This window comes from Methanofastidiosum sp., assembly GCA_035362715.1.
Lineage (GTDB): Archaea > Methanobacteriota_B > Thermococci > Methanofastidiosales > Methanofastidiosaceae > Methanofastidiosum.
The window spans coordinates 1-45,464 of record DAOSDU010000014.1; the positions used below are offsets into that span (position 1 = coordinate 1).

Annotated in this window: 43 protein-coding genes; 17 read left to right on the forward strand and 26 right to left on the reverse strand. The window is 33.5% G+C overall.

What is annotated here, in order from left to right; all coding sequences use genetic code 11:
* Positions 1–151: 151 nt before the first annotated feature.
* The 4 genes from PLI06_08305 to PLI06_08320 all read right to left on the reverse strand — a co-directional run bounded on the left by PLI06_08305 (position 152) and on the right by PLI06_08320 (position 5,275).
* On the reverse strand, positions 152–1,147 hold the full coding sequence (locus PLI06_08305) for a Zn-dependent hydrolase (GenBank protein HOI77592.1): 996 nt from the start codon (positions 1,145–1,147) through the stop codon (positions 152–154).
* A gap of 18 nt (positions 1,148–1,165) precedes the next feature.
* Complete coding sequence (locus tag PLI06_08310; protein ID HOI77593.1) at positions 1,166–2,449, reverse strand: MFS transporter; 1,284 nt, start codon at positions 2,447–2,449, stop codon at positions 1,166–1,168.
* An 85-nt stretch (positions 2,450–2,534) separates the two neighbouring features.
* Positions 2,535–5,030: a hypothetical protein gene (locus PLI06_08315; GenBank protein ID HOI77594.1), complete on the reverse strand. Its 2,496-nt coding sequence runs from the start codon at positions 5,028–5,030 to the stop codon at positions 2,535–2,537.
* Between the two features lie 17 nt (positions 5,031–5,047).
* Positions 5,048–5,275: a hypothetical protein gene (locus PLI06_08320; GenBank protein ID HOI77595.1), complete on the reverse strand. Its 228-nt coding sequence runs from the start codon at positions 5,273–5,275 to the stop codon at positions 5,048–5,050.
* Between the two features lie 58 nt (positions 5,276–5,333).
* Here PLI06_08320 and PLI06_08325 point away from each other — a divergent pair, with 58 nt between their 5' ends.
* On the forward strand, positions 5,334–6,566 hold the full coding sequence (locus PLI06_08325) for an aminotransferase class I/II-fold pyridoxal phosphate-dependent enzyme (protein HOI77596.1): 1,233 nt from the start codon (positions 5,334–5,336) through the stop codon (positions 6,564–6,566).
* Positions 6,567–6,589: 23 nt separating this feature from the next.
* Here the strand turns inward: PLI06_08325 and PLI06_08330 are convergent, their stop codons facing one another.
* Genes PLI06_08330 through PLI06_08340 form a run of 3 tightly spaced genes read right to left on the reverse strand, consistent with a single transcriptional unit; the run spans position 6,590 to position 9,706 of the window.
* A complete protein-coding gene (locus PLI06_08330; GenBank protein HOI77597.1) occupies positions 6,590–6,931 on the reverse strand; it encodes a hypothetical protein in 342 nt (113 codons plus the stop codon).
* A gap of 52 nt (positions 6,932–6,983) precedes the next feature.
* A complete protein-coding gene (locus PLI06_08335; GenBank protein HOI77598.1) occupies positions 6,984–8,261 on the reverse strand; it encodes a (Fe-S)-binding protein in 1,278 nt (425 codons plus the stop codon).
* 5 nt (positions 8,262–8,266) lie between these two features.
* Positions 8,267–9,706: an FAD-binding oxidoreductase gene (locus PLI06_08340; GenBank protein ID HOI77599.1), complete on the reverse strand. Its 1,440-nt coding sequence runs from the start codon at positions 9,704–9,706 to the stop codon at positions 8,267–8,269.
* A 329-nt stretch (positions 9,707–10,035) separates the two neighbouring features.
* On the opposite strand from PLI06_08340, the gene PLI06_08345 reads away from it, so the two are divergent.
* Genes PLI06_08345 through PLI06_08355 form a run of 3 tightly spaced genes read left to right on the forward strand, consistent with a single transcriptional unit; the run spans position 10,036 to position 14,525 of the window.
* On the forward strand, positions 10,036–11,664 hold the full coding sequence (locus PLI06_08345; protein ID HOI77600.1) for a methylamine methyltransferase corrinoid protein reductive activase: 1,629 nt from the start codon (positions 10,036–10,038) through the stop codon (positions 11,662–11,664).
* A gap of 10 nt (positions 11,665–11,674) precedes the next feature.
* A complete protein-coding gene (locus PLI06_08350) occupies positions 11,675–13,717 on the forward strand; it encodes a helicase-associated domain-containing protein (GenBank protein HOI77601.1) in 2,043 nt (680 codons plus the stop codon).
* The gene (locus PLI06_08355) at positions 13,665–14,525 is read left to right on the forward strand and encodes a hypothetical protein (protein ID HOI77602.1); all 861 of its coding nucleotides are present in this window, start codon (positions 13,665–13,667) and stop codon (positions 14,523–14,525) included. The genes PLI06_08350 and PLI06_08355 overlap by 53 nt, the downstream gene beginning before the upstream one ends.
* On the opposite strand, the gene PLI06_08360 is transcribed toward PLI06_08355, so the two are convergent.
* Positions 14,515–15,003 (reverse strand): hypothetical protein, encoded by a 489-nt coding sequence (locus PLI06_08360; protein HOI77603.1) that lies wholly within the window; start codon positions 15,001–15,003, stop codon positions 14,515–14,517. The two genes, PLI06_08355 and PLI06_08360, sit on opposite strands and share 11 nt — an antisense overlap.
* Positions 15,004–15,186: 183 nt before the next feature.
* Here PLI06_08360 and PLI06_08365 point away from each other — a divergent pair, with 183 nt between their 5' ends.
* From PLI06_08365 to PLI06_08375, 3 genes are all read left to right on the forward strand, one after another.
* A complete protein-coding gene (locus PLI06_08365) occupies positions 15,187–15,414 on the forward strand; it encodes an Lrp/AsnC ligand binding domain-containing protein (GenBank protein ID HOI77604.1) in 228 nt (75 codons plus the stop codon).
* A gap of 331 nt (positions 15,415–15,745) precedes the next feature.
* A complete protein-coding gene (locus PLI06_08370; protein ID HOI77605.1) occupies positions 15,746–16,669 on the forward strand; it encodes a MarR family transcriptional regulator in 924 nt (307 codons plus the stop codon).
* A gap of 41 nt (positions 16,670–16,710) precedes the next feature.
* Positions 16,711–18,066 (forward strand): signal recognition particle protein Srp54, encoded by a 1,356-nt coding sequence (locus PLI06_08375; protein ID HOI77606.1) that lies wholly within the window; start codon positions 16,711–16,713, stop codon positions 18,064–18,066.
* A 1-nt stretch (position 18,067) separates the two neighbouring features.
* Here PLI06_08375 and cobB read toward each other — a convergent pair whose 3' ends face one another.
* From cobB to cfbA, 5 genes are read right to left on the reverse strand one after another with little or no spacing between them, the layout of a single operon-like run.
* A complete protein-coding gene (gene cobB / locus PLI06_08380) occupies positions 18,068–19,429 on the reverse strand; it encodes a hydrogenobyrinic acid a,c-diamide synthase (glutamine-hydrolyzing) (protein HOI77607.1) in 1,362 nt (453 codons plus the stop codon).
* Positions 19,426–20,217 (reverse strand): nitrogenase iron protein NifH, encoded by a 792-nt coding sequence (locus tag PLI06_08385; GenBank protein HOI77608.1) that lies wholly within the window; start codon positions 20,215–20,217, stop codon positions 19,426–19,428. The genes cobB and PLI06_08385 overlap by 4 nt, the downstream gene beginning before the upstream one ends.
* The gene (gene cfbD / locus PLI06_08390; protein HOI77609.1) at positions 20,214–21,290 is read right to left on the reverse strand and encodes a Ni-sirohydrochlorin a,c-diamide reductive cyclase catalytic subunit; all 1,077 of its coding nucleotides are present in this window, start codon (positions 21,288–21,290) and stop codon (positions 20,214–20,216) included. The genes PLI06_08385 and cfbD overlap by 4 nt, the downstream gene beginning before the upstream one ends.
* A 4-nt stretch (positions 21,291–21,294) precedes the next feature.
* Positions 21,295–22,566 (reverse strand): hypothetical protein, encoded by a 1,272-nt coding sequence (locus PLI06_08395; protein HOI77610.1) that lies wholly within the window; start codon positions 22,564–22,566, stop codon positions 21,295–21,297.
* Positions 22,566–22,949 carry a sirohydrochlorin nickelochelatase gene (gene cfbA, locus PLI06_08400; GenBank protein ID HOI77611.1) on the reverse strand — a complete coding sequence of 128 codons (384 nt, stop codon included), beginning with the start codon at positions 22,947–22,949 and terminating at the stop codon, positions 22,566–22,568. Before cfbA ends, PLI06_08395 begins: the two co-directional genes overlap by 1 nt.
* Positions 22,950–23,154: 205 nt before the next feature.
* On the opposite strand from cfbA, the gene PLI06_08405 reads away from it, so the two are divergent.
* Both PLI06_08405 and PLI06_08410 read left to right on the forward strand, forming a co-directional pair.
* Positions 23,155–23,505 carry a response regulator gene (locus tag PLI06_08405; GenBank protein HOI77612.1) on the forward strand — a complete coding sequence of 117 codons (351 nt, stop codon included), beginning with the start codon at positions 23,155–23,157 and terminating at the stop codon, positions 23,503–23,505.
* A gap of 29 nt (positions 23,506–23,534) precedes the next feature.
* Positions 23,535–24,698 (forward strand): tetratricopeptide repeat protein, encoded by a 1,164-nt coding sequence (locus PLI06_08410; protein ID HOI77613.1) that lies wholly within the window; start codon positions 23,535–23,537, stop codon positions 24,696–24,698.
* On the opposite strand, the gene PLI06_08415 is transcribed toward PLI06_08410, so the two are convergent.
* Genes PLI06_08415 through PLI06_08430 form a run of 4 tightly spaced genes read right to left on the reverse strand, consistent with a single transcriptional unit; the run spans position 24,695 to position 28,052 of the window.
* Positions 24,695–25,357: a hypothetical protein gene (locus PLI06_08415; GenBank protein ID HOI77614.1), complete on the reverse strand. Its 663-nt coding sequence runs from the start codon at positions 25,355–25,357 to the stop codon at positions 24,695–24,697. The genes PLI06_08410 and PLI06_08415 overlap by 4 nt on opposite strands.
* Positions 25,354–26,292, reverse strand: coding sequence for a porphobilinogen synthase (hemB, locus tag PLI06_08420; protein ID HOI77615.1), 939 nt, complete (start codon positions 26,290–26,292; stop codon positions 25,354–25,356). Before hemB ends, PLI06_08415 begins: the two co-directional genes overlap by 4 nt.
* A complete protein-coding gene (hemA, locus tag PLI06_08425) occupies positions 26,289–27,518 on the reverse strand; it encodes a glutamyl-tRNA reductase (GenBank protein HOI77616.1) in 1,230 nt (409 codons plus the stop codon). The genes hemB and hemA overlap by 4 nt, the downstream gene beginning before the upstream one ends.
* The gene (locus PLI06_08430) at positions 27,519–28,052 is read right to left on the reverse strand and encodes a bifunctional precorrin-2 dehydrogenase/sirohydrochlorin ferrochelatase (GenBank protein ID HOI77617.1); all 534 of its coding nucleotides are present in this window, start codon (positions 28,050–28,052) and stop codon (positions 27,519–27,521) included.
* 80 nt (positions 28,053–28,132) lie between these two features.
* Here PLI06_08430 and PLI06_08435 point away from each other — a divergent pair, with 80 nt between their 5' ends.
* Entirely contained in the window at positions 28,133–28,819 is a 687-nt protein-coding gene (locus tag PLI06_08435; GenBank protein ID HOI77618.1) for a hypothetical protein, read from the forward strand.
* A 51-nt stretch (positions 28,820–28,870) separates the two neighbouring features.
* Positions 28,871–30,250 (forward strand): aspartate kinase, encoded by a 1,380-nt coding sequence (locus tag PLI06_08440; protein HOI77619.1) that lies wholly within the window; start codon positions 28,871–28,873, stop codon positions 30,248–30,250.
* A 7-nt stretch (positions 30,251–30,257) separates the two neighbouring features.
* On the opposite strand, the gene PLI06_08445 is transcribed toward PLI06_08440, so the two are convergent.
* The 4 genes from PLI06_08445 to PLI06_08460 form a co-directional block, all read right to left on the reverse strand.
* Positions 30,258–31,049 (reverse strand): DUF2099 family protein, encoded by a 792-nt coding sequence (locus PLI06_08445; GenBank protein HOI77620.1) that lies wholly within the window; start codon positions 31,047–31,049, stop codon positions 30,258–30,260.
* 212 nt (positions 31,050–31,261) lie between these two features.
* The gene (locus tag PLI06_08450; GenBank protein ID HOI77621.1) at positions 31,262–32,392 is read right to left on the reverse strand and encodes a hypothetical protein; all 1,131 of its coding nucleotides are present in this window, start codon (positions 32,390–32,392) and stop codon (positions 31,262–31,264) included.
* Complete coding sequence (locus tag PLI06_08455) at positions 32,382–33,077, reverse strand: metal-dependent hydrolase (GenBank protein ID HOI77622.1); 696 nt, start codon at positions 33,075–33,077, stop codon at positions 32,382–32,384. Before PLI06_08455 ends, PLI06_08450 begins: the two co-directional genes overlap by 11 nt.
* 279 nt (positions 33,078–33,356) lie before the next feature.
* Entirely contained in the window at positions 33,357–34,112 is a 756-nt protein-coding gene (locus tag PLI06_08460; GenBank protein HOI77623.1) for a helix-turn-helix domain-containing protein, read from the reverse strand.
* Positions 34,113–34,184: 72 nt separating this feature from the next.
* Here PLI06_08460 and PLI06_08465 point away from each other — a divergent pair, with 72 nt between their 5' ends.
* Together PLI06_08465 and PLI06_08470 are read left to right on the forward strand one after the other, a co-directional pair.
* Complete coding sequence (locus PLI06_08465; protein HOI77624.1) at positions 34,185–34,805, forward strand: 4Fe-4S binding protein; 621 nt, start codon at positions 34,185–34,187, stop codon at positions 34,803–34,805.
* 14 nt (positions 34,806–34,819) lie between these two features.
* Complete coding sequence (locus PLI06_08470) at positions 34,820–35,158, forward strand: cupin domain-containing protein (GenBank protein HOI77625.1); 339 nt, start codon at positions 34,820–34,822, stop codon at positions 35,156–35,158.
* Between the two features lie 97 nt (positions 35,159–35,255).
* Here PLI06_08470 and PLI06_08475 read toward each other — a convergent pair whose 3' ends face one another.
* Both PLI06_08475 and PLI06_08480 read right to left on the reverse strand, forming a co-directional pair.
* Entirely contained in the window at positions 35,256–36,617 is a 1,362-nt protein-coding gene (locus tag PLI06_08475; GenBank protein HOI77626.1) for a sodium:solute symporter family protein, read from the reverse strand.
* Positions 36,610–36,768, reverse strand: coding sequence for a hypothetical protein (locus tag PLI06_08480; protein HOI77627.1), 159 nt, complete (start codon positions 36,766–36,768; stop codon positions 36,610–36,612). The genes PLI06_08475 and PLI06_08480 overlap by 8 nt, the downstream gene beginning before the upstream one ends.
* A 118-nt stretch (positions 36,769–36,886) precedes the next feature.
* Between PLI06_08480 and PLI06_08485 the strand changes: the two genes are divergently transcribed.
* Positions 36,887–39,241, forward strand: coding sequence for a DNA-directed DNA polymerase (locus PLI06_08485; protein ID HOI77628.1), 2,355 nt, complete (start codon positions 36,887–36,889; stop codon positions 39,239–39,241).
* A gap of 63 nt (positions 39,242–39,304) precedes the next feature.
* Here PLI06_08485 and PLI06_08490 read toward each other — a convergent pair whose 3' ends face one another.
* Together PLI06_08490 and PLI06_08495 are read right to left on the reverse strand one after the other, a co-directional pair.
* Entirely contained in the window at positions 39,305–39,466 is a 162-nt protein-coding gene (locus PLI06_08490; GenBank protein ID HOI77629.1) for a DNA-directed RNA polymerase, read from the reverse strand.
* A gap of 74 nt (positions 39,467–39,540) precedes the next feature.
* Positions 39,541–41,130 carry a YgiQ family radical SAM protein gene (locus tag PLI06_08495; protein HOI77630.1) on the reverse strand — a complete coding sequence of 530 codons (1,590 nt, stop codon included), beginning with the start codon at positions 41,128–41,130 and terminating at the stop codon, positions 39,541–39,543.
* Positions 41,131–41,359: 229 nt separating this feature from the next.
* On the opposite strand from PLI06_08495, the gene atwA reads away from it, so the two are divergent.
* On the forward strand, positions 41,360–43,021 hold the full coding sequence (atwA, locus tag PLI06_08500; protein ID HOI77631.1) for a methyl coenzyme M reductase system, component A2: 1,662 nt from the start codon (positions 41,360–41,362) through the stop codon (positions 43,019–43,021).
* Between the two features lie 4 nt (positions 43,022–43,025).
* Here the strand turns inward: atwA and PLI06_08505 are convergent, their stop codons facing one another.
* A complete protein-coding gene (locus tag PLI06_08505) occupies positions 43,026–43,907 on the reverse strand; it encodes a D-glucuronyl C5-epimerase family protein (protein HOI77632.1) in 882 nt (293 codons plus the stop codon).
* A 107-nt stretch (positions 43,908–44,014) separates the two neighbouring features.
* On the opposite strand from PLI06_08505, the gene PLI06_08510 reads away from it, so the two are divergent.
* Both PLI06_08510 and PLI06_08515 read left to right on the forward strand, forming a co-directional pair.
* Entirely contained in the window at positions 44,015–44,695 is a 681-nt protein-coding gene (locus tag PLI06_08510; protein ID HOI77633.1) for a class I SAM-dependent methyltransferase, read from the forward strand.
* 23 nt (positions 44,696–44,718) lie between these two features.
* The coding region (locus tag PLI06_08515; protein ID HOI77634.1) for a nitrilase-related carbon-nitrogen hydrolase at positions 44,719–45,464 on the forward strand (746 nt) is incomplete at its 3' end.

The following is a 45,464-nucleotide window of genomic DNA, read 5'->3' on the forward strand; positions in this document are numbered from 1 at the left end:
TCTGGGCAGTGACTTCTACCGTTCTTGCTAGGAACAAAGATCATACCGACATCAGCTAATTCTGCAATAACTGATGAATCATGAACGGCACCACTTACCATCTTCAATGTATCGACGCCCTGATTTTTGGCAGAATTCCCTATTACTTCAACTACCCTTTTAGATAAAAGAACTGTTTAGTGTAAGACGCCTGTTTAATACTATAAGTAAGGCTTCTATTTTCGCATGTTGAGTCAATTGAATTGATTATACTGTCCGTTATTTCATTTAGAGTAACATCGTCTTTGTCCCTTATATCTAGGGTAAATCTGACTTCTCCAGGGATTATATTATTTTTTCCCGGATTGACTTCAACAAGACCAACTGTTGCAACTGAAGTCCCCTTATTTGAAGCAAACTTTTCAGCATTCAAAATTACTTCTGCTGCCCCGCATAGAGCGTCATTTCTTAGATTCATCGGAGTTGCACCGGCATGATTTGAAACACCTTCTATTGTTACTTCTAACTGCTTTATTCCAGCAATTGTTTCAACGATACCAATTGAAAGGCCTTTACTCTCAAGAACCCTACTCTGCTCAATATGGACCTCAATCATGGCCTTGATTTTCTTCCCATCCAGAACTGATTCATCCTTTGGAACAAGGCCTGATTTACTCATTGCTTCAAAGTAGCTTATTCCATCTTTATCTAAAATCTTTGGTAAATCTTCATCTTTTACCTTGCCTGCCCATATCCTGCTTCCCAAAAGAACGGAAGAAAATCTTGAGCCATCCTCTTCTGCAAATATGACAAAATCAATTGGATTTTTGTGAGAAATATTATTCTCAGAAATAGTCCTCAAGACCTCTAATGACGCCACTGTTCCTGCAACGCCGTCAAACATGCCGCCGTGAAAGACACTATCTATGTGGGAGCCGACCATTACCGAAGGTGTATCTTTTTCACTACCTTCTAATCGTGCCCTTATGTTTCCTCCCCGCATTATTTGTATCTCTGCGCCTACCTTTTCAAGTTCTTTGAAGATGTAATTCATTGCGCCCATATACTCGTCTGTAAATGTCAATCTGCTTAGGCCTTTACCTGGAGTTGAATTAAATTTGTTTATTTGCTCTATGTCATTTTCAATTCTTTTTGCATTGACTTTCATGTCATATCTCCGATTAATCTAATCTGTTGTCAATGTTTCTTTAACGAAGAATGACATAATAAATACTATGATAACAAAGGCAAATACAAATTTGAACGCCAGACTATAAGCGGCCACGGGGTATACCCCGTCAAATCCTCCAACAATATCTAATATAAATCCAAGAAATGTCTGAAAGAAAGCTGCGCCGACGAATGGGAAAACATTAACTATGCTCTGGACTGTTCCAGTTATTTCTAACGGGAACTGCTCTTTTATAATTGCAAATACTACCACATTTCCACATCCAAAGAATCCCATCCAGAAAGAAAGTAAGTAAAGAAGGCTTACGTTGATTTGTGCGGTGAAAAATGAAATCAGTATCCAAGGTAGTATAAACAAAGAAAGCCAAATAATTATTACTTTTTTCCTGCTTTTCATAATCTTATCTGAAAAGTACCCTACAAAGGGGGACCCTATAAGCATTCCAATGCTGACAAACATTAGGATAAAACCTGAAGCACCCCTAGATAGATTAAAAACATCCCTGAAATAAGGATAAGCCCACAATCCCTGATAAGCAAGCAGAGCCCCATATACTACAAATAGCCAAATAGATAGTATCCAGACATCTTTATTTCTAAAAATCAATTTAATGTGTTCTTTAGAAATATATTGTCGCTTAGGAACTGAGTTTGATGTTTTTGTTTCCTTATTTTTGTTCAAATAGTGTGCAGGTGAATCCCTTATGAATACCCAGGCTATAATGGCAAGAAATATTGAGATTATACTAATAATATAAAATGCAAATCTCCAACCAAATTCGTATGAAATCATGGCTAGTGGGTATGACGCAGAAAGTGCCCCCACATTTCCGACTGCAAGTAAAACTCCAACCATTGTGGCATATTCCCTCTTCGAGTACCATGTGGAGAATAGTTTTAGTGCAGGTATCCAGACACCGGAGACACCAAGTCCAATTATTAGCCTTGCACCAAGAGCCATGTTAAAGTTCAGGGCAATTCCGAATAAGAAAGATCCCAAAGCAGAAAAGATTGTAAGAAAGGCTATTGTTTTTCTTGGTCCCAAAGTATCAGAAAATATCCCTACCGGTATTTGAAATAAAGAATATGAATAGAAATACATAGAAGATAAAAGTCCTAAAGAGAGAGCAGACACTCCAAATTCTTGAAGCAAATCCTTTGATATAACTGCGGAGGATACTCTGTGGAAGTAAACAAAAAAATATACTAATGCAAGAGTTAATAAAAGAATCCATCTGTACTTTTTCTCTGTCAATCCAAAAATAATATCTTTAACCATAAAAATCACAACTTAAACTATTGTAAATCTTTTTAGATTTATAATTAACAAATAAGAAAGGGATATTTAAAACTAATTCTTTTTACTATCTGTTGGAATAATAAATAAGAAACAAGAAAATAATAAACACTATAATTACCGTAAAACCTATAAACATCCTTGAAGAATAAACCTTGTCGATTTCTCCTTGAAGTATGTAATTAATTTGACTCAAAACTATTTCCGCATTGTCTGAGCTTTCAAGAGCTTCTTTGTATCTACCCTCTATAAAAGAATTTTTAGCTATACTATATTCTCTTTTGCCAAAATCCCACCTTTCCGCCACTTGTGAAGTATCAAATCCTAAATTTTTTGTAGCGCTAAGTTTCGATTCAATGTTCTCTATAATATTGTCTAGATTTTTAATCTTAGTTTTTGACTGATTTCTTAAGTTTGTAATTTCGTCTTCCTTTATCTTTTTTATCTCCTCAACCCTTTCTATTAGAAAATCATAGCGACCTTCATTATAGAAGTTCATGAGTTGGGTGTCATTTAAGTTGGCTATTTCTTTATACAACGATAGTTTCAAAACTGAACTCCACATATCTTCGTTTATCAAATAGTTGGAAGATAATAATGTGTATTTTGTTCCGCCATCTATTGAATTCTGCATTATTAATTCTAATTCATCTTTCGTGACTGGAGAACTAGCACCTTTTATCAAAGGGACGTCTAATACATAAGAAATACCTTCTTCACGCAGATTATCTGCAAAGTTTCTGTTCTTGCTAGCTATGTCGTCTGTGAGGGGAGCAGTCACAACTACTCTTGTCGCATAATTGTTTAGCATGTTTAGATCTTGGCCATATTTTCTAGACAGATTATTTGGGTCCTTTTCATCAGTCTTTGCGGATATCCACAGTTCAACTTCGTAATTAATTACTCTGTTCTTCAGTGTGGAATAAAATTTTTCCATCTCAAAGTTCTGCCAATTTGTGATGGTGCTGTCATCAATATTGACTACTAGGCCTCTCTTAGGCCATCCGTAAATTACTGTTCCTCTTGAGTTCATGTATTTTAGATATTCTGCCTCAGATCTAGAGTCATAACTATATTCGTAAAAATCTCCATTAGTAACTAAAATCGCATCAATATCATAATTTTTTATTATATGTTCAATAGTATCTATGTAATATTTACCATAACTGCCTTGAGTTATTTCAACCATCGAAACTTTTGAAGAGCTTCTAGAAAATACATAATCAAGTGCAGCAGAACCAGGATTGGCCTGTATGTATTCAGGGCTATTCAGGCTAAAAGAAACTACGACCTTAAATCCTTCACTTTTCAGTTTGTCAATCATTTTTTCTAATGGGTCACCAGTTGACAATTGAACTAAAGAGCTGTATTCCTTTTCATGTCCCGGCCATCTAAAATTAATTGCGTATGGCCTGCCTGCACTGATTATTACTGTATTAATATTGTTATTTTTCCAAATAGTAACGTATGAATCAAGATCAAGATTGAAGTACTCTCTTGAATCAACTCTTACCGCCCATATGTTTGTGGTTTCTGCCCTTGATTTAGCTATTCTTGCAAAACTCTGGGCAGTCCAAGGCTCCCTCTGGAAATATATAATCCCTGATGTATATTCTGATCCAGAATATACTAAGTTCAGTAGTCCGATATCCTTGTTTTCCACTGTAACATATATATCCCCCTCATATTGAAGGCTGTAGCCATTAGTGGCATCGGGAACATATTCTAAAGGCAGCCCCTGGCGCCTATATATCAAAAAATCAATATAATCTCCTATCTTTTTTGCATCAATTCCAAAATCAGTATTTTCAAAGTAATCTCTATAAGTTGTGGGGGGTATAATGATACCTAGTTCCATTTTCTTATTATTTCTTATATCTTGTGATAATATCTCCAAACGTTTTACAAGTTCATCAGCACGATATATATTCCATTTAACCCATAATTCTGAATTGTTTAGTTTTTCTGTTTCTAAATTTAATCTTTCAGCAGATACCCCATACCTTCTTGAAAATTCTCTAATGCAATCAGAACATTGACAGTTTAGATTATTTGGATTTCCAAAGTATTCCAAAACTATCCCATCGACTTTGTATCCGTTTGTTACCTCATCGATTATACTTTTTTCATAATTAAAACCTGTTTGTGGACAAACCCAACCTTCAGACTGAGGACCCTCAGACGCAAAACCTTTATTGGCCGCAATCACATCATAAAAAACTGGAACAACAGCATATACTTTTATATTTTTTTTATGGGCCTCTTCAATCATTATTGATAGGACATCAAAATTATAAAACGTAGGGGCGATTCTGCTATTGTAAAAAACTACTCCAGGCGAAGGATTTGCACCTGTACCTCTCTTAACGTGTAAGTAAATTGTATTGACGTTATTCTTTGAAGCAAGGTCCACAAGTCTTGGAATGTCATCTTGGGTAGCTATCGACAAGGAAGGCAATACTTCAATAAAATACCCTGCATCTTGCCCAGAAACAGGATTAAATCCTGAGAATGAGGAAATAAGTAAGAATAATACCAATAGTGTCTTTACGATGTTATTCATAAAAGACCTCAAAATCTCTATCTAATTGAAACATCTTTTCCAACAAAACTTTTTCTATCTTTTATGTCTCTTCTAGAGACAATCTTAACATAGGGATCCTCTACTGGTCCAAATAGCTCTATGACCTTGCCAATTCTTTTATCCCCCACATAAGCATCGGCACCAATATCTCTAATTTTGACTTTTTTTGACCTTAAGATAAAAAGAGGGCCGATTGAATGGAGAACCCTCCCAACAGACTTCATAAAAGAAACTTTTATAATCTTCTTTATAAATATTTGGAATAATGTTGAGAGTGATTAAATGAAAAAAGAAACAGTTGTTATAAGTAAGGGCTATGACCCGTTAAAGTATAACGGTGCAGTAAAACCCCCTATATTTTTAACAAGCACTTACAAATTCAAAAGTGCCGAAGAAGGGGAATCCTTTATTAGAGTTGCACTAGGGCTTGATAAAGGTGATGCAGGATTTGTATATTCTAGATTTTCAAATCCAAACTTTGATATTGTAGAGGCGAGACTTTCTCTATTGGAGGGAACTGATGCCGCAGCTATTTTTGGCTCTGGGATGGCGGCAATTACTTCAACTTTACTTGCATTTGTAAAAAACGGAGACTATATATTCTATACAAACCCTGTTTACGGGGGAACTGAATTTCTTTTCAAAGAATTCTTTGAGAAAATGGGAGTGTCCACATTACATGTCAAGGCTGGATCAGATACTCCAAAATTAATGGAAACCAAGATAAATTCATTTAAAGATAAAATTAAGGGAAAATCAGTTATTCTTTACGTTGAAACGCCTGCAAACCCTAACAACGTAATGATTGATGTAGAAGCTATAGTAAAAATAAGGGACAAATTAAAAAAGGAAGGAGTTAGTGCTAAAGTTATTGTAGATAACACATTCATGGGGCCAGTTTTCCAGTCTCCTTTTGAGCAGAAAGTTGACATAGTCCTTTATTCTGCAACAAAATTCATCGGCGGACATTCAGATATTATTGCTGGCGCCGCTCTTGGATCAAAAGAAGACATTTCCAAGGTAAAAGGAATCAGGGGCATGATAGGAACAAACGGAAATCCATTTGATGCATGGCTTATGGCAAGGTCATTGGAGACTGTTCACATAAGAATGCAAAGGCAGATGGAAAATGCGATAAAAATAGCTGAATTTTTATCACACCACCAAAAAGTTGAAAGAGTGATTTATCCTGAGCTATACGATAAGAATAGTGAACAATATAGGATATACAAAAAACAGTGTAAAGGTCCTGGGTCTTTATTATCTTTTTATATCAAGGGCGGAAAGAAAGAGGCTTTTAAATTTTTAAATAATGTCAAATTGTGTAAACTTGCCGTAAGTCTTGGGGGCACAGAATCCTTAATAGAGCATCCCAAAGCAATGACACACTCAGAAGTTGACGAAAAATCATTAAAAGATGCCGAGATTACAGACAACATGATAAGACTTTCAGTTGGAATTGAAAATTATGAAGATCTTATCAACGATTTAAAATCTGCACTTGATAAAATTTAATTAAAAAAATAAACTTTTTCTTTTTAAATATCATCTACAAATTCTATATCCATTTTTGATTTACTTATGTCTATGATCTTTTCTGATTTAAATCGAATTAAAAAGAAAGCTTCACATAATTTAATGTGTTCATTACCTATTGTTAATGATAATTTACCTTCAAATGGATTAAATCTTTTTACAATTAGGGGCATGAATAATTCGGAAAGTACTTGAACGTGTAGTTCCCCTTCCTTAATCAAATTATTTGCCTCATCTCTAAGTTCTAGTTCAAACTTGGCATAATTGCCTAATGATTTTGTCGAATATATATCTGAAAAGACATCGGGTTTATTTGATTTAAATTCAAAATGTTCAGGTTTCATAAAAATCTCCTAATATAAAAATTTAAAATAAAAAATAAAATATTTTATTAATTTATTTCTTAAGAGCTTGGTCGACTAACTGTATAAGGTCAACGACTTCCATCTTGGAACCAAGGGCCTTTGCACCGTCACCAAGGTTTGTGACACAGAATGGACATGGAGTTACAATCTTTTGTACTCCTTCTACGCCCTCTGCTTCTCTCACTCTTGTCTTTGCAGTTTCAAGAGCTACATCTGGGAATGAAGATTTTATACCTCCACCAGCACCGCAGCAGAATGAGTTGTCTCTGTTTCTGTACATTTCCTTAAACTTAATGCCTGGTATGGCTTTAAGTACATTTCTTGGTGTTTCGTATAGACCTGGCTTGTCAATCTGGATGAATGAACCTTTCCATTGCTTCTTTCCTTCCATGTCCACTTCATAGTGGTTCATGTGTCTTCCCATGTGGCATGGGTCGTGGTAGGTAACTGTTGCAGATATATTGTTTAATTTTAGTTCGCCTTTCTTCATCTTTTCTTCGAGGTATTCTGATGTGTGCATGACCTTTGCTTTAAGCTTTAAGCCCCACCATTTTTCGTATTCCTTGGAAAGAACTTTGTAACATCCGGCACAGGCTGTAACAATTGTCTTGAATCCGTGGTCGTTAATGTAGTCAACATTGTGCTGAGCAAGTTTTTCTGGCTCTTCTCTAAGCCCTGCTCTTAACAATGGTGAACCACAGCAGTATTCGTTCTCTCCCATTACGCCCCAGTCTTCTCCAAGTTTTGATAAAACACTGGCTGTTGACTTGGCAATTTCAGTTCTTCTGTAGGATGCTGTACATCCTGCGAAGTAAACCATATTACCGTCTGTCTTAAGATCCTTTACATCTTTTAACCAGTTGAATCTTGAAGAGTGTGTTTCGCCGTATGGGTTGTGGTCTTTTATAACCTTTTCTTGGTACATTTTCTCTGCTTTTGTTGGTCCAATTCCTCTGTTAACTAGGTGGTGTCTCATTTCTTCAATGTAATCACAAATCCATGGTTTGTAATCAAGGAGACACTGGGTCTGGCATCCACCACAAACTGTACAAGAGAAAATTACTTTTTGCATATCTTCTTGTATAGATGGGTCAGTCAAATCGACTTTATTTTCTAGAATTGCATGTCCATGGAATGCCTTTGACCTTGATCCGTAGTAGGAGTCAAGCTTAAAGTATTCTCCCTGAGGACATATTGTTGCATTTGTGGGTGGTGGTCCGTAAGAGTATGCAGACTTACATGTTCCACACTTACTACATTTTCTAAAGAACTGTGAGTACCACTTTAGGTCTTTAAAGTTGTTTGGCATTTGTATCACCTTACTCCCCATTTACCTGGGTTCATAATTCCGTTTGGATCTAGCATGTCTTTAATATCGCAAATAAGGTCTATCCATCCTGGATCTGCTCTCTTGTTAATCTCTCTAGCGAAATCAGTTGGTGGCTTGTATGGGATACCTCCAGCATCAATTAGAACCTTTGCAGCTTCTCTGACACACCAAGCGGCGTTTGCTTCTTCTTCAGGTCTGTCTCTTGGGAATGGAGTCATAATCCTTAACATACCATAGTGACATCCACGGTACATTGTAACTCTTGTTGATGGTGATAATGCAATCTTGGCCTTCTTTGTGTATATTTCCTTCCATAAGTTGTAAACACCTACCCATCTGTTTGAAGGTGTAAATGTTCCAGGCCATGCTATTCCTCCACCACCCATCTTACAGTAGTTCTTTGTTGAACCTACAATCTGGGATGGTAGTTGAGTTCTTCCTTTCTTTGACTCTTCAGGAACTTCTGTTGCCTTTATGGTGTTACCTTGCTTACCTAGGTCTTTTATAACTTTATTGAAAACTTCAATCTTGTTTTCTAATTCCTTTTCTGTAAATGCGTATAGTGTTGTGTATCCAGACCATTCTGGTGCACCTTTTGGCTTTTCAATGTATGGGTAAGGAATTGGTACTTGGCTAAGCCACCATGAGATTGCAGTAAGATCGTCTGAGTATTCGTATTTGCTGAAAGTTCTCATGAATTTTTCCATGTCAGTTAAGTCATCTGCAGTAAAAGTTCCAATATGTACATAATCAGGTACTGGGGGTATAAATAATCCTAGCTTTGTAACAACACCTGTTGTTCCAAGAGTTCCTGTGAAAAGACCATCAAATCTTGGAAGAGGCATACAGCTTTGCCATGAGTCTCTTCTTATTGCAGGAGATCCACACATGAGGATTTCTCCAGTTGGTCTTACTACTTCCATACCGGTAATGTGGTTACTGTTGAGTCCGTATCTGCCGCTCATTCCACCAATTCCGTGGTGTATTGCGCAGGCCAATACTGATGCAGATGGTGGACCTACTGGCCATCCAAATCTGTATCCTCTCTTGAAAAGCTCTTGCGCAAACTGAGCCTGGCTTACACCTGGCTCTATAACTGCAAATCTTACTTCTTCATTGATTTCGAGAATTTGATCCATTCTCTTAAGATCCATCAAGATACCGCCTTGTTCTGGAACGCAGAGTCCACCAATGTTTGTACCGGCTGTAAATGGTACTACTGGTATTTTCTCAGCGTTTGCAAGCCTAAGAATTGACTGTACTTCTTCTGGCGTTTTTGGGAGAACAACGTAATTTGGCATCTGTGGCCTTTTGTATGTCATATCGTAGGAATAAGCCCAACAGTCAACAGGACTGTTAGAAACCCATTTCTCATCGCCCACGATTTGGCTTAATGTCTTATATATTCTTTCTTTTTTGTCCAAAAAGATTCCTCCTGGATTAATTAGACAAGGTTTAAAATTAGGTTACCTTATCCGATTGTCATTTTAAAAGACCATTTATATATTTTTCGGTGTTATATGTTAGAGTGCTTACTAGTTTATTAGTAATAAATTTAAATAATGAATAAATATTTAATCTATAAGAAATATTATTCTATAATTTTTTGAAAATTGTTCATTATAAAATCTATCCTATTTTTAAAATAAATAAACATATGATCATCTAAAAAATATTATACCTTTATTCCGAAAGATTAAAAAGGGGATAGCTAGTTTATGAGATTTGAATTATATTAATCTGGGATGATAATATGTCAAAAGGCATTGCATTTGATATAGGCACAAGTGGATTTAGAGTTCAGCTTGTCGATTTAGAAACTAAGAAAGTTTTGAGAACTGCTATTACACTAAGACATCCATTACCAGGCGCAAACGTGATGGACCACCTTAACTTTGCGATTAAGGTTAGTGAAGATATAGCTCACAAATTAATGGTTAATGCGTTTGAAAGGATTCTTAGTCAAATGAACATTGATCTTGGTAGCATTGAAAAAATTGCCGTTTGTGGAAATCCTATTCAGCTTTCTTTATTTGAAGGGATTGGCATCAAAGATTTGGCATATGCCGATCCTAAGTATCTCGAAGCTGAAAAGATAGAGATTCAATCAAGAAATGCTAAAGTAGTTTCATCTCAAGAGTTAGGAATCAAAGGGGTGGACGCTGATGTTCTTATACCTCCAGCCATAAAACATGAGATTGGTGCTGATGCTCTTGCAATGATGTTGAAGAGTAATTTTTTAGATAATAAGGAGATATCATTAGTAACAGATTACGGAACTAATGCCGAAATGGCCTTGAAAGTTGGGGATAAGATATTTACTGGCTCTGCAGCGTCAGGTCCGGCACTAGAAGGTCAAGAGATCTCTTCTGGCATGCTCGCATCTCCCGGTGCAATATCTGACGTTGTTCTTGATTTTGGGTGGCATACATTAGTACTTGATGAGAACATGATGCCACAAAGCGTTAGAGTTTTAGATTTATGGAAAGAAGAGTTCAGGGGAAATAAATTATCTAATGTTCAGCCAATTGGGATTACTGGTACAGGCGTTGTTTCAGTAATTTATGCAGGTCTTGAAACTGGAGTTATAGAGCTTCCATATATTTATACAAAAACTAGACGATTAAGACTCGATGAGAATATTTACTTTACAGAAGACGATCTAAAAGAAGCAGGAAAAGCAATTGGTGCTATTAGGGCAGGTCATCTTACTCTTGCGCAGGAAGCCGGGATAAAGCTTGAAGAAGTAAAAACTATGTATATGTGTGGGGCTTCTGGAACATATGTTGACGCAATGAAGTCAAGAAAGATAGGCCTTATCCCGCCAACAATCCAAAACGTGTATCAGGTGGGGAATACATCATTACTTTTAGCTTATGATGTTTTAGTTGAAAACTATACTTTAGAAGAATTACAAAAGCTTGCTGACAAAATAAGAAGTAAACACATTATGTTCGCCACTTCAAAAATATTTACTGATATATACGTTCAAGAACTTGCATACTGGGAACAAGGAATGTCAATGGAAAAATACAATGAGATGCTCACTCTAAACAATATTCAACATTTGCCGTCTGTGAAGGGCGATTTGCAGATAAACAAAATCGTCAAAAGGGATATACCTGACATTGGAGAAGAATTAAAAGTCATAGATCATATTGGGGTAGAATTATTTGCACAATTTGAAGGTTGCATAGGTTGTAAAAAATGTGAAAACGTATGCCCCGAAAGAGCTTTAAAGGTAGAACAAATAGAAGAAGGGTATTTCAAAATAAGAATACTCTCTGAAAGATGCAATGGCGAGGCATGTCTAAAATGTCAATCATCATGCCCTTATAAAGTATTTAAATTTGAAAAGCTTACAGAATCACTCGATAGGTGAGTTGTTGGATATGAGGGAAAAAGTTAAGGGTCTATCTGGAAAACAGATGGAGAATACGCTTAAGGCGTGGGGAGTTGATATTACGACGCCTAAAGAACAGGTTATCGATTCCCTAGAGAAAGCAATGGAAGATGAGAATAAGATTGAAGCTGTTTTTAACTCATTATCGCTTAAGGAAAAGGAATTCTTGGGTATTTTGCTGATGGCTGGAGGGGTAAAAAAGCAGCAGGATGCTCAGAATATTTTCATAGAAAAATACAGCTTCTGGACATTTGAAGAAGTTATTAAAACACTTGAGACTAATTTATTAGTTTTAGAGGGAATGGATGGAATAATTAAGACATATGTTGTTAATTCCATATTAAAGGAAAATTTAATTAATATTTTTAAGAAGATCCCTGGGGAAATTCCTCTTGAGAATTTACAGGTAAGAAAAGATAAGAATCTCCTCATATCTGATCTAATTATTTTCTTATCGTTTGTTGCAAAAGAAGAATTAAAACTTACCGCTAAAAAGGAGATTTCCAAGAAAGACCAAGAGGGGCTTGTTGAAAAGCTTCACATAAAAAATGAATCCAGATCACAGTTCATCGAAAGTCTTGCTTTGGATTTTGGCTTAATTAAAATATCTGGGGACCAGTATATTCTTACAGATAAAATCAATGAAATTCTTCCTATTACTGACGAGGACTTAATTAGATTGTTCTTTAAGTATATCTTCTTTGGCCTAGAAAGTATTGAAGGTTTTAAGAGAAAGGAAATTTTCATAAGTAGGGTAAATGAGCTAAACATCAGAATAGTCCTTGATTCTATAAAAAAAGTAGAAGTGGGTAAAAATATCTACATTAAATCATTCATAAAAAAATTACAGAATTCCCTATTCGATGAAAAGGATGAAAATCGTTGGATATATTTTGATGATAAATTCTTTGAGAAAGTAATAGCTGATTATTTATTGTGGCTTGGGATAGTTGACGGCGGATTTAAGGATGGAAAAATGATTTCTTTCTCACTTACTCAGTTTGGGAAGGAGCTATTATCATCTGAAAGAATAGCATCAAAAGAGCCCACAATTTACTTTGACAAGAGTAAGAAGGCAGAGCAGAAAAAGATTCTTTTCATGACTCCAAATTTTGAAATCTCAGTTTTATCAGAAGAGATTGATAAGATTGCACTATTTGATCTGAATAGATTTGCAGATATCCAAAAAGCAGACATTGTAAGTTTGTATCAAATAACGTCGGAAACTATTATGACGGGCATAGAATCTGGATTCTCCCTTGATAAAATAATTAACTTTTTGAAAAAATACTCTTCTAATGATATACCTCAAAATGTTATATATCAACTGAGAGATTGGGCATCAAAATATGGTAAAGTTAGAGCTTTCAAAGGCATATTCCTTATTATTAATGATGTACCTTTATTTTTAGAAATAAATAAGAGGATACAAAATTTTGTTGAACATTCTATTGAGCCAAATATAATCTTGATAAAAGAAGAGAATATTCCAAAAATAAGGGAGATTCTAGAAAAGAATGGAATATTCATCCAGATCCATATTGAAGGTTACGACGAAAAGAAAGAATCTTTTCTAGAGAAATCTTCTGAAAACATAGACTTAAAATCTGAGATCAAGTCAATTAAGGAAGGGTACTTAACTGGGCTTAAGAAGGAAGACACTGAATATTTCTTTAGGGAGGAAGGATTTGAGAGAAGTATGGATATTAGGCCAAACATAACAAGAGATTTAATTGAAGCATCAAAGAAAAAAAAATCTGTCTTACTCTCTTACTTTGATCTCGATGACAAAGTTTCAAGAACTTCAAGAATTAATCCATTGGGCGTTGTTTTGGCTGAAAAGAGATATCTTGTTGGATATGATACTGCCGAAAAATGTATCAAAGCTTTGAGAATTGATGTTATATCTGATATTTCGATAGAAAACAATGAGTTCCTAAGGCCAGATAATTTTACAGTTAAGAATTGGTGGAAAAAATATGGAAAAGATTATACTGAATCTAAGAAAAAAGATATTACACTTACTCAATAAGGATTACAATATCTATTTTGTCAATTCTGCTACATTTGGTCTTTTTTCAATTCTTTTTGATTCAAATATAAATAAAATAGGAATACCAGACCAAGGTGGTTTTAAAGGATTTATCGAGATTCCAAACCTTCTGAAAAAAAATTATGTTGAAATCCCTACTGACAAAGGTATTATTTTGCCAAAATTCAAAAAAGAGTATGACGTTTTTTTATTCACTTCTCTTTCTGGCCACATAAGGCCCAATCCTTCCCGTGAGATATGTAATGAATTAATGAACAAAGGAATTGTATCAATTGAGGATATCTCTGGAGTTTTTCCCGATAAAGATTTTGGCTGGGCCGATGTGATATACTGCTCAACAGGAAGTCCAAAGATTTTGGAGTGTGGTTATGGAGGTTTTGTTGGGATTAGTCCTGACATTAATCTGGAAGAATCAGAAAAAGTACTGTCATTCTCAAAACTCCCTGATAGTTATTATCTTAAGCTTGGTGATGAAATTGAGAAAGCACAAAAAAAATTGAATATCTTAAGAAATATGGCACAGATATTCCAAGAATCATCACTTGAGATACCTTACAAAGGGCATAAATCAATATCAGTATTCGTGAGGGATGAGAATCCAGCCAAATCTCTTGAACTTCTTAATAAAAAAATAAGGCCAAAAACTGGAAAATCGCTTTTTACTAAATGTCCAAGATATGATAGGACAAAAGAGAAAGGTTTTGTAATCGAGACTATCAAGCTTTATGGCATGGAAAATGAAGAAGTAAAAGAAATCTCTGAAAGTATCGAGAAGATTATTTTATAATTTTATAGAAGATTAGTCCTATCGGTATTAATAACAAAGCCAGATAAAGATAAGGAAAGGCTTTTCCAAACTTAGTTTCTAAGAGAATATTAAGATTAGAAATGTTCTCGGAGGGGGAATTGAAAACATACACTCTATTTTTTTCTTTTAGAACATATCCTTTTCCCCAAGTAGAAGTGAACGAATAGCCACTCATACCTTTGTAGGAAAAATTATCATATTCTTGGATTTTATACCCTCCTCTCGAGTTTAAGAATTCATTTAGAAGCAGTGAAGCTGAATTTTCATCATAGCATATAAACTCAATGAGATTTTCTTCATAACCCTGAAAATTAATTCTGTAGCCTTCTTTTAGTAGAGGCTTTATCTCCTTGGGGATATCGCTATCGTTTAATGGGACGATAAGTGAGGTAAGTTCACTAGAAATAGGGGAAACAGCCATGATGCATAGAAGCAGTATAGCGACTATTATTTTCATGAAAGATATCAAAATAATTAGTTTAAAACTATTTGGCACAAATTAAAATTTTATGAATAAGAGAAACCATATATAATTGGGCTTGCAAATTTCATTTAGTATATTCAAGATATCTTATATAACTTCTAGACAATCCATAAAAAGTTTTAAATATCTAAAATTAATAATATAATGGGTGATATAATGGTTGTTGCTTTTGCCCTCATCGTGGGTGATGCTGGAAAAGAAAAGAAGATTCTTGAAAGTCTAAAAAGTATGAAGGAAGTTGAAGAAGCATATATAGTATACGGAGAATATGACATAGTTGTCAAAGTAAATGTGGAGCAGTTGAAAGATCTTGACCCGTTCCTTACCGAAAAAATTAGGAACATTGATGGGGTCCAAATGACTTCGACAATGATCGCTCTGTAAGGTGAATAAATCTACAATAAAGAACCGGTCTATCAAATATAATAATTTTTGTTAAATGAAGTTCGATGGAAATCGTTGACATCTTTAAATAATTTTATTGTGGCCGGTTCTACAACTGTTACTCTTCCTTAGTTTCAAATATCTTAATGAGGTTGGGTAAAAATATATTTTTTTCTTTTTATATATCCAACTTAAAGCATACTATTCCATTCTAATAAAACATTATTTATCTAAAACCTTATATATAATTCTGGCTCAAAAAAACTTATATTTTGATTAATCCTAAAAATTATATAAGGATTCAAGTATCTTTTTAGCATTGGGTAGTATTATGTCAAAAGAATTGAAAAAATCCTTTAAATGTTTATTAATAGCTCTAATATTCCTTTTTTTGATATTGCCTTTATCTTCTTCACCTATGCTTGCCGATAATGAAATTGAGATTACATATCTCAAAATAGACGTTGAGATAATGGAAGATCATTCATTGAAAGAATCGATTGACATTATCCTATACCCAAAAAATGAAATTGATTTTAATTTATACCTGCCAAATGGCTACAAAAATCTGGAAGTTATATACAATGATGAAAAACTCAATCCGCCTACAAATCAAGCAATAAGATTGGCTTCAAATGAATTAAACAGCATAAAGATAACTTATACCATTTCAGATGCTGTAGAAGTAAAGAAAAAAGATTTTGTGTATATGAAGGAGCTAGTCTATTCAAATGTCAAAAATCTTATTTTTAGGATAAAACTTCCTCCTGCTTACGGCATTAACAATGAAGATATATCTGCAATTATCCCAGAACCCACATATCTGCAAAGCGATGGAAAAAGGATTATTGTTCTTTGGGAGATGAAATCTCCTTCAACTCCGATGATGTTTAAAATTAAGTACAATTCACTTGTATCAAATAATGGATTTGGTACAAATATTTTAGTCCCGTTGGCAATTGTTCTAATACTATTAATTTTTGTAGGAATGCTTATCTTTTATAGATCTTCAAAAAATAGAGACGTGGAAGTCAAGATTCCGCCTTCCCTTCTTTCAGAGGATGAGATGACTATATGTGAAATAATAAAAAACGAAGGTGGGAAGATAAAACAGAAGAGATTATCAAGTATAACGGGATTTTCAAAAGCTAAAATAACTAAAATTCTTACAAATCTTGAAAAGAAAGAGTTAATTGAAAGAGAACCGATTGGCAGGACGTTTGTCATTACTTTAAAAAAGAAAATTGACCATTAGTTTTTTATAAGAAAAAATAATGTCTAAAGTTAGGTGTTTGTATGGTCTTAGACTCGCTTTCGGGCGCATTAAGCGGTGCATTGAGAAAATTGACAAAGGCAGGGGTAGTTGATGAATCTCTTATAAAAGAGCTTGTTAAGGACATTCAAAAGGCACTCTTACTTTCTGATGTCAATGTTAAGCTAGTCTTTGAATTATCGAAGAATATAGAATCAAGAGCAATGGAAGAAAAACTACCAAAAGGTGTGTCGAGAAAGGAGCACATAATAAAGATAGTTTATGAAGAGCTTTCAAAATTTATGGGTTCTGATACCAAAAAGGAGCATCTTCCAGATAAAAAAGGCAAAATAGTCTTGATGATAGGTATTCAGGGGGGCGGAAAGACCACAACTACCGGAAAACTTGCTAGATTTTACCAAAAACGAGGATTTAGGGTAGGTGTTGTCGGGGCAGATACTTGGAGACCTGGAGCATTTGAACAGTTAAAACAGTTCTGTGCCGAGAATAACATACCTGTGTTTGGGGATCCAAAGGAAAAGGACAGTATCAAACTAGCAAGGGAAGGAGTAAAATTCTTTAAGGAAAAGACTTCGGACATAATTATTGTTGATACAGCCGGAAGGCACAGAGAAGAAAAAGGATTAATAGAGGAGATGACTGAAATCTCCAATACAATAAATCCTGACGAAGTAACACTTGTTATTGATGGTACAATTGGCCAACAAGCCTTTGTTCAAGCTGAAGGATTTGCAAATGCAACTACAGTAGGATCTATAATAGTAACAAAACTAGATGGTTCGGCTAAAGGGGGAGGGGCACTATCTGCAGCAGCTGCTACAGGTGCACCTATTAAATTTATAGGAACAGGGGAAAGAATCGATTCTATAGAGCCTTTTGATCCAAAGAGGTTCGTTTCACGCTTATTGGGTCTTGGAGATCTTGAAACTCTTTTAGAGAAAGTAAAAGAAGCCTCTGAAGCAGAAGATTACTCAAAGCTTGACAAGGATAAGATACTTACAGGAAAGTTCGATCTCTTTGACATGTATAGTCAACTTGAAATGGTAAGCAAAATGGGTCCATTGAAGCAGGTACTTTCTATGATACCTGGAATGGGGGCAAATCTTCCAACAGACATGGTCGAAGTTGGAGAAGAGAAACTTACAAAATTTAGAATAATAATGGATTCTATGACGATGCAGGAAAAGAAGAATCCCAAGATTATTAATCATGAGCGCATAAGAAGAATTTCTAGAGGGTCTGGTACAAATCAGGGCGAGGTAAAAGAGCTATTAAATCAGTATGCAATGATTAAGAAGTTCTTGAAAGGCATGAACAAAAGACAACTCAGAGGCATGAAGGGAAAAATGCCTATGATGCCACCTGGATTTGAAATGTGATTTATCGATAAACGCTTTCTAAAAATGAAGAGGCCCACGAAGGGGCACCTCCAACGTGAACATGCAAATAGGAACCAATACATTTATTTTTTATTAATCCGTCCATACCATTATTAATTCCTTTACCCCTTAAAATCCTGTAGGCAAAGTCTTGTTTATTGGGCAAAGGTTCCATTTTGGAATAATGGAATTCATGGCCCTTTACGTTATCCTTTAAGAAGAAGTGCTTTTCAGTAGGTTGTGCAACAACATAACTTAAACCCTGTTTACTTTTTTTCATTAACGTTCCTTCGTCGAATATTCCTGCCATAGGATATCTTTTATTTTCTACTTCTATGTATTTGGAAAGCATCATTAGCCCACCACATTCGCCGTATATCGGTTTAGATTCTTCAAAAGCAGATTTCAAGCCTTTTAAAAAATCTTGATTTCTTGATATACTGTCAGGATATATCTCAGGATATCCTCCACCAATGTAATAACAGTCAGCTTCAGGCAAATTCTCTCCTTCAGTAGGTCTGAAATACCTTATTTTAGCGCCATTTTCTTCCAGGGCTTCTATATTTTCTCTATAGTAAAAACTGAAAGCTTTGTCGAATGGTATACCAACAGTAATTTTACTATTCTTTAATTCTGGATTAATTTTAAATAAAAATCCTTCTTTTTTCTCTAAGTCTTCTGCTTCATCTGCTATACCTTTTATTTTATCAACATCAAGGGAATTTTCAATCTCTTTTCCTAGATCTTCCATAACTTCTTCTCTATCATCTCTTTCAATAAGGGGTACTAGTCCGAGATGCCTAGAGTTCAATGATATTGCACCTCTCTCAATGCTGCCTACAATCTCAACGTCTGTAAAAGCTTCTATAGCCTTTTTTAATTTTTGATAGTGGACATCATCTCTAACCTGATTTAAGATAACTCCTCTTATTTTGACATTTGGGTCTAGGGCTTGAAATCCTTTGATATATGCAGCTGCACTTTTTGTCAATGAACGAGTGTTCATCACAAGAATTACTGGAGAATCTAAAATCTTTGAAACATGTGAAGTTGAACCGATTTCTTGAACTGGATCAATTCCTTCATATAGGCCCCTTACACCTTCTATGATTGCTATATCTTTCTTATCTGCGCCTCTTGTAAAATTCTCGATTAGTGCATCTTTTTCCATAAAAAAAGTATCAAGATTTCTAGAGAAGTTCCCCGTGGCAAATCTATGATATATTGGATCAATAAAATCTGGCCCTACTTTGAAAGGCGCAACCTTCTTTTTCTTGGATAGTGCTTTCATTATCCCACAAGAAATTGAAGTCTTGCCAACACCAGAAGCAGTTCCAGAAATTACAATCCTAGGTATCTTCAATAGAACCCTCCAATTATTGATCTTATCTTTTCATCTGTTGTGGGATTTGGAACTCTGGCTTCTTTATTTTTAATTATTTTATTTCCAATATCTTTGAATTTTAAATTTAGAGAGTCATCTGGGTATTTTTCAAGAACAGTTTTACCCTCAATCTCACTTTCATATATTTTGGGATTTCTTTCAACTGCATTAATTAACTGTGAGCCTATCTCTTCTGAATATGATTTTATTTTTTCTTCCTCGTTTGGTATGCCCCTCATATTTCCTATTATTCCTCCCATCTTTACATTGAGATTAAATAGGCCCTTTGCAATATTGTTTGCTGCATAGACTGAAAGATATTCCCCGCTAGTAACTATGTAAATTTCATCTGCATATCCTTCTCTAGCAGGACCAGCAAATCCGCCACAAACAACATCCCCTGGGACATCATATATTATTATGTCAAACCCTTTTTCAAGGTAATAATCTTTATTTAGTGTTTTCAATGCAACAAGAATTCCTCTGCCTGCACACCCTACTCCTGCAGCGGGCCCGCCTACCTCAACACCTTTTACACCATTATATCCTTCAAAAATTAATTTATCTGGGTCTGTAATACCTTTCTTGTACAAATCCAAGACTGTATCTATTCGTCTACCACCAAAGAGATTAATAGTGCTATCACTTTTTGGATCGCAACCAATAAGTAAGACTTCAAATCCTTCAGAAGCCATATTTACCGAAAGATTTGACGATATCGAGGACTTTCCTATTCCACCTTTTCCATATATTGCAATTTGTTTCATTGAATCCCTGCAGCATTTCTTATTGCTTCACCAAGTTCACTAAGAACAATTTCTCTTGTACCCATCACAGTTGAGTGTGAAGCTATTTCAACTGTTACATATTTGTATCCTCTGTCTTCAAGTGGGTGTACTTCTCTTGGGCCATTTGTAACTGCTATAGATTCTTTGTTTATGATAGGTAATGCTTGTGGTATTCCAACTGCAACAAGAAGATCAAAATCTTTATCTTTGAGGTACTCTATTGCGTTTTTGCCTGCTATTGGGTATTCGTCCATTCCTCCAGAAATATAATCAATAGTAATGTCATTGGACTCAAAATTATTTTTTATATCTTCTACGTATCTCTTGATTCTTAAGAGGCCCACATCTTTAGAAAGATTACCAACGTTTATCACAGATCCCCCATGTTTTTTTGAAGCTAAATTTATTGCAAGAGGTATATCTGCAAAAAGATATGCAGTCTCTTTTTTTGCATTTAGAATTACAGCTATTTTTTTGTTCTCCTTTAGTAGATTGACTATATGGTCTGCAACTACCTTAAGTTCCGTTCCTCTCGAAGGTCGAGTGTATTTTGATTTAGCCATTCCGCTATTTGACTCAACTTCAGTTGCCAAAAGGAGCATCTTTTCTTGTCTTTTAAATTCATTTTCATCAATAAGACCAAATTCCATTGCAGCCTTCAAGGTTTCTATGGCTCCTCTTGTATTCGCTCCCATGCAGCCATGGATTTCTACAAAGAAGGCTTTGTCCTTTAAACCAGAATCGGCTATAGCTTTTTTCACATTTTCACCAATTATCATGCTAACACATGATCCAACAACACCTATAGTCTTGGGGGAAAAAAGCTCATCAACTTCGTGTAATACTTCAATTAGTTTATCACTAGCACCAAAAATTAAATCTTCTTCTGACATTGAAGTAGTTACTACTTTCATTCCATCTTCTTCTAGTAATCTAGCTGCCCGGAACCCACATCCAGAGGGCCCATGTAATACTGCAACATCGACATCAAGGTCTCTCAATGTGTACAAGGCTGCAACTATAGGATTTGGTCTAGGAGTTAATATATTCATTTTATCACTTACCGCATTCTATTAAAAGATCCCCCGCTTTAATCTTTAGTTCAGTGCTATTTTTTAGGTATTTAAATGTTTCAAAATCATGATCACCTAATAAAAATGCATTGTCTACTAGATTGCCAAATTCTCCAATTACTTTATCTAAAGCAAAAATATCTATTTTTTGGCAATGTGATACGTTATTTAAATCAATCAATAAATTAATGTTTTTATAGAACATATCATAGTTCTTTTTCAAAAGAGATAATAAATATCTTAAGCTGTCTTCCGAAAAGCCTCCAGATTTATCTATAATTTTAGTATAATCATTTTCATTTAAAACAGATAATCTATTTGCCACGCCATTAAATATCTTTAAATTGTCTGACATTTTTTCTAGGTCTTTATTTAATAACTTTAAAGCCATGGCGCTGAATAGTATGGGATTCACATATCCCGCTAGAAGATAATTTCCATTGAATTTAGATTGTAATTCCAAATCTTTGAAATAAATGCTAGAATGAACATCATTACCAATTTGTAGATAATCAGGTAGTTCAATCCTTACATCTTCCCATATTCGTAAAACATCTTTTTTATATTCATTCGCTAAATCATTTGCAATCTTATCTTTTCCATCAATTATAATTTTGCCTTCAGATAATTTGAAAAGCTGTTTTTTTGCTTCCAATGAATTGCTATTTCCTCCTTTTATTTTATATACCGGATTAGTACTTGTCAGAATTGAAATATTGCCGACCCCACATATACCGAGGCTTTCTTCAAGCACATGGGGCATTTTATCATGTTCTGACAATATTTTAGCCATGTAACCAGGAGATATCGAATTATTTTCATCTATCTTTTTGGCTTTACCTTTTAGAAAAGACTCATAACCTATTGAGGAGTTAAGTAAAACTTCATTGTCAAATGAAAGAAGAAAGGCCAAAATATGTGCTGTTGTCGTTTTACTCTTTGATCCCGTGATTTCAATTACCTTATCTTTACTATTAAATAGAAATTTTACTAGTTCATGATGAGTTAATTTCTTATTATCTGAAAAAGAAGAAAGAAAATAGTCGGGGCAATGGACAGGATGTACAATAGTGTAATCTATGTAATCTTTTTCTACAGAATCAATGACTTGGATATTTTTTTTATTGATTTCTTGCCTTTTTTCGCCCCTGGTTTGATATATGTCATAGATAATTACTTCGTAGCCCCGATCCTTTAGGATAGATGCTAGGTAATTTCCCCCATGATTTATATCTAGTATGATAAACTTGTTCATTAATATTTTTCCTTTACTCTATCCCAAAGAATCTCAGCAATCCTTCTGTCAGGGCCAATAGGTTCGCAGTAAATTAGTTTTACTTTTTTACCATATACATCAATTGTACTCTTCCCATTTTGGAAGCCACCGACTTCATTTGGAATATCTTCCGTTGTATGAACGCCCTTTGCTAAGAATACTGGAATTATATACAATTCATCAGCGCCCTTCTTAACAGCACTTTTTACGCCGTCCATTATCTTTGGGGTATTCATTTCCATGAATCCAATCTCTATTATTCCTCCATCAAAATAATCTTTAAAAATTTCTGATAATTTTGTTAGAAGCTCTTTGTTGTAACTGAGCCTACTACCATGTCCAACTAATATTGCACCTTTCATCTATTACACCTCACATATATCGTGTTACTTTATTTATATTTTGTGTTACCTATCTTCCTTTCAGCAACTTTTAAAGGTTTTGTTTGAAGATAAGTTTCAATTGGGTTAAATTAGTATCTATTAAAAGTCTATCGTTTCTCATAACAAAGTTTTTATACGATAAATACATAAAGAAACTAGATATTTAAATAATTAGAGTGATTTTATGTCTAAAATCTTAATAGTAGAGGATTATAAAGATTTATCCGAATTTTATCAGGAATTCTTGGAGGGAGATAATTTGTTCACGGCTTCAGATGGAGAAGCAGCCGTTGCCCTTTACAAAGAGCATAAACCCGATGTAGTTCTAATGGATTTAAAACTCCCAAAAAAAAGTGGCATAGATGCGACTAAGGAGATCATTCAATTTGACCCGAAGGCAAAGATAATTGCCATAACTGCTTATGGTTCTACTATAGGTTCCAAGGCGTTAGAAGCAGGGGCAAAAGAAGTTTTGAGAAAACCTGTCAGATTTAATGAGTTAAAAGAGATAATAGCTAAGTATAAGTCTATTTAGCTTATTTATTGGACTATTGGGGTAATAATGTGGTCTCTAAGAATCAAGAAAAAGCTTTTGACGTACTTTGGGATAACACTACTTATAAGGCAATAAATACTTATCGAGAAGGAAAGTACGCCGAAGCTGCAGAGCTTGCAAAACTTTCTATTGATATTGCAAAAAAAGTTTATGGAAACGATAGTACCAAAGTTGCTATTTCCATGAACAATCTCTCATTGATTTATGATGCCCAAGGAAAGTTTGAAGAAGCTGAATCTCTTTCCGTAAAAGCATTAGAAATATGGGAAAATAATTTAGGCTCCGACGACCCCGATGTTGCCACATCTTTGAATAATCTTGCGGGTATTTATGTATCGAGAGGTAAATACAAAGAGGCCGAACCGCTATATAAAAGATCTTTGGATATTAAACAAAAAACTTTAGGCCAGAATCATCTCGAAATAGCTACAGGTTATAACAACCTGGCAGACCTTTATCGTTTAGAGAAAAAATTCAATGAAGCAGAGACTCTTTACAGGAAAGCGATAGAAATATTTGAACATAACAAAGATCCCAAGAATCCAGATATTGGATCTGCTTTGAATAATTTGGCTGAAATACACAAAATAAAGGGACAATATACTGAAGCATTAAATCTGTATAAGAGGGCATTTGAAATATGGCGAAGTGCTTATGGCCCAGACCACCCAGACATTGCCACAGCAATAAATAACATTGCCGGAATTTATTATCTTGAAGGAAATTACGGGGAAGCTGAAAAACTTTACAGAGAAGTTCTGAAAATTGATGAAAAGAGTTATGGTAAGAATCATCACTATCATGCAATGACATTTAATAATATAGCTCTGGTCAAAGAGGGCATAGGACAATATGAAGAAGCAGAAAGCTACTTTAAAGAAGCATTTCAAATATCTGAGAAAACTTTAGGAGAATTCCATCCTTCGCTTGTGACATTTTTTAATAATCTAGCGGGATTATATCGGGCAAGAGAGCAATACGAAGAAGCAGAATTCTATTTTAAGAAAGGACTTATAATTTTAGAAAAAGTATTTGGCACAAATAATCCTGACGTAGCAATGGCAATGTTAAATCTTGCCGAGATGTATGAATCACAAGGAAGAACTGATGAGGCAAAACGGTATTCTGAAAGTGCGAAAAGTATTTTTAAAAAGACCTTGAAGAGTGATTAATATATATTTTTATTTACTATATAATTACAGTTTGAATTAAGTGGACACTCTTTACAATTTGGATTTTTCTTGCATATATTTTTCCCTAATAGGACTATAAGTCCATGAAACTCTTGATATGTTAGCAGATCTTCAGGTATTTCATTTATTATGTATTTTTTTAGATCATCATAACTAATTTTTTCTTCAACAATTTTTAATCTTGAGTATATCCTCTTTGTATAAGTATCAACGACAAATTCAGTTTTTTCTGCGGCATATAGAATAATACTATCGGCAGTTTCGTCACCAATACCCTTTAATTTTAATAGCTCTTCTCGTAGAATTTTTTTATCCTTTGAAAATAATAATTCCAGTTCTCCACCATAGGTAAATAATAGATATTCGGATATTTTTCTCAATCTTTCTGCTTTCTGATTAAAGAAACCACTTGGTTTAATTATTTGCTTTAAATCATCAAGAGGCAATTCTACTATATCCTTTGGAGATAGAATCTTTGCTTCTTTTAGATTGCTCAAAGCTTTTTCAACATTGGTCCAAGTTGATTGTTGGGTAAGTATAGCACCAATTATAACTTCAAAAGGTCTATCTTTTGGCCACCAACTGCCTACTTCTCCAAAATACTCTTTTAATATTTTGTATATCTCAAAGCTATTCATCGAGATGCGTACTCCAATGCAAAGTACGATATAATAAAGTCAGCTCCAGCACGTTTTATGGATAGGAGTAACTCTTCCATTACTTTATTTTCATCGATCCAACCCATCTTTGACGCCGCCTTTACCATAGAATATTCGCCACTGACATTGTATGCTGCTGTGGGAAGTCCAAATTTTTCCTTTACCCGAAATATGACGTCTAGGTAAGGCAAGGCAGGTTTCACCATAACAATATCGGCACCTTCTTTAATGTCGAGTTCAACTTCTCTTAGAGCTTCCAAGATATTTCCAGGTTCCATTTGGTAGGTCCTCCTATCACCAAAAACTGGTGCAGAATGGGCCGCTTCTCTAAAGGGGCCATAAAAGGATGATAAAAATTTTGCAGCATAAGACATAATCAAAATTTCTTCGAAAGAGTTATTGTCTAATTCAGTTCTTATTGCAAGAACTCTTCCATCCATCATGTCAGACGGGGCTACTATATCTGCACCCGCTTTTGCATGGGACAAAGCTGTTTTAGCTAATAATCTCAATGTGTCATCATTTTTTATAATTCCATCACTTACTAATCCACAGTGACCGTGCGAAGTATATTGACAAAGACAAATATCTGTAATCACAAGAAGGTCGGTATTATCCTTTATAATTTTAATTGCCTTTTGAACAATTCCTTTATCTCTATACGCTTCACTACCAAATTCATCTTTTATTTCAGGCATACCAAAAAGTAAAATTCCCGGTATCCCAAGGTCTTCCGCTTTTTTTGTAATTTTCTTTAACTCAGAGACGGGATATCTAAATTGGCCTGGCATAGATGGTATCTCTTCTATATTACTTTTTTCATGTACAAAAATAGGATAAATTAGATCATTTGGGGTTACATCATGTTCCCTGAGCAAAGCTCTAAGTCTTTCATTTTTTCGTAGTCTTCTCAATCTAACTTCTGGAAAGATTCTACCGCCTCCAAGTTATTGTATACTTTTTCCCTTAAATCTCTGACTGGTTTATGCAAAACCTTAGAAACTATGGCCTTTGTCAAATCCTCTAAAATCATTATATCTTTTTCATTATCAAGATTAAGCATTCTTAAAGCTCTATCTAATTCTGTTTTTCTTATATCTTCAGCTTTTACCCAAACATCCGCTATATAAGGCTCTACAAACATTCCTTTAAGATTAGTTTCAAGTTTTTTTAATTCTTGTTCGACTATCAATGATGCCTTTTCAGCTTCTTCCCTTCTTATTTCCATATTCTCTTTAGCTATTTCCGATAGTGAGTCAATATTGTAAAGATGTACACTTTCAATTTTCCCAACAGAGTCCTCAACGTCTTTTGGTATTGCAATGTCTATGATCACTAAGTCTTTATTTCGTTCCTTTACTATTTCTTTAATTTCATTCGCATGAATTATTGTATGGGGGGCAGAAGTTGCAGTTATAACAAGATCTGAAACTTTGATATGGTCCATCAAATAATCAAATTTTAACGCTTGACCACCAATGGTTTCTGCTATATTTTTTGCCGTCTCATAGTTTCTATTCGAAACATATACGCCATCAACACCTTTTGAAGAGAGTGACTTAGCAATAAGACAACTCATTTCTCCTGCACCAACAATCAATATTTTTTTATCAACTAAAGAACCAAATATATTTTCGGCAAGTTTGACTGCTGCGCTTCCAACTGAAACTCCACCTTTAGAAATATCAGTATTTGTTCTTACAAGTTTTCCAACTCTTATTGCTTGATTAAAAATAATGTCCAATAATGAATCCGTTGAGCATTCGCTTTTACATTCAAAATAATTATTTTTAACTTGGGATAAAATCTGATTTTCGCCAATAATTAGTGATTCTAAACCTGAAGCAACTCTAAACAAATGCCTTATCGCTTCATTTCCACTAGTTACCTCTAAATAATTCTCAACATCAGGGCTTATATCCTTCAAAAGAAGGATAATGCCCTCTATAGATTCGCCCCTGTCTGCTACACAATATATCTCTGTTCTATTGCAGGTATTTAGTATTACGCATCCTTTTACACCAGTTTCACAACATATTTGTCTCATGAGTTCATTTCTATGTTTTTTAGAAAAGGAAAATTTTTCCCTCACATATACTGGGGCGTTTTGGTAGGTAATCATAAAATTTAGTAGGAACATTCACAATCCTCTTTTAATTTTTTTATAAGTGTCATCAAGGGCATCCCCTTTCTTTCTAGCATTAATCAATATTTTTGCTTCTTTATCTTTTCTATCGATAAATTCCGCTATTTCTTCTTTAAGTTTTTTGGAATAGTATGGACATTCTCCTTTAGTGGATATTGCAATTAGTAGATTTTCCTTTTCTATAACAGCTGGGAAGATTATATCCGACAGTTCTTTATCATCAACTACATTTACCATTATTCTATTTTTTTTACAAATGTTGCATAGTTTTCTGTTTAGATCCTTATTATTTAATGATAGTATAACAAAGCTGATATCTTTGCTAATTAGTGTAGGAAAATTCTCTTCATTTATTTCCATTTTAATTTTTTTAATATTTAGATTATCAAAATCTTTATGAAACTCTGAAGAAATAACTTTAATATTATTCGTAAATTCAAGAAGTTTTTTTGTTTTTCTAAGGGATACATTGCCTGCACCAACGATTAAAACTTCTTTATTTGTGTTAAGAATGATTGGGAAGTACAATTAACCACGAACAAACAAGGTGGCCATATTATAAATCTTTTCCCAAAAATCTTTATAAGTCAACATCAGAAATCTGTCCAATGGACGCCAAATTAAATCAAATAATTTCCAATGTATCTCTAAACTTGGGATTTAGATATAAAGTAGTATCTGACTACTATCCATATAAAAGTATAAAAAATACTGCTAGGGTAAAAAAAGGCGTTCTATACGTTAGGGTATCTGATAAATTAAAAGATGCACCCCAAGAAGTAAAAGAAGCTCTTGCATATGTTCTTTTATCCAAGATTAAAGGAATCCGGGTAGCACCTAGATATAAAAGAATATATAATGATTACATTCACAACATTATTATTAACGAATCTTTTGAGAATGTGAAGGGAACGCATGAACCAAACGGGAGTTATTTTGATCTCGATGAAATATTCTATACGATTAATAATAATTTTTTTGCTAATGAAATAACTAAACCTGCTTTAAGATGGTCCAAAAGAAGGGCTTATAGAATTTTCGGAAGATATGACCGTTCTAAAAACGAGATTGTAGTTTCAAGGCTTTTGGATGAGAAAAAAACTCCAAAGTATGTAGTTGAATACATAATGTACCACGAAATGTTGCATATTAAATTTGGATTCACTTATAAGAGGGGTAGGAGAAAAATACATACGGGGCCATTTAAAAAAGAAGAAGAGAAATTTCCTTTTTATAAGGAATCAATTAATTATCTGAAAAAAGCGTCTGGAAGAGAACGTAAATTTCTTTTTTAGAAAGTCTTTTAAGTAGATTTCTTGCCTAAATAACATGTTTGGGGGTCTCTGATGAGAATTGTAATGAAATATGGTGGGACATCTGTCGGCAATGCTGAAAGATTCCTTAACACTGCAAAAATAGCTATAGATACATACAATAAAGAAAATGAAGTTGTAGTTGTCGTATCTGCAATGTCCGGAGTTACAGACATGCTTCTAGGGGCTGCTGACAAATCTCTTAAGGGAGAAGACATAGCCCCCATTCTTAATGAACTCAGATCTAAGCATTTTGATGCTTGTAAAAATATAAAAAATGAAGAATTAGTAAAAATAACTAAAGAAGGAATTGATACTCTTTTAATTGATCTTGAAAAAAGTTTAATAGGAGTACATTACTTAGGTGAACTTTCTTTACGTTCAAAGGATAGAATAGTTTCTTTTGGAGAAAGACTTTCAAGTTTGATATTATCTAAAACAATAGAGGCACATGGTGTACTATCTGAAAAAGTAGATGCTTTTTCTTTAATTGTCACCGACAACAACTTCGGAGAGGCAACAGTTTTCTTTAATGATAGTTATAAAAAAACATCCGATAATTTGATGCCATTAATAAAAAGGGGTATGATTCCAGTAGTTACTGGATTTATAGCCAAAAGTAAAGAGGGGGATATCACTACACTTGGTAGGGGAGGATCTGATTACACAGCTTCAATAATTGGCGCAGGGGTCAGCGCAGATGAAATATGGATAATGACTGATGTGGATGGAATAATGACTACAAATCCAAAAATATGTGGTAATGCCTATACCATCCCGGAGCTGTCCTATCTTGAAGCAATGGAGCTGGCATATTTTGGTGCCAAAGTTCTTCATCCAAGAACAATCGAACCTGCAATTTCTAAAAATATTCCTGTCAGGGTAAAAAATAGCATGTCAGACTCTCCAGGTACTCTAATCCTAAAGGATACAAAAGCAAATCACAAAGCTGTAAAGGCCATAAGCATAATTGAAAATGCTGCAATTGTTTACGTTTCTGGGGCCGGAATGATTGGAGTTCCAGGCGTAGCTGCAAAAGTCTTCAAGGCTTTAGGTGATCACAATATTAACGTTTACATGATTTCACAAGGGTCTTCGGAAGCAAATATTTCTTTTGTAATCTCTGAGAAAGACACAGAAAAATCTGAAAATGCTTTGAGAAAAACATTTCCAACAAAAGACTTGGTTAGGGATATTTCTCACATCAAAGGGGTAAATATAATAAGTGTAGTGGGAAAGGGGATGAAAGGCGCGGTAGGTACAGCGGCAGGATTATTTTCAGCTATCGCAAAAGATAAGATTAATATATTAATGATTTCACAAGGGTCTTCAGAAGTTTCAATCTCTTTTGTCGTTTCTAAAGAAGATGGCCACAACGCTATTAGGGCAATACACAAAGCTTATCTTGAGTAGATATACTCTAATTTCTCTTTTTAATTTCTTTAAATCTTAATTCTATAGCATTTTTACCTTTTTCACTGGGTGCATATATTGGTATTTTTGTATTAGTTTTGTAAATATTTTGTTTATCTCCTATTTCTTTTATCTCTTTACTCATACATGCAGTTATTATGTCTCCATATTCCATAAATATAGCCGCATCATCTCTTGAGGCCCCAGTTGTATGGACCCCAAATATTATAATATTACAAGAATTAATCTTTTCAATTTCTCTTATTTGTGGTATATCTTTAGCATTTGATATTGTAATGGCTATATTCTTGTAACCTTTTGACAAAGCCATTTTTAATCCTTTAACTTGATTTATCTCACAACTTTCTGGATCTAGCACATTAGATTTTCCTACAAATGAAATAACATTTTTAATCGGTGAAGTTTTAATTACGCCAGATATTCTTCCTGCCAACCCTTCAACTTTTTCTGGATCAGTCACAATGACAGTTCCACAACCGTCACTTACAATTACAGTTGCTTCCAGTAGTCCTTTTTTTAATAATGTGGACATAATCTCACTTGCGCCAATAGAAAGAAAGTCCTGCGAGGGAAATTTCCTGTCTCCTGTACACATACCAAAATCTTGGATTCTAAATTCAATATTTTCTTTAATTGATTCTTTAGTCAGTTTTTTTATCCCCCTATATTTGTCAAAAAGAGGACAATAATCAATAATAGGGTCTTCAACACTTACTACTTTCCCTTTTTTTATAATTATTTTTGATTTGCCTAAAGCCTCAATTTCATGTTCGTCCATAATCAAGATTAAAAATAAATCTTTAAAAATGTATTGAAAATAAGTATAATAATGATGAGCGACCCCTTCTGAGCATATGCCATGATGAGGATTTTGAGTTCTGAACTTAAAATCAAAGAAAGTCGCAATCATATTATTGCAAGTGTAAAAATAATTTTAATAAAAATCAAGATACAAAAATCTTTGTATAAAGAGACAAACGAGTAATTGTATCATGAAGAATTTATTTTAGTAAGGTAAAATGACAGAGGTATAAGAAGTATAATTAAAGGATAGGGACTTATTTCTATTGAAACTAAGAATATAGAAAGTACTAGCCCATAATAAGGTACTAATAACTTATTGTTTTTTATTACCTTATATAACTTAAATAAAGATATCGAGGTAAGCAAGGTAAATATAGAAACTTCAACTAGCCCCCCATCAAAGATTGGTGGGCCAAATACGGTTGAAGTAATGTTATGGGAATAATTTAATATGCTTTGGCTTATTATATATCCTGTTGTAGTTTCTGTCAATAAAGAATAGTTCCCAAGTAAATTAAATCTCGCCGTAGTGCATATTTTGTCAAATACATCAAATGTAAAAGTGAACCTATACCACAATAGTTCAAAAGGATTTAGCTTCCAATTTTGAGGCAATAACAACACGGTAATATACCCAAAGACTATTGTTAGTGTTATACCAATTAACCCAAAATACACTACTGTTTTTTGTTTATTGCCTGTTAGGTAAAGAGTGACTATGCTTGATAGAACTAATAGTATTATATAGGTTCTAAATCCATATAGTGAAAACAACAATAAGGAAATACATGGAAAGATAAGATTAAATGGGTATTTTTCTTTTAGAAGGCCAAAGTTATTTGATATTAATACAAAAGAGTACCCTAGAACAAATAGGGGTGTAAGGGACATTTCTCTTAATTCTGGAGCTATGATAGGAAGTTTCCCTATGATAATTACATTAAGGATACAAAAACCAATCCCCGTAGCATAAATCTCTTTGTAATATCTGGAAAAAATATTCCTCTTGATCATAAAAAGGATCAATAGTGCTAATATGGCAAACATAATTGAAAAATAACTAAATCTCTTGAAACTAAACAATAATACTAGAAAAACTATTGCCCCTATCAATATATTGTCTTTTATATTGAGATTAAATTTACTACCAATTAAAAAAAATAGACCTATTACGAAAATGTATGCCACAGTATAAAGAGAAATACCAATAGAATAATACTCAGTAAAGTAATATCTACCTACAAGCCCTATTATACAAAATATAATAAAACCAATTAAAAAAATATAAGGAGAAAATAATTCGTCTTTAAATTTCAAAGCAGTCCCCAGGATCTAAGATGTTCACCTCTGCATCTAATTCAAACTCTTTGACAAATATCTTTAATTCACTTGGATTCTGTCTTATCAGAGGTGTTGTATTATAATGCATTGGAACTATAATTTTTGATTTTAAATATTTGGCAGCATACGCAGCCTCTCTTGGGCCCATAGTATATCTAGATCCAATTGGGAGTAAGGCCACATCAGGTTTGTAGAGCTCACCAATTAATTTCATATCTTTAAAGAGTCCAGTATCTCCAGCATGGTATAATGCTTTATTTCCGTCTCTTACTACAAAACCAATGGGATTTCCTCCAGAATAGCCCCCTTTATCAGTGACATTAATACAGCTTGAATGATCTGCCCTCACGGCCGTTATAGTGATACCTTCTATTTCAATGGTACCTCCAATATTCATTCCTTCAGTGTTTGTGATTCCATTTTCTTGAGCATAAAGTATTAATTCATGTATGGCTACAAATACAGCTCCTGTATTTTTGCATATCTCTAATGAATCACCAAGATGATCACCATGCCCATGTGTCACTAAAACAATATCTGCTTTTTTAATATCACTAGCCTTCAGACAAGCTTTCGGATTTTTATTTAGATATGGGTCAATTATTATGGTCTTTGAACCCGTTATTCTAAAAGCCGAATGGCCCAAATATTCAATTTTCATTTGAACACCATATTAATATATTTTTAAGAGTATAAAAATTTTGTCACTGGAGTATATCAAACAAATATAAACTGTGCGAAATTCCAATAGATATGCCTGTTCCTTTTTTATTTGGCCAGCTATGAATTCTATCCAGTGAGGTCAATTCCTTTTAAGTCTTCAAGTGACTTAAGGTGAATCTCCAGAAGCCTTCTGATTTCTTTTCCCCCCACTCGCTATTTTCATGAACTCTTCTCGTATTTTTTATTTAATGCCACATTACCAAGCATTCTATAATTTTTAATGTTCAAAAGGTAATGATTCTACCAATGCTATCTCTATCATCTTTTCCAATATTTTACCTATTTCAAAGTTTCTAATTTCAAGAAATTTTATATCCCCTTCATCTGAATTAATATTTTCTGATAAAGGGAGTACTATAAGAATGTTCTTTCCATCAAATAAAAATAGTAAGACTCTTGGTGTAAAAGGTAATATTCTAATATGAAAAGATGGAGACATGCGTTTCAATTCATTAAAAAAATTATTATCCAGTATGTCACTTTTCACAAAAAGATTTTTTGTGTAATATTTATTCTTGAAAATTAAATCTATTTTGTCAAAAGCTTTTGAATTATAAAAACCAAAAACACATGTTAATTGTTTTGAGGCATTACTCAACTCATCAATTTTTTTAAAAAAATTTTTCCAAGTTCTTTCAACATTAATTGTAGGCAATAGTTCATATCTATTACCCCCTAACAGGCTTTCTAAATTAAATTTTATTTTTTCTGCCAATAATCTATTGTCATTAATATATTCATCGATTCTCTCATTTATGTTTCCTGCACTAAACAATGAAGGTCTTCCCTCCTTCTTCTTTATCCACTCTTTTATTATTAAATCATTTAGGGTGTCGTATATTCTAGAATATGGCACTCCTGAGCTCAAAGATATTTCTTTGGCAGAAGCCTCCCCATATCTAGCAATCGATACCATTACTTTAGATTCATATTCTGTCAACCCGACCCTCATCAACTGTTCTTCAATCTCCATGTAATAAAATACTAATATTAATATATTAAAGTTATGGAAATATTTATATCTTATTTTAAGATTCCGAACAATATGAAAGCCAGAAAAATAATTCAAGCTCTGACGCTCGCCATTTCTATCGTGGCATTTGTCTTTTTTATTAAGGCAAAAGAAGAAGCTATTTTACTTTTATGGATTCTAAGTTTTTCATTTGCATCAGTAATATTTGGAAAATTGTTTTGTGGTTATTTTTGTCCATTTCACGCCTTTGATAAAGGTTTAGGGTATATATTAAATAAATTAAATATCAAAAAAATCAACACACCCAGTATTTTTAAGAAAGCGTATGTTTATTATCCAATTTCTTTGATATTACTTGCTTTAGTTGTAATTAATATATCAAGTTTAATAGTTCCAATAAAAATCAAAATCCCTTTTCTAATAGTTGCATTCCCTATGTTGGCAATATTTACTTCTGATCTATGGCACAATTACATATGTCCGTTTGGTTTAGTGATGAAATTGCCTGCTTTTAGGAGATTTTTAATGCCTGAGATAGAGAATGATAGATGCACAAAATGTAATATTTGTGTTAAAATATGCCCAACAGAAGCAATAGAGATAAATAATAAAAAATTAAATGTGATAGGTAGCAAATGTATTTTATGCTATCAGTGTGAGAAGATATGCAAATTTGATTCTGTAAAAATATAAACAAAGGTGAATAAATGAAGATTGTTAAAGTAAAGGAACAGAAAATTATCGAAACACCACACAAGGTTGATGTTAGAAAGATATATGATACTGAAAAAGCTCAGGCAATACACATAACATTAAAGCCAGGCGAAGCTCTCTTAAAACATATTACTCCTGTAGATGTATTTTTTTATGTGCTCGAAGGAACAGGGATTGTTGAAATTGGCGATGAGAAAGAAGAAGTATATCGGGATATGCTTATTGAAAGTCCTGCAAAAATACCTCATAGATTAATTAATCAAAGTGATAAAGTATTTCGTTTCCTTGTGGTGAAAATACCAAGGCCAACCGAACAAACAAAGGTTTTGTAACTAAGAACAATTGTAGTGCTAAGGGTATAGATTATAAAAATTAGAGACCAAAAAAGAGTGATAAATTAATATTTCTTAATTTTTTCTCGTGTGATTTTTAAGGATATTTTGACTCAAGCATTCCAACAATAAAGAAAAGAGCGAAACAAACAACCAAAGTTATTATGGGTGTAGGCAGCCCAAATAAAGATATTTTAAAGAAAGAAAGACATACGGCTGTCAAAAATCCACCTATAAGTGTAATGGCCCCAGTCAAATCCTTGCCTATATTATAGTGGAATAAACCAAAAATTAGAGGTAATAAACAAAGCAATATAGTTGATGATAAAACAGACAATTCAACTATGTAGCTTAACTTTCTCACTGCAAAAAGGCCGATGAATATTGTTATAATTATAATTGAGATCCTACCAAAAAGAATGCCTTTCTCTTTTACAATATCCCTTGAGACCATTGAAGAAAGGGTCAGGACTATCGAATTTGCAGTTGTTATTGCGGCAGCCATTATGCTTAATGCTAATAGAAGGGATAACCATTCTGGCATTAAAGAAAGCAATGTTGGAGTGACATCATCCCTGTATTGCACTATTGGGAATAATCCTCGAAACGTTAGAACTCTAAGTTGAATTCCTATAAATGTTACAATTGCTGTGTATAATACCCCAAATATCCCAAAAAAAACTATCATCTTTCTTAATGCGGATAGATCCTTTGGAATAAATAGTCTTTGGAGAACTTGTGGATTAGTCAATGCAAAGAAAAACCAGGGAATTGTCAATCCTAAGAAAAATTTAGGTGTCCAAATAGCATTAGGAACATACATTAAATCACCCATTGTGGAAATAGCAGAAAAATCAAATCTGTAAGATACCCAAACTAAAGCAAATATTGAGACTACAATCATCAAAACTCCTTGGATCGAATCTGTCAATGCAACCCCCTTTAAGCCACCTAGAAATGCCCACAGTGCAATAAGAATTCCAACGATTAAAATTCCAGTAGAGAAATTCAAACTTGAATTTTTTTCTAATATGAGGGCAACACCTGTTAATTGTACTGATGTATAGGGGATTAAAGCCAGTAGAGAGATTAAGGCCGCAATTTTTGCTGTTTTTGAGCCATATCTTTCTTCAAGTAATCCAGAAGGGGAAACAACTCCTTTTTGCTTTGCTATTTTCCATATTCTAGGGCCATAATAAGATAAAAAGAATAAAGTTCCCACCAAATAAGTAAGTTCAAATCCGAGAGCACCAACTCCCGTTGCATATGAAAGACCAACTAGGCCTACCATCATGAAGGCAGAATATGTTGTAGCTGCATATGTAAGTGCAGAAACAACGCCACCAATGTTTCTGTTTCCAATAAAGAAACTTTCTTGTGTCTTGGCATCTTTAGAATATAGAGCAATAATTGTACCTATAATGGCATAAATCCCTAATAATATTAGAAAGTTATTCATTTATCCACCTTTTACTCGAGAAAACAATGTATAGAAGATAACCGGTTGTAACAATTGTCCAATAAATAAAAGTAGTGAAATCTTCCTTTTTGAAGAGAAAAAATGGGACCGACATCAGTATTACAATTATCAACACTTCAAAAAATTTCATTAACATTTGTTAAAAATATCTATTTATAAAAGTTGCTTTTGGCCAGGGGCCTAAAATATAACTGAACGATTATATTTTTCATAATAACTTATTTATACTATTTATCATAACTATTTTTATGTTTCTCTTGGACTCTGATTACAAAACATTCAACGAAAAAGCATATGTTCGACTAATACTTAAAAATGATTCTAAAATCGAAGCATTTTACAAGGACTTTGAACCTTATATCTGGGCCGTGTGTGATGCGGAAGAAATCAAATCTAAAAAGAAGCTAATTGAAGAAATACAAAAAGAAGTTCAAGGTAGATCTATTGCTGTAAAAAATTGCACTATTGATGAGAGATACCTTTTTGGCAATAAAATTCCTGCCATCAAAGTAATATTTAATCATCCCTCGGACGTTCCTAACTTGAGGAAAGAAATTGAAGATATTACAGAGATCTATGAATACGATATACCTTTTGCAAGAAGATTTCTTATCGACAAAAATCTTGTTCCAGCAATATACTACAATTTTGAAATAGAAAAAGAGGGAGAAATCTCGATCATAAAAGATTTTCATATCACCGATAATCTTAATCTATCGATTAAAGTTTTAGCCTTTGATATAGAAGTATACTGCAAGGCAAAGCCTGACGCTCAAAATGACCCAATAATAATGATTGGAATTTCTACCAATGATTTTGATAAGGTTATTACCTATAAAAAAGTCTCAGCAGAGTATATAGAAATTGTAGATGACGAAACATCGATGATAAAAAGATTTCTAGATATAATCTTGGAATACAACCCAGACATAATCTATACTTACAATGGGGATACTTTTGATTTTCCTTACATATATGAAAGAGCAAAAAAACTAAAAATACATCATCCTATCCTAAATGAAATAAGAATCGATAAAAGGGGAGTAAATGACAGTAGTAAGATACCAGGGATGGTACATGTTGATCTTTATCCATTGAGTAGAAAACTCCTTAGTCTGAACAAATATACTCTTGAAAACGTTTATCTTAATTTTTTAGGTAAAGAAAAAAGCAAAATTCAACTAGCTGAAATGGATAGATTCTGGGAAGAAGGAAAACAGGAAGGACTTTTGACTGTCGCATTATACAATATGGAGGATGCCATAGCTGCAAAAGAAATTGGAGCTGCAATTGGCCCTCTTGAGATTGAACTTTCAAGAATAGTTGGGCAAAATATTTTTGATATATCAAGAATGGCATCTTCGAATATGGTCGAATATCTTCTAATGAAAAGATCATTTGAAGAAAAAACAATAGTCCCGAATAAACCAAAAGGCAGCGAATACCTAGAAAGGGCATCTTATACTTATGAAGGCGGATTTGTCTTGGATCCACAAAAGGGGCTTCATGAACACATAGCCGTTTTTGACTTTAGATCTCTATACCCTTCAATAATTATAGCCCATAATATAGATCCGAATACTATTGGGTGTAGCTGTTGTGATAATACATCTCCCGATGGAGTTAATTTTTGCCTTAATAAAAAAGGATTTATCCCTGAAATCTTGAAAGAGATTATAGAGAGGAGAGTTGAGATTAAGAGAAAATTAAAAGAGACATCCGATAAAAATGAAAAGACTATTTATCAATCCCAACAATGGGCCCTTAAGATTCTTGCCAATTCTTTTTATGGCTATATGGGGTACCCCCGCTCAAGATGGTATTCTAAAGAAGCAGCTTCTAGTATAGCTTCATGGGGTAGAGAGTATATCCATAAAGCAATAAAAATCGCTGAAGAAATGGGATTAAATGTTCTTTATGGGGATACGGATAGTTTATTCGTGGGATTGGGATCAGAAGACATGGAAAAATCAAAAGAATTTAGGGATAAGGTAAACTCTACGCTTCCTGACTATATGGAACTTGAATTCCAGGGTTATTATAGGCGAGGATTTTTTGTTTCAAAGAAGAGATACGCAATTATCGATAAAGAAAATAATATAGTAACAAAAGGTTTAGAAGTGGTAAGAAGAGATTGGGCAGAAATTGCAAAAAAAACGCAAGAAGCTGTATTAAAAACCATATTAGAAGGAAAAGGTCCCGAAAAAGCGGCTGAAATTGTCAGAAAAACTACCCAAGAGCTTATAGAAGGTAAAATTCCGCTAGATTCTCTTATTATATATACTCAACTAACAATGCCAATTTCAAGCTATAAACAAATAGGGCCACATGTAATTGTAGCAAAACGCATGAAAGAAAAGGGGGAGGACGTTAAAGCAGGTTCCATGATTTCTTTTATCGTTAAAAGCGGAGAGGGAATGGTTAGAGACAGGTCTTATGATGTAGAATCTTTCAAGAAAGCAGGATATAAATACGACGCCGAATACTATATGGACAACCAGGTTTTACCTGCAGTTATGAGAATTTTAAAAGGATTTGGGTATACTGAAGAAAACCTTAAATTTTCTAAAAATAAACAGATGACCCTCGGAGATTACTTTTAGTATTAATTAATTCTTGTACTCTTTAACAAATATATTTATTATTTGCACTATCTTATATGTCTACTATTTCTTGGATTTTCTTTTGTTAAAGCAATCTCTACAATAAATAGGCCTTATTCCATCTGGTTTGAAAGGAACTTTTGTCATGTTACCACATTCAGAACAGATGGCTTCGTGCATTTCTCTTGATTCTCCTCGGAAACCCTCAACTCTTTTTTCACTCATTATAGGATGCTCCTTTATTATATTATTCGTCTATTACTTTAGTGAAAAAATATATTTAAATTTTACTGATAGCCTTAAGGCTCAAAAATAGTAGTTCGGCTATGTGATTTATTTTTATTAATTTCGTGCAGGATTACCCTTTTTAACTTCTTCTTTGTTTTGTAATCTTGTATAACATTAACTCTTTTCATACTCTTGGGATCTATTCCTGTCCAATAGATACAGGTTGAGTTTGTCATAGGCGTTGGAGTAAAAATTTGAAAACTTTCGATATTGGACAAGTGAGTTATTTTTTCTTTCAATTTAATTATTTCCTTATCATCATCCCCCGGATGACAAATCATTAAATAATATTTAAGAAATTGTTTTTTATCTTTGTTAATACCTTGAAAATAAGAAACGAATTCATCAAACCTAGAGTTATCCTTATTCATATAAGATAAAACTTTTTCAGAAAAATGCTCTGGTGCTATTTTTAGGCATCCAGATATATGGTGTTCTGAAAGGACTTTTATATATTCTTTATTTTCCATTGCAAGATCATATCTTATGCCACTTCTGACAAATATCTTCTTTATACCTTCAATCTTTCTAGCTTTTCTAAGAAGCGAGATTAATTTTTGATGACTTTTATCTAATTTTTTGCAGTTGATACAATCATCATTGCATTTTTCATTACAATCCATCCCATACATATTTGCAGAAGGCCCCCCAAGGTCGTCTATGTATCCTTTAAAAGCTGGATGAGAGACCAGAGATTCTATTTCTCTTAATATCGAACTTTCACTTCTTGAAATGATCTTATCCCCTTGATGGAGTTTAAGTGAACAAAAATTACAGTTACCAATGCAACCTCTATGGCTGACTACAGAAAATCTTGCCATCTTTAAAAGAGACTTTGGATGAAGTTTTCGTGTATAAGGCAAAGAGTATATCCAATCTAGGTCTTCAGTAGAATAGTCTGGATAAGAATATTGAAGGAGATAATTATTATCATAAGGCTGTGCTAAATTTTTTTTGTTTGATAGGGTCTTTTGCATCTCACAAAATTTCAAAGGGTCTTCTTTTACCTCTTTAAAAGATGGAAGTATTTCAAATCCTTCATCCAGTTCTTTACTTATTACACAAGTTCCTTGAATTCCCTTAAGGCTCAAATTTTTTTTAGATCTTTCTGCTATTTCAAGAATTTGTTTCTCACCATTTCCATAAACTAAAATGTTAGCTCTTGAATCAAAAATAATGCTTCTCCTGATATTATTATCCCAATAATCGTAGTGGGCAAATCGTCTCATAGAAGCTTCTATTCCACCTATGACAATTACTGCTGACTTGAAGTATTCTCTAATCTTGTTACAATAGACTATCAAAGCCCTGTCTGGTATTAAAGATATATTTGAATGAGGATCATTTGATCTTGTTTTTTTCAAAGGGGTATAATTATGTAGCATGCTGTCTATGGAGCCAGAAGTCACTGCAAAAAATAATTTTGGAGGTCCAAGCTTCAGGTAGTCTTCTTTTGTCAAAGGCTTTTCTATAATACCAACTTTGTATCCTTTACTGTCTAAGACTCTCGAGATAACCCCTGAAGGAGATAAGGGATGATCATCATGATATTCTGCAGTAATCAATATAATGTCAAAGTCTTTCCCTGGTTTAGCTATCACAAAATTCCCCATACATATGTTATTATCCGTCATATACTTATCGATATATAAATTCTCTGAAAAAATCAATTAAAAATAATTCTATAAATATTGTCTTTCCTATATTTTATATGATTTTTATTTATTTCTTTACTTTAAATAAATATTATATTGATTTTTGTATCATCATTAGAATCAAAATCTTTTTATTCATTATTCTTCTAATATGATATAATTTTTGGCGATTAAAATGAAGCATAATCTAATTGAAATTGAAAATCTTTCATTTATTGTAGATCATAAAGTTATTTTAGATGATTTATCATTTAAATTAAGAGAGGGCGAGTCATTAGGATTATACGGTCCTACGGGTAGCGGAAAATCTGTCCTGCTAAATGTCTTAAGAGGTACAAAAGGTTATGCCCCTGCAAAAGGAAATATTTATTATAATATTTCATACTGCCCCACATGCAAAGATATACAATCCCCAAGTCATGTTGGAAAAAAGTGTAAAAAATGTGACAAGGAATATATTTTTAAAAAAGTAGATTTGTGGAACGATGAAGAATTTTTTAATGCAATAAAAAAACGAACAGCAATAATGTTCCAGAGAACTTTTTCTCTATTTGGCCAAAGGTCCGTACTTGAAAACATGTATGAAGTCTTTTTAGAGATGCAACTACCTGAAAAAGAAGTTAATTCCAAAATAATTGAAATTCTACAAAAAGTTAACTTGATGCACAGGATGACACATATCGCAAGAGACTTATCGGGCGGTGAAAAACAGAGACTTGTACTCGCAAGACAACTGGCAATAGATCCTCTTGTTTTATTTGCAGATGAACCAACCGCTACACTTGATCCCGTTACTTCTAATATTATTGAGACTACATTACATACTATCTTTAGGAATGATGGTAGAAGTTTAATTGTTTCTTCACAGAAGGAAAATATCCTAAAGAAGATTACAGAAAAAGCATTGATTCTAGGTAAAGGAAGAATAGAAGCTGAATTACCGCCTAAGGATTTAGTCTCTGATTTAGAATCAAAATCAATATATCCTGACAAGTCAAATTTCTCTGAAATTGGAAATGAAATAATTGCATTGGCCAATGTTAAGAAATATTATTATTCCATATCTAGAGGGGTAATTAAAGCCATCGATAATGTTTCATTGTCTATTAACGAAAAAGAAATATTTGGGATTGTAGGAAAAAGCGGTTCTGGGAAGACAACAGTTTCTAAGATAATAGGAGGGTTAATACCTTTCAAAGAAGGGGAGTTTAAACTTCGAATCGGTGATGAATGGATAAACATGAAAGAAGAAGGCGCCTCTGGCAGAATTAGGGCCGTTCCTTATATCGGGATTCTCCACCAAGAATATTCATTGTATCCAAATAGAACTGTATTAGATAACCTATCTGATTCAATAGGGACGAAGCTTCCCTCTGACATTGCAAAAAAGAAAGCATCAGATGTGCTAGAAGCCGTTGGATTTAGCAAAGATAGTATTCCTGAATTACTATATAAAAAACCTGAATCATTATCTGAAGGAGAGAGGCATACTGTTGCGCTAGCACAGATATTGGTAAAGGAGCCAACGCTTGTTATTCTTGATGAACCAAGAGGAACAAAAGAAATAGCAAATGCTATTAGAACTGCCAGAGAATTACTTGATGAAACTTTCATTATTGTAACTCATGATTCAGATTTTGTCGTTGAAGCATGTGATAGGTCTTGTTTCTTACTTGAAGGAAATATATTAGAAATTGGTCCACCAGAGGAGATAAAACAAAAAATGATCTCTTCAGAAATGGAAGCAATAAAAAAAGAAACGATGAGTGGTTCTGATTCTTTAAAACGGGACCAAGTAACTTTTGACACTACAGAGAGACAAGATTCAGGATACTAAAAATCTACTTTCTTTCCCACTTTTCTTTATATTCTTTGAACATCGGTGTTTTAGTATACTCGTAAAGAGAATCTAATTGGGCAACATGCATTTCATGATAATGATCATTTGCTATGTTTTCAAGAGCATCATAATAGCTTTTATTATTTCCTGCATCATAATCTGGTAAGTAATGAACCAAAGAGAATAATCCTTCAAGGTATAACTTTTCTGCTTTTTTGTTATTTGAAATAAGATAATACTCTCTTAAACGAATTATAACAGTTATAAATCCATTAAGAACGTAAGGCGGGGATTCTTTAGCATACTCTGGGTACCAGATATAATATGTTCCTTGATCTTCTCTAACCATTCTAAGCCCGCCTTCTTTAACCTCAACTTCAAAAGCATTTAGACTTTTATCAATCATGTTCTTGTATTTCTCATCCTTTGAATAAAGATATGCAAATGAAAGTGCTTTTATTATAGTTGCTTGATTTAAAGAGCCAGTCCAACCTGGTTTAAGGTCGTATGGTGGCCAAGGATAATCATACACCCAGACTACAAAATTCCCTTTATCCTTGTATGTTGCATTCTCTAAAAGCCAGTCTGCAAGGTATAATCCTCTTTTTTTGTAAGACTCATCACTGGTATTATGATATTCATAAAATGCTTCTAGAGACTTCATGGCAACGTTGTGAGGTGCAATCTGATATCCTATTTCTACCCCGTCAACGCTCCCATAGTAAGTTAGTGGTATATCTGCATCAACAATTGAATATTTTTTAGGGGGAATTATAGTTTGAGGAGAATTTATTTCATTCTTACTGGTAGTTTCTTTTGTTATTGGAACAATACAACCCGATAAAAATATTAATAGAACAAATAATGCTGCTAAAGCCCTCATAAAACTCCTCTAAATCTTTTACAAATAAATAGCTTATTAAATTTTATGATATCTATAAATACTTCCAAAAAGGATTTAATCCCATATAGATATCAAAATTAGATTAGATGGACAAAAGAACTTTTTATGATTTGCTTTCTGAAGGCTACGATGCAAAATATTCTGATTCTTTAAATATAAAAATGAGAAAAGAAGAAGAAAAGATATTAACGACGTTACCACTTGGTTTGACCTTGGACATTGGCTGTGGTACAGGATACCATTCAAGGATTTTAAAGAAGAATGGGCACATAGTTGTGTCTGCAGATATTTCGTTTGAAATGGTGAAGAAAGCAAAGGATAATAATAATGGAGATTTTTTTTTAGTAGCAGATATGGAAAAACTTCCTTTTAAGAGAAATACTTTTGATAGTGCCGTATCTATATTTGGGGCCTTAAATCATGCAAATATTACAAATTTTAAGATGACTTTAGATGAGTGTCTAAAAAGAGAGGGACATCTCATTTTTACTGTAGGAAATATAAATAATATTCTTTGGATACTAAAATCCCTAAAACAAGGGAAAAACCCATTTAGGGCTATGAAAAAAAGAAAAGGTAAAATCTCTGTTTATCATGGAGGAAAGAAAATATCTGTTAGGATAAGATACTATTCAAGAGATGAAATAGAAAGAATATTTAGTAATTATTCATTAAGTATGGGGGCATTGTACCCAAAATTAACTTTTCTACCCATTTTAAATAATTTTGGGAGATATCTTGTTTGTATAGGGCGAAAATCTTTTTAATTATTTTTAATAGAATACTAATTATGAAAATTGGATTTATCCAGATGAATATTGAGCTGCTTGATGTTAAAAAGAACGTTGATAATGCTATCAAACTTATTGAAAAAAATAACGCTTCCCTTATTGTCCTACCTGAACTTTTTAACACAGGCTACAATTTTAAAAGTAAGAGTGAGGTGTTAGATGTTTCAGAAAAAATACCTGACGGTTACACTACAAAAACATTAAAGAAGTATACAGAAGATACAGATAAAACTCTAGTTTTTGGAATATCAGAGAAAACAGACAGAGGATTGTATAATTCTCTGGCAATAGTTAGCAAAGGAGAATATATCGGAAAATACAGAAAAATTCATCTTTTTTTTGATGAAAAGGATTATTTTCTCCCTGGAGATTTAGGATTCAGAATATTTGAGATAGATGGCATTAAGATAGGAACAATGATATGTTTTGACTGGTTTTTCCCGGAATCTACTAGAACTTTATCCCTTATGGGGGCAGATATATTATGCCATCCTGCAAATTTAGTCATGCCTTATTGTCCAGAAGCAATGAAAACTATATGCCTTCAGAATAAGGTATATTCAATTACCTCAAATAGAGTGGGCAAAGAAAGAGGATTAAAATTTATTGGCCAGAGCCAAATTGTAGGGCCAGACGGTAAAATTATTTTTAGAGCTTCAGAAGAAAAACAGGATATATATCAAGTAGAAATAGACCCATTAAAATCAAGGGATAAAAATCTTAATTCTAAAAATAATATTTTTAA

What these genes read in the sequence shown, in the direction of transcription:
- PLI06_08305 (HOI77592.1), bottom strand. Translation starts at nt 1,147, where the DNA reads ATGAAAGTCAATGCAAAAAGAATTGAAAATGACATAGAGCAAATAAAC.
- PLI06_08310 (HOI77593.1), bottom strand. Translation starts at nt 2,449, where the DNA reads ATGGTTAAAGATATTATTTTTGGATTGACAGAGAAAAAGTACAGATGG.
- PLI06_08315 (HOI77594.1), bottom strand. Translation starts at nt 5,030, where the DNA reads ATGAATAACATCGTAAAGACACTATTGGTATTATTCTTACTTATTTCC.
- PLI06_08320 (HOI77595.1), bottom strand. Translation starts at nt 5,275, where the DNA reads ATGAAGTCTGTTGGGAGGGTTCTCCATTCAATCGGCCCTCTTTTTATC.
- PLI06_08325 (HOI77596.1), top strand. Translation starts at nt 5,334, where the DNA reads ATGAAAAAAGAAACAGTTGTTATAAGTAAGGGCTATGACCCGTTAAAG.
- PLI06_08330 (HOI77597.1), bottom strand. Translation starts at nt 6,931, where the DNA reads ATGAAACCTGAACATTTTGAATTTAAATCAAATAAACCCGATGTCTTT.
- PLI06_08335 (HOI77598.1), bottom strand. Translation starts at nt 8,261, where the DNA reads ATGCCAAACAACTTTAAAGACCTAAAGTGGTACTCACAGTTCTTTAGA.
- PLI06_08345 (HOI77600.1), top strand. Translation starts at nt 10,036, where the DNA reads ATGTCAAAAGGCATTGCATTTGATATAGGCACAAGTGGATTTAGAGTT.
- PLI06_08350 (HOI77601.1), top strand. Translation starts at nt 11,675, where the DNA reads ATGAGGGAAAAAGTTAAGGGTCTATCTGGAAAACAGATGGAGAATACG.
- PLI06_08355 (HOI77602.1), top strand. Translation starts at nt 13,665, where the DNA reads ATGGAAAAGATTATACTGAATCTAAGAAAAAAGATATTACACTTACTC.
- PLI06_08360 (HOI77603.1), bottom strand. Translation starts at nt 15,003, where the DNA reads ATGAAAATAATAGTCGCTATACTGCTTCTATGCATCATGGCTGTTTCC.
- PLI06_08365 (HOI77604.1), top strand. Translation starts at nt 15,187, where the DNA reads ATGGTTGTTGCTTTTGCCCTCATCGTGGGTGATGCTGGAAAAGAAAAG.
- PLI06_08370 (HOI77605.1), top strand. Translation starts at nt 15,746, where the DNA reads ATGTCAAAAGAATTGAAAAAATCCTTTAAATGTTTATTAATAGCTCTA.
- PLI06_08375 (HOI77606.1), top strand. Translation starts at nt 16,711, where the DNA reads ATGGTCTTAGACTCGCTTTCGGGCGCATTAAGCGGTGCATTGAGAAAA.
- PLI06_08385 (HOI77608.1), bottom strand. Translation starts at nt 20,217, where the DNA reads ATGAAACAAATTGCAATATATGGAAAAGGTGGAATAGGAAAGTCCTCG.
- cfbD (HOI77609.1), bottom strand. Translation starts at nt 21,290, where the DNA reads ATGAATATATTAACTCCTAGACCAAATCCTATAGTTGCAGCCTTGTAC.
- PLI06_08395 (HOI77610.1), bottom strand. Translation starts at nt 22,566, where the DNA reads ATGAACAAGTTTATCATACTAGATATAAATCATGGGGGAAATTACCTA.
- cfbA (HOI77611.1), bottom strand. Translation starts at nt 22,949, where the DNA reads ATGAAAGGTGCAATATTAGTTGGACATGGTAGTAGGCTCAGTTACAAC.
- PLI06_08405 (HOI77612.1), top strand. Translation starts at nt 23,155, where the DNA reads ATGTCTAAAATCTTAATAGTAGAGGATTATAAAGATTTATCCGAATTT.
- PLI06_08415 (HOI77614.1), bottom strand. Translation starts at nt 25,357, where the DNA reads ATGAATAGCTTTGAGATATACAAAATATTAAAAGAGTATTTTGGAGAA.
- hemA (HOI77616.1), bottom strand. Translation starts at nt 27,518, where the DNA reads ATGTTCCTACTAAATTTTATGATTACCTACCAAAACGCCCCAGTATAT.
- PLI06_08435 (HOI77618.1), top strand. Translation starts at nt 28,133, where the DNA reads ATGGACGCCAAATTAAATCAAATAATTTCCAATGTATCTCTAAACTTG.
- PLI06_08440 (HOI77619.1), top strand. Translation starts at nt 28,871, where the DNA reads ATGAGAATTGTAATGAAATATGGTGGGACATCTGTCGGCAATGCTGAA.
- PLI06_08445 (HOI77620.1), bottom strand. Translation starts at nt 31,049, where the DNA reads ATGGACGAACATGAAATTGAGGCTTTAGGCAAATCAAAAATAATTATA.
- PLI06_08455 (HOI77622.1), bottom strand. Translation starts at nt 33,077, where the DNA reads ATGAAAATTGAATATTTGGGCCATTCGGCTTTTAGAATAACGGGTTCA.
- PLI06_08460 (HOI77623.1), bottom strand. Translation starts at nt 34,112, where the DNA reads ATGGAGATTGAAGAACAGTTGATGAGGGTCGGGTTGACAGAATATGAA.
- PLI06_08465 (HOI77624.1), top strand. Translation starts at nt 34,185, where the DNA reads ATGAAAGCCAGAAAAATAATTCAAGCTCTGACGCTCGCCATTTCTATC.
- PLI06_08470 (HOI77625.1), top strand. Translation starts at nt 34,820, where the DNA reads ATGAAGATTGTTAAAGTAAAGGAACAGAAAATTATCGAAACACCACAC.
- PLI06_08475 (HOI77626.1), bottom strand. Translation starts at nt 36,617, where the DNA reads ATGAATAACTTTCTAATATTATTAGGGATTTATGCCATTATAGGTACA.
- PLI06_08480 (HOI77627.1), bottom strand. Translation starts at nt 36,768, where the DNA reads ATGAAATTTTTTGAAGTGTTGATAATTGTAATACTGATGTCGGTCCCA.
- PLI06_08485 (HOI77628.1), top strand. Translation starts at nt 36,887, where the DNA reads ATGTTTCTCTTGGACTCTGATTACAAAACATTCAACGAAAAAGCATAT.
- PLI06_08490 (HOI77629.1), bottom strand. Translation starts at nt 39,466, where the DNA reads ATGAGTGAAAAAAGAGTTGAGGGTTTCCGAGGAGAATCAAGAGAAATG.
- atwA (HOI77631.1), top strand. Translation starts at nt 41,360, where the DNA reads ATGAAGCATAATCTAATTGAAATTGAAAATCTTTCATTTATTGTAGAT.
- PLI06_08505 (HOI77632.1), bottom strand. Translation starts at nt 43,907, where the DNA reads ATGAGGGCTTTAGCAGCATTATTTGTTCTATTAATATTTTTATCGGGT.
- PLI06_08510 (HOI77633.1), top strand. Translation starts at nt 44,015, where the DNA reads ATGGACAAAAGAACTTTTTATGATTTGCTTTCTGAAGGCTACGATGCA.